Annotated in this window: 44 protein-coding genes; 32 read left to right on the top strand and 12 right to left on the bottom strand. The window is 74.6% G+C overall.

Going from position 1 to position 48,171, the window contains the following annotated elements; all coding sequences use genetic code 11:
- Positions 1 to 128: 128 nt before the first annotated feature.
- Positions 129 to 452: a hypothetical protein gene (locus ACFV0O_RS13520; RefSeq protein WP_380340613.1), complete on the bottom strand. Its 324-nt coding sequence runs from the start codon at positions 450 to 452 to the stop codon at positions 129 to 131.
- A gap of 238 nt (positions 453 to 690) precedes the next feature.
- On the opposite strand from ACFV0O_RS13520, the gene ACFV0O_RS13525 reads away from it, so the two are divergent.
- The 6 genes from ACFV0O_RS13525 to ACFV0O_RS13550 all read left to right on the top strand — a co-directional run bounded on the left by ACFV0O_RS13525 (position 691) and on the right by ACFV0O_RS13550 (position 10,844).
- Positions 691 to 2,646, top strand: a complete 1,956-nt coding sequence (locus ACFV0O_RS13525) for an ATP-binding protein (protein ID WP_380340616.1) — start codon at positions 691 to 693, stop codon at positions 2,644 to 2,646.
- Between the two features lie 61 nt (positions 2,647 to 2,707).
- Positions 2,708 to 5,065: a tetratricopeptide repeat protein gene (locus ACFV0O_RS13530; RefSeq protein WP_380340619.1), complete on the top strand. Its 2,358-nt coding sequence runs from the start codon at positions 2,708 to 2,710 to the stop codon at positions 5,063 to 5,065.
- A 305-nt stretch (positions 5,066 to 5,370) separates the two neighbouring features.
- Positions 5,371 to 6,024: a DedA family protein gene (locus tag ACFV0O_RS13535; RefSeq protein ID WP_380340621.1), complete on the top strand. Its 654-nt coding sequence runs from the start codon at positions 5,371 to 5,373 to the stop codon at positions 6,022 to 6,024.
- Between the two features lie 206 nt (positions 6,025 to 6,230).
- Positions 6,231 to 8,117: a threonine/serine exporter ThrE family protein gene (locus ACFV0O_RS13540; protein ID WP_380340624.1), complete on the top strand. Its 1,887-nt coding sequence runs from the start codon at positions 6,231 to 6,233 to the stop codon at positions 8,115 to 8,117.
- Between the two features lie 88 nt (positions 8,118 to 8,205).
- On the top strand, positions 8,206 to 9,279 hold the full coding sequence (locus ACFV0O_RS13545; protein ID WP_380340627.1) for a hypothetical protein: 1,074 nt from the start codon (positions 8,206 to 8,208) through the stop codon (positions 9,277 to 9,279).
- Between the two features lie 266 nt (positions 9,280 to 9,545).
- Positions 9,546 to 10,844 (top strand): C40 family peptidase, encoded by a 1,299-nt coding sequence (locus ACFV0O_RS13550; RefSeq protein ID WP_380340630.1) that lies wholly within the window; start codon positions 9,546 to 9,548, stop codon positions 10,842 to 10,844.
- Positions 10,845 to 11,050: 206 nt separating this feature from the next.
- Here ACFV0O_RS13550 and ACFV0O_RS13555 read toward each other — a convergent pair whose 3' ends face one another.
- A complete protein-coding gene (locus ACFV0O_RS13555; RefSeq protein WP_360252643.1) occupies positions 11,051 to 11,374 on the bottom strand; it encodes a hypothetical protein in 324 nt (107 codons plus the stop codon).
- Positions 11,375 to 11,493: 119 nt separating this feature from the next.
- Between ACFV0O_RS13555 and ACFV0O_RS13560 the strand changes: the two genes are divergently transcribed.
- Entirely contained in the window at positions 11,494 to 12,015 is a 522-nt protein-coding gene (locus tag ACFV0O_RS13560) for a GNAT family N-acetyltransferase (protein WP_380340632.1), read from the top strand.
- A 40-nt stretch (positions 12,016 to 12,055) separates the two neighbouring features.
- The gene (locus tag ACFV0O_RS13565) at positions 12,056 to 13,336 is read left to right on the top strand and encodes a GNAT family N-acetyltransferase (protein ID WP_380340635.1); all 1,281 of its coding nucleotides are present in this window, start codon (positions 12,056 to 12,058) and stop codon (positions 13,334 to 13,336) included.
- Positions 13,337 to 13,625: 289 nt separating this feature from the next.
- Here ACFV0O_RS13565 and ACFV0O_RS13570 read toward each other — a convergent pair whose 3' ends face one another.
- On the bottom strand, positions 13,626 to 14,426 hold the full coding sequence (locus ACFV0O_RS13570) for a TetR family transcriptional regulator (RefSeq protein WP_380340637.1): 801 nt from the start codon (positions 14,424 to 14,426) through the stop codon (positions 13,626 to 13,628).
- 183 nt (positions 14,427 to 14,609) lie between these two features.
- Here ACFV0O_RS13570 and ACFV0O_RS13575 point away from each other — a divergent pair, with 183 nt between their 5' ends.
- Positions 14,610 to 15,155, top strand: a complete 546-nt coding sequence (locus tag ACFV0O_RS13575) for a GNAT family N-acetyltransferase (RefSeq protein ID WP_380340640.1) — start codon at positions 14,610 to 14,612, stop codon at positions 15,153 to 15,155.
- A gap of 91 nt (positions 15,156 to 15,246) precedes the next feature.
- Here ACFV0O_RS13575 and ACFV0O_RS13580 read toward each other — a convergent pair whose 3' ends face one another.
- On the bottom strand, positions 15,247 to 15,726 hold the full coding sequence (locus tag ACFV0O_RS13580; protein ID WP_380340642.1) for a macro domain-containing protein: 480 nt from the start codon (positions 15,724 to 15,726) through the stop codon (positions 15,247 to 15,249).
- A 9-nt stretch (positions 15,727 to 15,735) separates the two neighbouring features.
- Positions 15,736 to 17,157 carry an MFS transporter gene (locus ACFV0O_RS13585; RefSeq protein WP_380340645.1) on the bottom strand — a complete coding sequence of 474 codons (1,422 nt, stop codon included), beginning with the start codon at positions 17,155 to 17,157 and terminating at the stop codon, positions 15,736 to 15,738.
- Positions 17,158 to 17,270: 113 nt separating this feature from the next.
- On the opposite strand from ACFV0O_RS13585, the gene ACFV0O_RS13590 reads away from it, so the two are divergent.
- Positions 17,271 to 18,251, top strand: a complete 981-nt coding sequence (locus tag ACFV0O_RS13590) for a LysR family transcriptional regulator (protein WP_380340647.1) — start codon at positions 17,271 to 17,273, stop codon at positions 18,249 to 18,251.
- Positions 18,252 to 18,453: 202 nt separating this feature from the next.
- On the opposite strand, the gene ACFV0O_RS13595 is transcribed toward ACFV0O_RS13590, so the two are convergent.
- Positions 18,454 to 19,065, bottom strand: coding sequence for a YceI family protein (locus tag ACFV0O_RS13595; protein WP_380340649.1), 612 nt, complete (start codon positions 19,063 to 19,065; stop codon positions 18,454 to 18,456).
- A gap of 183 nt (positions 19,066 to 19,248) precedes the next feature.
- On the opposite strand from ACFV0O_RS13595, the gene ACFV0O_RS13600 reads away from it, so the two are divergent.
- The 8 genes from ACFV0O_RS13600 to ACFV0O_RS13635 all read left to right on the top strand — a co-directional run bounded on the left by ACFV0O_RS13600 (position 19,249) and on the right by ACFV0O_RS13635 (position 27,148).
- Positions 19,249 to 22,425, top strand: coding sequence for a DEAD/DEAH box helicase (locus ACFV0O_RS13600; RefSeq protein WP_380340651.1), 3,177 nt, complete (start codon positions 19,249 to 19,251; stop codon positions 22,423 to 22,425).
- Positions 22,422 to 22,613 carry a hypothetical protein gene (locus ACFV0O_RS13605; protein WP_380340654.1) on the top strand — a complete coding sequence of 64 codons (192 nt, stop codon included), beginning with the start codon at positions 22,422 to 22,424 and terminating at the stop codon, positions 22,611 to 22,613. The genes ACFV0O_RS13600 and ACFV0O_RS13605 overlap by 4 nt, the downstream gene beginning before the upstream one ends.
- Before the next feature lie 33 nt (positions 22,614 to 22,646).
- The gene (locus ACFV0O_RS13610) at positions 22,647 to 23,582 is read left to right on the top strand and encodes an RNA polymerase sigma-70 factor (RefSeq protein WP_380340656.1); all 936 of its coding nucleotides are present in this window, start codon (positions 22,647 to 22,649) and stop codon (positions 23,580 to 23,582) included.
- A gap of 34 nt (positions 23,583 to 23,616) precedes the next feature.
- Entirely contained in the window at positions 23,617 to 24,729 is a 1,113-nt protein-coding gene (locus ACFV0O_RS13615; protein ID WP_380340659.1) for a MerR family transcriptional regulator, read from the top strand.
- A gap of 87 nt (positions 24,730 to 24,816) precedes the next feature.
- Positions 24,817 to 25,620, top strand: coding sequence for an alpha/beta fold hydrolase (locus ACFV0O_RS13620; protein WP_380340662.1), 804 nt, complete (start codon positions 24,817 to 24,819; stop codon positions 25,618 to 25,620).
- A 79-nt stretch (positions 25,621 to 25,699) separates the two neighbouring features.
- Positions 25,700 to 26,107 carry a helix-turn-helix transcriptional regulator gene (locus ACFV0O_RS13625; protein WP_360252681.1) on the top strand — a complete coding sequence of 136 codons (408 nt, stop codon included), beginning with the start codon at positions 25,700 to 25,702 and terminating at the stop codon, positions 26,105 to 26,107.
- A 2-nt stretch (positions 26,108 to 26,109) separates the two neighbouring features.
- Positions 26,110 to 26,664: a hypothetical protein gene (locus ACFV0O_RS13630; protein ID WP_360252684.1), complete on the top strand. Its 555-nt coding sequence runs from the start codon at positions 26,110 to 26,112 to the stop codon at positions 26,662 to 26,664.
- Between the two features lie 133 nt (positions 26,665 to 26,797).
- Positions 26,798 to 27,148: a DUF2516 family protein gene (locus ACFV0O_RS13635; RefSeq protein WP_350521690.1), complete on the top strand. Its 351-nt coding sequence runs from the start codon at positions 26,798 to 26,800 to the stop codon at positions 27,146 to 27,148.
- Positions 27,149 to 27,240: 92 nt separating this feature from the next.
- Here ACFV0O_RS13635 and ACFV0O_RS13640 read toward each other — a convergent pair whose 3' ends face one another.
- Complete coding sequence (locus ACFV0O_RS13640) at positions 27,241 to 28,749, bottom strand: PP2C family protein-serine/threonine phosphatase (protein ID WP_380340668.1); 1,509 nt, start codon at positions 28,747 to 28,749, stop codon at positions 27,241 to 27,243.
- 237 nt (positions 28,750 to 28,986) lie between these two features.
- On the opposite strand from ACFV0O_RS13640, the gene ACFV0O_RS13645 reads away from it, so the two are divergent.
- On the top strand, positions 28,987 to 29,547 hold the full coding sequence (locus ACFV0O_RS13645) for an O-acetyl-ADP-ribose deacetylase (RefSeq protein WP_380340906.1): 561 nt from the start codon (positions 28,987 to 28,989) through the stop codon (positions 29,545 to 29,547).
- A 209-nt stretch (positions 29,548 to 29,756) separates the two neighbouring features.
- On the opposite strand, the gene ACFV0O_RS13650 is transcribed toward ACFV0O_RS13645, so the two are convergent.
- Entirely contained in the window at positions 29,757 to 30,590 is an 834-nt protein-coding gene (locus ACFV0O_RS13650; RefSeq protein ID WP_360252693.1) for a class I SAM-dependent methyltransferase, read from the bottom strand.
- A gap of 238 nt (positions 30,591 to 30,828) precedes the next feature.
- On the opposite strand from ACFV0O_RS13650, the gene mshA reads away from it, so the two are divergent.
- Positions 30,829 to 32,199, top strand: a complete 1,371-nt coding sequence (gene mshA / locus ACFV0O_RS13655) for a D-inositol-3-phosphate glycosyltransferase (protein ID WP_380340909.1) — start codon at positions 30,829 to 30,831, stop codon at positions 32,197 to 32,199.
- A 129-nt stretch (positions 32,200 to 32,328) separates the two neighbouring features.
- Complete coding sequence (locus ACFV0O_RS13660; protein ID WP_380340670.1) at positions 32,329 to 32,859, top strand: YbjN domain-containing protein; 531 nt, start codon at positions 32,329 to 32,331, stop codon at positions 32,857 to 32,859.
- Positions 32,860 to 32,883: 24 nt separating this feature from the next.
- On the opposite strand, the gene ACFV0O_RS13665 is transcribed toward ACFV0O_RS13660, so the two are convergent.
- Complete coding sequence (locus tag ACFV0O_RS13665; protein WP_380340673.1) at positions 32,884 to 34,200, bottom strand: MDR family MFS transporter; 1,317 nt, start codon at positions 34,198 to 34,200, stop codon at positions 32,884 to 32,886.
- A gap of 150 nt (positions 34,201 to 34,350) precedes the next feature.
- On the opposite strand from ACFV0O_RS13665, the gene ACFV0O_RS13670 reads away from it, so the two are divergent.
- Both ACFV0O_RS13670 and ACFV0O_RS13675 read left to right on the top strand, forming a co-directional pair.
- Complete coding sequence (locus ACFV0O_RS13670; protein ID WP_380340676.1) at positions 34,351 to 35,109, top strand: phosphoglyceromutase; 759 nt, start codon at positions 34,351 to 34,353, stop codon at positions 35,107 to 35,109.
- A 274-nt stretch (positions 35,110 to 35,383) separates the two neighbouring features.
- Positions 35,384 to 35,980, top strand: a complete 597-nt coding sequence (locus ACFV0O_RS13675; RefSeq protein WP_380340678.1) for a lytic polysaccharide monooxygenase — start codon at positions 35,384 to 35,386, stop codon at positions 35,978 to 35,980.
- 109 nt (positions 35,981 to 36,089) lie between these two features.
- On the opposite strand, the gene ACFV0O_RS13680 is transcribed toward ACFV0O_RS13675, so the two are convergent.
- Positions 36,090 to 36,269, bottom strand: coding sequence for a hypothetical protein (locus tag ACFV0O_RS13680; RefSeq protein WP_380340681.1), 180 nt, complete (start codon positions 36,267 to 36,269; stop codon positions 36,090 to 36,092).
- A 178-nt stretch (positions 36,270 to 36,447) separates the two neighbouring features.
- Positions 36,448 to 37,146: a phosphate signaling complex protein PhoU gene (gene phoU / locus ACFV0O_RS13685; RefSeq protein ID WP_380340684.1), complete on the bottom strand. Its 699-nt coding sequence runs from the start codon at positions 37,144 to 37,146 to the stop codon at positions 36,448 to 36,450.
- A 306-nt stretch (positions 37,147 to 37,452) separates the two neighbouring features.
- On the opposite strand from phoU, the gene ACFV0O_RS13690 reads away from it, so the two are divergent.
- Positions 37,453 to 38,859 (top strand): ATP-binding protein, encoded by a 1,407-nt coding sequence (locus tag ACFV0O_RS13690; RefSeq protein ID WP_360252710.1) that lies wholly within the window; start codon positions 37,453 to 37,455, stop codon positions 38,857 to 38,859.
- Between the two features lie 2 nt (positions 38,860 to 38,861).
- Complete coding sequence (locus ACFV0O_RS13695) at positions 38,862 to 39,557, top strand: response regulator transcription factor (RefSeq protein WP_189915892.1); 696 nt, start codon at positions 38,862 to 38,864, stop codon at positions 39,555 to 39,557.
- Positions 39,558 to 39,652: 95 nt separating this feature from the next.
- Here the strand turns inward: ACFV0O_RS13695 and ACFV0O_RS13700 are convergent, their stop codons facing one another.
- Complete coding sequence (locus ACFV0O_RS13700) at positions 39,653 to 40,345, bottom strand: DUF461 domain-containing protein (RefSeq protein ID WP_380340688.1); 693 nt, start codon at positions 40,343 to 40,345, stop codon at positions 39,653 to 39,655.
- Between the two features lie 427 nt (positions 40,346 to 40,772).
- Here ACFV0O_RS13700 and ACFV0O_RS13705 point away from each other — a divergent pair, with 427 nt between their 5' ends.
- From ACFV0O_RS13705 to ACFV0O_RS13735, 7 genes are all read left to right on the top strand, one after another.
- Positions 40,773 to 41,255, top strand: a complete 483-nt coding sequence (locus ACFV0O_RS13705; RefSeq protein ID WP_014136563.1) for a CarD family transcriptional regulator — start codon at positions 40,773 to 40,775, stop codon at positions 41,253 to 41,255.
- 346 nt (positions 41,256 to 41,601) lie between these two features.
- The gene (gene ispD, locus ACFV0O_RS13710) at positions 41,602 to 42,327 is read left to right on the top strand and encodes a 2-C-methyl-D-erythritol 4-phosphate cytidylyltransferase (RefSeq protein WP_360252715.1); all 726 of its coding nucleotides are present in this window, start codon (positions 41,602 to 41,604) and stop codon (positions 42,325 to 42,327) included.
- Positions 42,317 to 42,817, top strand: coding sequence for a 2-C-methyl-D-erythritol 2,4-cyclodiphosphate synthase (gene ispF / locus ACFV0O_RS13715; RefSeq protein ID WP_380340691.1), 501 nt, complete (start codon positions 42,317 to 42,319; stop codon positions 42,815 to 42,817). Before ispD ends, ispF begins: the two co-directional genes overlap by 11 nt.
- A 159-nt stretch (positions 42,818 to 42,976) precedes the next feature.
- Complete coding sequence (locus ACFV0O_RS13720) at positions 42,977 to 43,372, top strand: PPOX class F420-dependent oxidoreductase (protein WP_380340694.1); 396 nt, start codon at positions 42,977 to 42,979, stop codon at positions 43,370 to 43,372.
- Positions 43,373 to 43,468: 96 nt separating this feature from the next.
- Positions 43,469 to 44,878, top strand: coding sequence for a cysteine--tRNA ligase (gene cysS, locus ACFV0O_RS13725; protein WP_380340697.1), 1,410 nt, complete (start codon positions 43,469 to 43,471; stop codon positions 44,876 to 44,878).
- A gap of 137 nt (positions 44,879 to 45,015) precedes the next feature.
- Positions 45,016 to 46,008, top strand: a complete 993-nt coding sequence (gene rlmB / locus ACFV0O_RS13730; RefSeq protein WP_380340699.1) for a 23S rRNA (guanosine(2251)-2'-O)-methyltransferase RlmB — start codon at positions 45,016 to 45,018, stop codon at positions 46,006 to 46,008.
- Between the two features lie 391 nt (positions 46,009 to 46,399).
- The gene (locus ACFV0O_RS13735) at positions 46,400 to 48,070 is read left to right on the top strand and encodes a DoxX family membrane protein (RefSeq protein WP_380340702.1); all 1,671 of its coding nucleotides are present in this window, start codon (positions 46,400 to 46,402) and stop codon (positions 48,068 to 48,070) included.
- Positions 48,071 to 48,171 lie beyond the last annotated feature (101 nt).

A 48,171-nucleotide genomic window follows, 5' to 3' on the forward strand; every position in this document is an offset into this window, starting at 1 on the left:
GGCCGCGGGGCCGGGCGCCCGGGGCCCCGCCCCGGGGGGCGCGGGCCTCCCCCCGGGGGGGGCGGGGGCCCCCCCCGGGGGGGCGGGGGCGGGCCCCCCGGCCCGGAAGGCTCGGTACCGGACAGGACCTAGTAGAGGACGTGCGGGTAGTACACCCGGGCGTCGACGTTGCCGTTGCCCTGCAGGGCGCCGATGTTCCCGCCGTTTCCGGTCACCGCGAGGCCGTTGTTCTGGTTGCTCGCACCCGAACCGGTCGCCGTCTGTTGGGTGTTGACCACGTTGCCATTGACGCTGCCGACGACGTTGCCGCTGCCGGCGTTGCTGACGACGCTGCCGTTGGAGTGGTCGATCGCGGCGGCGCCGTTGTCGGCGTGCGCGGTGGCGGCGCCGAGGCCCACGAGGAGGAACGCCCCGAGGGCGGTGACGGCGGCGGCTGCGCGAATACGGGACACGCTGGTCTCCCTGACTGGAGGTGCGAATTGTGGCGCCGTCCGGAGTGGCCGCTCCGGGGGCGCCGTTGCCTGACGTCGCCCGTTCAGCATTCACCAGCGGTGTGGACGAACTCCACCGAACGGGTGGCAATTCCCCCGATGGTGGCGATCTGGTCAATTGGGAGTTGACCGCAATCCGTCATTCCGTCAAGAAGAAAGAAATGGTCGGCGGATTGTCGCACTGGCACACTGGGGACCCATGTCTGAAGGTGTCCCGCCCGAGCCCACCCCCGTCGAGGAACTGCGGACGACCGAGGTCGATCTCGGCGGCCTGGTGAACGTCCTCGCCACCCACCTCTACTCCACCCCGCTGGTGGCCCTGCGCGAACTGGTCCAGAACGCGCACGACTCGCACACCCGCCGGCTCCTGGAGGACCCGGAGGGCGACCACCGCCCGCTGATCCGGGTGCGCGCCGACTCCGCCCGGCGCACCGTCGCCATCGAGGACACCGGCGCCGGACTCACCGAGCCGGAGATCCACTCCTACCTGGCCACCGTCGGCACCGGCTACACCCGCATGCTGCGCGAACTGACCGGCAACCAGGAGCTGATCGGCGCCTTCGGGCTGGGCTTCCTGTCCGCCTTCTCGATCGCCGACGAGGTCACCGTCACCACCACCTCGCACCGCGAGCCGACGCTCGGCCACCGCTACCGCAGCCGCGGCGGCGAGCAGTACCGGGTCGAGCCGGCGCCCGCCAGGCCCCGCCCCGGCACCGTGGTCGAGCTGGCGCTCAAGGCCGAGCACGCCCACCTCGCCGACGAGGACGCCCTGCGCGAGATCCTCGGCCGCTACTGCGTGCTGCTCCCGATCCCCGTCCACGTCGGCGACGACGAGCGGCCCGTCAACTCCGTCGAGGTGCCCTGGCGCCAGGAGGCCCTCCCGTCGCCCGCCTCCACCCCTGACCGGGACGCTCCGCGCCGCCCCTCCGACGGCGACCGGTACGCGGCCCGGATGCGCTTCGCCGCCGCCTTCGGCCGCCGCTTCGAGCCGCTCACCGCCTTCCCGGTCCACCCGGTCGACGGCACGACGGACGCGATCGGCCTGCTCTGGGTCCAGGACGGCGGCACCTACGGCAGCAGCGACAACCGCGACCTCGCCGTCTACCTGCGCGGCATGCTGCTCGCCGAGGACGCCCGCGAACTGCTGCCCGGCTGGGCCGGGTTCATCGGCGGCGTGGTCGAGTCCAACCGGCTCACCCCCACCGCCAGCCGCGAGGACCTCCAGCGCGACGAGCACTACCGCGCGCTCCGGAAGGCCCTCACCGACGCCATCGTGGAGGGCCTGTACGAGACGGCCCGGCTGCGGCCCGCCGCCTGGCGCCGCATCCTCGCCCGGCACGGCCAGGACCTGCTCGGCGCCGCGCTCTGCGACGAGCGGCTGTTCACCCTGCTCGCCGACGACGTCCCGGTGCCCACCTCGCAGGGCGACCTCACCGCCGGTGCGCTGCGCGCGGCGGGCGGGGGAGCGGTGCACGTCGCGCTCGGCAGCGGCGGCGGCTTCGAGGAGATGCTGTACCGGGCCATGCGGGTGCCGATCGCGCGCGGCGACCGGTACGCCGTGCTGCCGTTCCTGCGCCGCTACGCCCAGCTGCGCGGCTGCCGGCTGGTCGAACTGGGCAGCGAGCAGGGCAACCGCGAGCTGTTCCGCGACCCGGAGCGGCCGCTGCCCGACGGGGAGGCGGCCTGGCTGGCCGGCGCCCTCGCCGACCCGGGCGAGCAGCTCGTCGCGGCCCGCTTCGACCCGCCCGGTCTGCCGCTGGTGCTCGTCCCGGACCGCGAGGCCGAGCTGAAGGCCCGGATCGAGGACGACCAGGCGGACGCCCGGATCCCGTCCGCCGCGCTGCGGCTGGCCCGCGCCTTCACCGCCCGCACCGACGGCGCGGTCAGGGCCCGGCTCTACCTCAACCTGGACTGCCCGGCGGTCCGGGACCTGCTCGCCGCCTACCGCACCGGGCACACCGGCAGCGCCACCGCCGCCGGGCTGCTCCGCTCGCTCAAGGTGATCATGGCCGCGGCCTCGTCCGGCCCGACTGGGGGCGACCTCACCGCCGCGCTGGCCGGTGTCGGCACCGCGGTCTCCGCCCTGACCGCCGCCGTCCCGGCCGGCCTGCCGGACGTCCCGGACAGCCCCGGTGCGCTCCCGGGCGAAGCGTGACGGACGGACCGTCAGTGGTCCGCGGTAGACAATCCATCAGCACGACGCAGGGGGAAGAAGCATGACCACCGACATCTGGTCCTGGGTGCGGGACGCCCACCGGCAGCTGGCCGAGGCCGGCCACCACCGGCTTGCCGACGCCGTCGTCGAGCTGCCCGAGCTCGCCACCGAGGGCCGCAACGACCAGCTGGACGCGCTCTACCCCGAGGCGCTCGCCGCCGCGCGGTCGCTCGACCTGCCCTGGGTCGAGGTCTACCTGCGGCACTGGCGGCTGCAGAACCTGCTGAACAAGCGCCAGCAGGGCGAGGCGGTCATGCCCGAGGCGGTCGACCTGCTGGACTTCGCCCACCGGGAGGGGACCGCCGGCTGCCCGCAGTCCGTCTGCGTGGTCCAGGACTTCGCGATCTGCCACGCCCGGGTCGACGGGCCCGGCTACGTGACCGAGCGGCTGGAGGTGGTCGGCGAGACGCTCGGCCGGATCGAGCCCGGCCGCGCCTGCTACGACTGCCTCTCCCGCGAGTACTCCGACGCCCTGGAGGACGACGGCCGGGCGGCCGAGGCGCTCGACCACCTGGACACCGCGGCCCACCGGATGCGGGCCGCCGGCCAGCGGGTCTCGCTGCGCTTCCACCAGTCCCGGGCCGGGACCCTGCACCTGCTGGGCCGGTACCAGGAGGTGCTGGAGCTGCTCGACACCGCCGAGAAGGCGGAGCAGGCGCAGGGCCACCGGCTGGACGAGCGCGACCGGCGCTGGGGCGCCCTGCTGCGGGCCCGCGCGCTCGCCGCGCTCGGCCGCACGGAGGAGGCGCTCGCCCTGCTCCCCGACCGTGCCGAGGCCGAACAGCACGCGGACCTGCGGCCCACCTGGACGCAGACGGTCGAGCTGCTGGTCGCGGCCGGCGCGTGGGAGAACGACGCCGAGCTGGGCGCCGCGCTGGCCGGCTGGGTGGGCTACCTGGACGACGCCGGTGCGCACCGCCCCTGCGTGGACCTGCTGCTGGCGGCGGGTCGGCTCGCCCTCGCCCGCGGCGCCCGCACGGTGGCACTGACCCTCGCCGCGACCGGGCAGCGCAAGCTCACCCGGTTGCGGCGCACCGACGGCGTGGCGGAAGAGGTCGCGGCCCTGCGCGCGGCCGCCGAAGCACTGCCGCAGCCCGAGCTGCCCGTTCCGCCGGACGAGCTGGCGGCGTACCTGGCCGAGGCCGGGGTGCCCGTCGAGACCGGCGTCGACCTGCTCTCCGTCGCCCTGGACCGGTACCGGGGCGAACAGGCCGGCGCCACCGGAACGACGGTGCAGCTGGCCACCCTGCTGGGCGGCCTGGGCCACGCCCGCGCCGCGGCCGACCTGCTGTGGCAGCGGCTGGAGGCCGACCCGGAGGACCGGGAGCTGACCGGCACGCTCGGCGAGATGCTGATCGGCGCCCGGGACGCCGACGGCGTGCGCCGCCTCGCCGACCGGCTGGCCGTCACCGCACCCGCCGACGCGCACTGGACCCGCGCCCGCTGGGCCGTCGCCGAGAGTCGCTGGGCCGAGGCGCTGGAGCAGTGCGAGGCGATCCTGGCGCTGGACGACGCGGTGCTCAACACCCGGCGCCTCGCCGCCCGGGCCGCCACCGAGCTGGGAGACCACGCGACCGCGCAGCGGCTCCACCAGGAGCTGCTGGAGCGCGCGCTGCCCGCCGGGGAGGTCGCGGAGGAAGAGAGTCACCGGACGGTCCAGGAGCCCGACCTCTGGCACCTGATCACCGCGGCCACCGCCAACCGGGACTGGGCCGTGGTCCGCTCCACCGGCGCGCTGCTGGGCATCGAGTTCGACGAACCCGAGGGCCCGGTCGACGAGGAGTGGCAGCTGGTCACCGTCCGGGCCACCCGCACCAACGGTGCGACGGCCGACCTGCCCGCCGTCCGGACCGGTCCGGCCACCGCCCGCATCCTGCCGGTGCTCGGCGAGGACCTGACGCTCAACCACGGCGACGTGGTGGTCTTCGCCCCGGCACTGCTGGAGCGCCCGCCGGCCGAGGACGCCGACGAGGAGGAGCGGCAGCACTGGCGTCCGGCGTTCGAGCTGCTCACCCTGCTCGACCCGGCGGGGTACACCACCTACTGGATCGACGGCGGCTGGCCCGGCGACGAACCGTGGGGCACCCTGCGCGAGCGGCTGCAGGAGGCCGGCTACGCGGTCTGGGCGTACAGCGGGGACCAGTACCGGATCACCGACCCGGCGGACGACGACGAGACGCTGCCCGGGATCTACGCCGCGCTCGGAGTGCCGCCGACGGCCTCGGCCGCCGAGGCCGACGCGCTGCTGCACCGGCTGACCGGCCACTGGCCGCACCCGCTCGCCTGGGCGACCCTCGCCGAGGCGGCCGGCGCGGACGTCGCCCGGCACGAGGAGATCGTCGAGCGCTACGGCCTCTGACGGCCGTCGGCCACCGCCGGCGGCCACGCCGGGCGGAAGCCGCACCGACGCACCGGCGACCTCCGACCGCACCGGCGACCTCCGACCGCACCGGCGACCTCCGACCGCACCGGCCCCGGCGGGCCGCCCCTTCCCGGGGCCCTCGCCGGGGCCGGTGCGTTCCCGGCCGGGCCCGGAGCGGTGCGTTCCCGGCCGGGTTCGGAGCCGGTCCGCCCCCCTCCCGGGAACCATTCGACCGGGGTGCGAGTCTTTGTCAATGCTTTACCTTTCCATTGCCAAGACTCGACCTCCGGAGTTCCCGCACCGTGACCAGCCTCGCCCTCGGCCCGTCCTGGCTCGACCCGACCACCCTGATCTCCACCTTCGGTCTGCTCGGCATCCTGGCCGTCGTCTTCGCCGAGTCCGGCCTGCTGATCGGCTTCTTCCTGCCCGGCGACTCGCTGCTGTTCACCACCGGACTGCTGGTGGCCGGCGGCACCTACCTGCACCAGCCGCTCTGGCTGGTCTGCACGCTGATCGTGGTCGCGGCGGTGGCGGGGGACCAGGTCGGCTACCTCTTCGGCCGCAAGGTCGGCCCGGGCCTGTTCCGCCGGCCCGACTCCCGGGTGTTCAAGCAGGAGAACGTCGAGAAGGCCGCCGCCTTCTTCGAGCGGCACGGGCCCAAGGCGATCGTGCTGGCCCGCTTCGTGCCGATCGTGCGCACGTTCACGCCGGTCGTCGCCGGGGTGAGCAGGATGAACTACCGCAGCTTCGTGGTGTTCAACCTGGTCGGCGGCGTCCTGTGGGGCGGCGGGGTCACCGTGCTCGGCTACTTCCTGGGGCAGATCCCGTTCGTCCGGGACAACGTCGAGGCGATCCTGGTCGGCATCGTGCTGGTCTCGGTGGTCCCGGTGGCGATCGAACTGCTGCGGGCCCGCCGGTCCGGCGGGGACCGCGTCTCCGGCCACCGCGCCGGGTAGGCGCCCGCCGCCGGGGCCGCGGGACGTCGCGTACATGTGCGTCGGGCTGTTCGATCAGGCAAGGTGTAACCCGAGATCGAGCGGTGGCCGGCGGCCACCAGGGGTGGCGAGGAGCGGAAGTGCCTAAGCGGGGCCGACCGGGTGCGGGCAAGCGGGCGAGGGGAGGCCGGGCGGTCCGCCGGACGCGGCAGACACCCCCGCAGCCGGTGCACCCCGCCGACGCCCCGCCCACCGAGGGCCTGCTCGGCCACCCCGCCCCGCTCGTCGAGCCCACCATCGTCATCCCGCTCGCCCCGCCCGTGCCGGAGACCAGGGGCCTGCTCGCGCCCGAGCCCGAGCCGCAGCCGGAGCCGCTGCCGGAGCCCGAGCCGCAGCCGGAGCCGCTGCCGGAGCCCGAGCCGCTGCCGGAACCGCTGCCCGAGCCGCTGCCGGAACCGCTGCCCGAGCCGCTGCCGGAACCGCTGCCCGGGCGGACGGCCGGTCCGTCCGCCGAGCCGCACCCCGAGCTCACCGTCGAGGTCCGCCCCCAGGGTGCCCGGTCCGGCCCGCCGCGCCCGGCCCGCCGTCGCCCGCTCGTCGAGGACACCCTGACCCCCGAGGAGTGGCGGGCCGCCGGCTACACCCCACCGACCGGCATCCCGGTCGCCGACCTGACCGCCGGCGCCCCCGGCGAGGCGCCCTGGCCGGACCGGATGCGCACGCTGCTGCGCACGCCGATGTCCGAGCGCCCGGCCTTCGAGCGGACCGCCCGCGAGCTGCACCCCTCGGCCGGCACCGCCCGCAACGTCCCGCGCATCCTCGACCTGACCCTGCGCATCGGTGAGCTGCTGCTGGCCAGCGGCGAGGCCGCCGAGGACGTCGAGGCGGCGATGCTCGGCATCGCGCACGCCTACCGGCTGGACCGCTGCGAGCCGCAGGTGACCTTCACCCTGATCGGCATCTCGCACCAGCCCTCGCTGGTCGAGCCGCCGGTCACCGCCGACCGCGTGGTGCGCCGCCGCACCTCCGACTACACCCGGCTGAACGCCGTCTACGAGCTGGTCGCGGACATCACCGCGGAGAAGGTGACGGTCAACGACGCCTACCGCCGGCTCGCCCTGATCCGCCGCAACCGGCACCCGTACCCGGCCTGGATGCTCGCGCTGACCACCGGCCTGCTGGCCGGCGCGGCGACCTTCCTGGTCGGCGGCCGGATCGACGACAAGGCCTGGCTGGTCTTCGCCAGCGCCTTCATCGCCGCCGTCCTCGGCGACCGGCTGGCCTCCGCGCTGGCCCGGCGCCGGCTGCCGGAGTTCTACCAGTTCGTGGCGGCCGCGATGCCGGCCGCCGCCTCCGGGATCATCCTGTCCTTCAACGACTGGGGCCTGCGCGGTTCGGTCGTGATCACCGGTGGCCTGTTCGCCCTGCTGCCGGGGCGCGCGCTGGTGGCCGCCGTCCAGGACGGGCTGACCGGCTTCTACATCACCGCCGCGGCCCGTCTGCTGGAAGTGATCTACCTGGTCGCGGGCATCGTGATAGGCGTCATGGTGATCCTCTACCTGGGCGTCGGCTTCGAGGCGAAGCTGCGGCCGGACGAGAGCCTGGCGGGGATCAGCTCCCCGCCGGTCCAGATGGTCGCCGCGATGCTGCTGACCCTGGCCTTCGCGACCCTGCTGCAGACCGACCGCCGCTCGCTCGCCCTGGTGACGGCCAACAGTGGCATCGGCTGGGCCAGCTACGGCGCGCTGGTGTACAACGCGGGCGTCAACCCGATCGCGGCGACCGGGGTGGCGGCCGGCCTGGTCGGTCTCTTCGGCCAGCTGATGGCGCGCTACCGCAACGATTCGGCGCTGCCCTACGTGACCGCCGCGATCGGCCCGCTGATGCCGGGTTCGGCGCTCTACCTCGGGATGCTGGCCTTCGCCCAGGGGCACTCCAGCGCCGGTCTGGTGTCGGTGTTCCGGGCGGCGGCGATCGCGATGGCGCTGGCGGTCGGGGTGAACCTCGGCGGGGAGATAGCCCGGTTGTTCCTGAAACCGCCGGTCGGCGCCGAGCTTCCCTCGTTGTACCCGGTGATGCCGCGCCGGGCGGCCAAGCGCACCCGGGGGTTCTGACCGCGCGTCGACCCGGGTCGGAGGCCCGTCGGGCCCCGGGGCACGTGAGGGCAGGCAGGACGCAGGACCAGGAACGAAGGTAAGGCGCATGACCACACTGCTGGACAGCTACCGCGAACACATCGTCAACGCGCACAAGCAACCGCTGTTCCTGCTGCTGGTCGGCTTCATCACGTCCTTCGTGTTCATCCGGTTCAGCGTCCGGATGATCCGCGCGAAGGTGCGCTGGTGGCCGGGCAACGTGACTCCCGGCGGCCTGCACATCCACCACATGGTGTTCGGGCTGGGCTTCCTGCTGCTCGGCGGCATCGGGGTGTTCGCGACCTACGGCGGGCAGCCGTGGATGAACTGGTTCGGGCTGGCCTTCGGCATCGGCTGCGGCCTGGTGCTGGACGAGTTCGCGCTGATCCTGCACCTGGACGACGTGTACTGGGGGGAGCAGGGCCGCAAGTCGGTGGACGCGGTGATCTTCGGGATCCTGTTCACCGCCCTGCTGCTGATCGGGTACGTGCCGTTCGGCGCGCTGCCGGGCGAGGACACCCGGTGGGGTCTGATCACGGTGATCTCGGTGAACGCGCTCGCCTCGGTGATCACCCTGCTGAAGGGCAAGGTGTGGACCGGCCTGCTCGGGATCATGGTCCCCGGCCTGTCCTGGATCGGCGCGATCCGGCTGGCCCGTCCGAGCAGTCCCTGGGCCCGCTGGCGGTACACCACGCGCCCCCGGCGCCGGGCGCGCGCGCTGCGGCGCGAGCGCCTGTTGCACCGGCGCGCGGACCGGGCCCGCACCTGGCTCTTCGACCTGATCGCCGGCGCCCCCGACAAGGTGCCGGTCAACCACCCCGCCGCCCATCGGGTCGCCGAGCGGATGTCCGCCCGGGCCACGGCCCACCTCGACGCGCACGCCGCCCGGGCGCTGGCCCGCCGTCAGGCCCGGCTGGCGGACCGCCGCTCGGCGGCGGCCGCCGGGGCGACGGCCAAGCCCCCGGCCGGGGAGGGTCCGGCGTACGGGGCCGGACCGGGCCGCTCCCACCGGGCGCAGCAGCGCCGCCGCTCGGTCCGGGCGGGGCGCAGCCGGACCTACGCCGTCGGGCCGACGGGGCTGGAGCGCCGGCCGGAGCGACACCCCCGGCTGCGGACGCACACGCGCCGGATCCACCGGTAGTTCGTGCACCCCGGGTGCCCTGCCGGAGGCGGGGGCCGGTCGGATCATCCGATGGTCACCCGACCGGCGGAGCGCTTTGCGGCTACGAGGGCCGCCGGAATTGAGAACATGAGCGCCATGTGACCGTTCTGTCACGTGATGGGATGATCCGTCGGATTCCCGGCCGCCCGGCCACCGCCGCCGCCCGAGCGCCGTTCGCCCCCGTGCGCCATCCGCCGCGCGCCGTCCGCCGCCGTCCCCTCCGGACCCGTGAGAAGGGATGCCGCATGGCGCGCAGGTTCCTGCCGACCCTCCTGCTGTCGCTCACCGCCCTGTTCGGGCTGCTCCCCACCGCCCAGGCCGCACCGGCGACCGGCGACCCGGCCGTCGGCGACCCGGCGGCCGGCCGGGCCCGGGGCGAGGAGCCCTACCCGAGCACCGAGGAGATCGACCGCGCCCGCGCCGAGGCCGCGGGGAAGACCGCCGCCGCCGCGGCCCTGGAAGCCGCGCTGACCGCCGCCAGGGCCGAGCTCGACCGGGCCGGGCGCGGCGCCGACCAGGCCGTCGAGGCCTACAACGGCGCCCGGCTCGCCCTCACCCGGGCGCGCACCGAAGAGGGCGCCGCCGTGCAGCACGCCGCCGCCGCCGAGGCCGAGCGGTCGGCCGCCGCCGAGGACGCGGCCCGGCTCGCCGCCGAGACCTACCGCCAGGGCGCGGGCGCCGAACTGTCCGCCTTCGACGCGCTGCTCGGCGCCCACGGCCCGCGCGAGGCGGGCGACCGCGCCGTCGCGGTCGGCCAGGCCGGCGCACGCACCCGGCAGGTCCTGGACGCCGCCACCGCCACGGCCGCCGCCGCCCGCAGCGCCTCCGACGCCGCCCGGACCGCCACCGGGGCCGCCGAGAAGGCCGCCGCCGAGGTCGGCGCGGCCAGGACGCGGGCCGAGCAGCGACTGGCCGCCCAGCAGGGCGAGGTCGCCGCCGCCACCCGGCACCGCGAGCAGCTGCTCACTGAACTGGCCGCCGCCCGGAACACCACCGTCGAGCTGGAACGCGAGCGCCGCGACGCCCTGGAGGCGATCGCCGCCCGCGAGGCCGAGGCCGCCGCCCGCGCCGCCGCCGAGCAGGCCGCCCGGGAGGCCGAGGCCGCCGAAGCCGCGGCAGCCGCGGCCAGGGCCCCCGCCGCACCGCCCGCCGTGCCGACCGAGCCGCGCCCGTGGTCCGCCGAGGGCGCGGCCGCCGCGGTCGCCTTCGCCAAGTCCAAGATCGGCCTGCCCTACGTCTGGGGCGGCGAGGGCCCGGACGGCTACGACTGCTCGGGGCTGACCATGATGGCGTGGCGCGAGGGCGGCCGGGAGCTCAACCACTTCGCCGCCGACCAGTACGCCCAGAGCTCCCGGATCGACTACCGCCGGCTGCGCCCCGGGGACCTGGTGTTCTGGACGGACACCGGGCGCGCCGCCGACATCCACCACGTCGGGCTCTACGTCGGCGACGACCAGATGATCGAGGCCCCGCGCGCGGGCATGCCGATCAAGCAGGCCAGCCTCTGGATCATGGGCACCCCGGACTTCTACGCCCGGCCGTGAGCCCGGACTGCGGTGCGGGCCGTGCCTCGGCCGGCGCCTGCTCGGGGTACCGCCCCGGACCGTCACCGCGCTCCACCGCCGGCCGGCGGCGAGCAGCGCCGCGACCAGGTCCGCGCGGACGGCCGTCCGTTCCGGTCGGCGCAGTCGGAGCGCCCGGCCGCGATCCGGGCCCCTCGCCCACCGCCGTCCGGCGGACCGTCCGCGGGCTACCGGTCGAGCAGGGCGCCGAGCTCCTCGCGGCAGGCGCGCAGCCCCGTGCCGGTCCAGAGCCAGGCGGCACAGAGCGGGAGCGTCAGGAGGGCGACCGCGACCGCTCCGCCGATCCGGCCGATGACCTGCGAGTCGCAGATCTCCTGAAGGTGGAAGCCGAGCGGCTCGTAGAAGGCCGGCGAGCCGCAGTCCCCGTCGACCGGGGAGAGGACCAGCCAGGCCGCCCAGAGCCAGCCGAGGACCGTCAGCCCGCCCAGCGCCTTCGCCGTCGTGCTCCGGCCCTCGTACTCCTTCAGCTTGCGGAGGTACTCGTCGTCCATGGCTCCCCCCGGGAGGTCGTCCGTACCTGAACCGCCACGAGGATGGCAGTACGGGAGCCCCCGCGCCAATGTCGGCGGTCGGCGGTAGCGTGGCCGCCCGGACCGGCTGAGGAGGCGTCATGCTGTTGCGCGATGTGCGGGCGGAGGACGACGGGGCGTACGTTCGTATGCGCTGTGACCCGTTGATGATGGCCGAGTTGGGCGGCCCGCTGCCCCGGGAACGGGTGGCGGAGCGGCTGCGCAAGGATCTGGTCGAGGTGGCGGCGGACCGCTGCTGGATCAAGATGATCGTCCCGGACGGCGCCGAGGACGGCGAGGTCGCGGGCACGGTGACGCTCTGGTCGGACGAGGAGGACGGCGCGACGGTCTCCGAGATCGGCTGGATGGTGCTGCCCGGGTACCAGGGCCGCGGGCTCGCCAAGGAGGCCGTCCGCCGGGTGCTGGACGCCGCCGCCGCGGACGGCCGCTGGGGCCCGGTGCACGCCAACCCCGGGGTCGCCAACGGCCCGTCCAACGGGATCTGCCGGGCTCTCGGCTTCCGGCTGCTCGGCGAGCGGGACCTGGACTTCGCCGACCGCGTCCTGCACACCAACCACTGGGTGGTGGTCCCCGGGGAGCACGTCGGGTCGGGCACGGAATAAATCGGGTGCCGTCGCCGGGGGGCCGCCGTACGGTGGCCCCATGGGCAACAGCACCGATCACACGGCCGTCCACACCGTCGACGGGCTCCGGGTGCGGGCGATCACCGAGGACGAGGTGGCGGCCTGGGACCGCGCGCTGGTCCTCGGATTCATGCGTCCGCACGTGAGCAGCGCGGCGGACGTACGCCGCCGGCAGTGGGAGCCGGGCCGGCTGCTGGCCGGCTTCGACGGCGACCGCCAGATCGCCACCTTCCGCAGCTACGACGCGGAGCTGACCGTCCCCGGCGGGGCCGTCATCACGGCCGACGCCATCACCCACGTCACGGTCAGCGCCACCCACCGCCGCCGTGGCCTGCTCAGCACGATGATGCGCCGGGACCTCTCGGCCGCCGCCGAGCGCGGCACGTCGGTCGCCATCCTGATCGCCGCCGAGTACACCATCTACGGCCGGTTCGGGTTCGGCCCGGCGACCCGGGGCGCCGGCTGGCGCGTCGACCTGCGCCGCGCCCGGGGCCTGCGCGAGGGACTGCCGGGCGTCCCCGGCGGCCGGATCGACTTCGTGACCATGGCGGAGCTGCGCGAGCTCGGGCCGGGCCTGCACGAGCGCTGGCGGCGCACCCAGCCGGGCGCGATCGACCGCGACGAGCTGTGGTGGCAGCGCACCAGCGGTGAGGTCCAGGTGCCGGGCTTCGACTTCAAGGAGCCGTTCGCGGCCGTCCACCGGGACGCCGACGGGACGGTCACCGGGCTGGTGGTCTACCGGGTCGACGACAAGTGGGACGGCGACTACCCCGACTGCACGCTCACCGTCCAGGAGTTCATCGCCCTCGACCTGCCGACCACGGTCGAGCTCTGGCGTTTCCTGATGTCCGTCGACTGGGTGGCCAGGATCGCGATGGGCAACGCCTCCCCGGACGACCCGCTGCCGCTGCTGCTCCAGGACCGGCGCGCGGCCACCCCGCACGAGGAGAGTTCCGACTTCACCTGGCTCCGGGTGCTGGACGTCGAGGCCGCGTTCGGCGCACGGACCTACGGTGCCCCCGGCCGGGTGGTGCTGGAGGTGGACGACAAGCTCGGCTTCGCGTCCGGCCGTTGGGCGCTGGAGGTCGCCGCGGACGGCACCGGCCGCTGCACCCGCAGCACGGACGACGCCGACCTCGCCCTCGGCGCCTCGGAGTTGGGCTCGCTCTACCTCGGCGCGGAGACGGCCTCCAGGCTGGCGGCGGCCGCCCTGGTCACCGAACTGCGCCCGGGTGCGGCCGCCGCCGCGGACCTGCTGCTGCGCACTCCGCTGCAGGCCTGGAACCCGGACAACTTCTGAACCGACCGGGTCCACCGAGGCGGCAACCCGATCGGCGGGGGCACACCCCGTGGGCCGCGTGGGACCTTGCTCGGCGTTCATGCGGCTGCGCCGACAGCGCCCGGACCGCCCCCCTTCGAGGACTGGCGGCGCGGTCGGGAGCGGCCGGCGGGCACAGGCTCGATTCCCCGGAGAACCCGGTGCCGCGCCGATGCCGAGGCCTGTCGGTGGGATCGAGCACCCCGGCGTCATGGCCGGGCGCTCCCGACCTCGGGAGCGCCCGGACACCTCATCCCTGGTTCAAGCCGCCCTACTTGACGGCGGTTTTCCCGATGGTGGGGAGGATGAAGTCCTGAATCAGCCCCTTGGCATCGCGGACGATCGGCCGGAACACCCGGTAGCGGGACAGGTTGATCACCCGAGCCGCCATGGGGGTGGACCGGCGGACGAATTCCCGGGTCCGCTCGGTGTCCTCGGTGCGGTCGAAGACCCAGTACAGGACGACGACCATGAGGTGCAGCCAGAGCACGTCGGGCAGCAGCTCGACCAGCTCGGCGTCCAGCTTCGGCGCCAGCTCCGAGCCCTGCAACACCTCGCGGAACAGTTCCACGGCGGTTGCCCGCGCCGGGTGCGACTCGTTGGAGAACGGGCTCAGCGAGCTGGTCGGGTCGGCGGCCGTCCGGAAGAACTGCGCGGCGAACTCGTGGTACGGCGCGGCCGTGTCGAGCCAGGACTCCAGTGCGATCTGCAGCCGCTCCGAGAAGTCCCGGGTGCCGGCCATGCGGGTCCTGGCGTCCGCCGCATGGTCGTAGGTCATTCGGTCGTAGAACCCCTGGATCAGGAATTCCTTCGCCGCAAAATAGTAGTAAGCATTGCCGACCGAGACGCCCGCCTCGGTGGCGATGGCGCGCATGGTGGTCTTCTCGTAGCCGCGCTCCTGGAACAGCCGCATGGCCGTCTCCAGGATCAGGGCTCGAGTCGCCTCACTCTTGTCGGTCTTCGGCTGCGCCCGGCCGCCGGGCAGGGGCCCGGCCTCCGCGCCGGGTGCGGCCGGGTCCTCGGCCGTACCGTTCTTGCCGTCCGTTCGGTTCGTCGCTGCCAGGTCGTCCACGGGACCGAGCCTAGCCGGAGACGAGGTTCCACCCGGTGTCGGTGTTCGTGGCACCGGATGTCCCCTCCACACCCGGTGCCACGCACACCACCCCCTGCGATTCGAACACGTTCAAAATCTTGGCAGAACTGTAGACGCTTCGGTTGAACATGTTCAACTCCATCTCTGTGGGAGGCTGGTCACATGATCAGTTCAGGCCAGGCCGTCATCCGGCGCGGTGGCCCCCGGGATTCCGGGGCCGTCGCCGAACTGCACGCTCACAGCTGGCGCACCGCCTACCGGGGGATCGTCCCGGAGGAGGCGCTCGGTGACGGGATGGCCGCCCAGCGGCGCGAGCTGTGGGAGCTGCGCCTGGACGCGGATTACGGCGGGCCGGAGAACACGCCCGAACTGTTGGTCGCCGAACGGGGCGGGGAGTTGGACGGGTTCGTCTACCTCGTCCCGCAGCCCGACGGTCGGGTGCTGATCGACAACCTGCACGTGCGCCCCGGCCTGACCGGCGGCGGCATCGGCCGCGCGCTGGTGGCCGCGGCCCGTGCCTTCGTCGCCGAGCGGCACCCCGGGGCGGAACTCTTCCTGGAGGTGCTGCGCGACAACACCCGCGCGGTCGCCTTCTACGAACGCGAGGGCGCCGTGCGGGTCCGGGCGCAGGAGGGCGTCTTCCCGGGCGGGTTCGTGCTGCCCGAGTACGTGTACGCCTGGCCGGGTCGACAGGCGCCGTCGTCGTAGGGGTCGGTCGGAGATGGTTCCGGTCCGGAACCACTCCTGGTCGGAGTCGGACCGGGCGCGGACGGGCCCGGGTGGACGTGGACGTGGTGGATCAGTCGAAGTCGTAGACGGTCACCGGCACGCCGCGCGCCGTCAGCCGGGCGGTGACCAGCGGTTCGACCTTCTCCCAGCGCCCGCCCGCCAGGCCGCAGCCGATCCGCGGCATGTGGACGGAGGCGCCGAGTTCGAGCGCGCGGTCACCCAGCGCGGCCAGCCCGGCGTCGATCGCCTCGTACCGCACCGGCACCCCGGTGGAGCGCCCGGTCCGGATGCCGCGCTGGCCGACCAGGTTGGCCACCCAGACGTACGGCGCGACCCGCACCACTTGCAGGGCGCCGAGGCCGAAGTCGTTCTTCGCCCGTTCCCGGTGCCAGCGTCGGAACGCGGCCTCGGGCTCGGGCCAGCGTCTGGAGAGCGCGAGCACGAAGCCCTTGCCCCAGCCGCCGAGGTCGTTGCAGACGTGCGCGATCACCTTCACGCCCTTGCCGACGGGCGCGGTGGCATCGCCTCGGACGTAGGTGATTTCTGCCATGACCCGACGTTAGACGGAGGCACTGACAGCCCGCTCGGAATTTTCCGCCGCTGCGCCGCAAGCGCCGCTCGGCGCCGGGAAGTTCACCGATCCCGGCGCGGGTGCTGAGCCCGATCCCGATCCCGATCCCGACCCCGGCGTGGCCTCCGTCCCTGCCCCCGGCTCCGGCCCCGACGCCGACGACCCGCCCGCCCGCAGGTGTCGCCGCCCGGTCAGCGCGATCAGCAGCGCGACGGCGGCCGCCGAGGCGGGCAGGGCGTAGCCGGTCCCGGGGGCGGCGTGCTCGGCGACCGTCCCGGCGAGCGCCGCGCCGGCCGAGATGCCGACCACGATGCCGGACACCGCCATCGCCATGCCCTCGTTGAACTGCCGCTGCGGCAAGAGCTCCTGGACCAGCGTCATCCCGGTGACCATGGTCGGCGCGGTGGCCGTGCCGGCGGTGAACAGCACCACCCCGAGCACCCCGAGCCCGGCCCCGCCCAGCCCGGCGGCGAGCGGCAGCAGCAGGACCGCGGCCATCGCCGCCGCCCCGGTCAGGAAGCGGACGCCGGGCGCCCGGCGCGGCGTCAGCAGTCCGAACAGCAGCCCCGCCAGGCAGGATCCGGCCGCGACCAGGCCCAGCAGCGCGCCCGCCGCCGCCTTGTGTCCGAGCGCGTCGGCGTACGCCACGGTGGTGATCTCGGTCGCGCCGAAGACCATGCCGGTCGCCAGGAAGGTCAGCACGAGCACCCGCAGTCCGGGCACTCGCAGCGGGGAGCCGTGCCGCGGGCCGGCCGCCCCGGGCCCCGGTCCCGGCCCTGGCTCCGGCGCCGGGGCGGGGGGCAGCGGCGGTTCGGTGCGCCGCTGGGCGGCGAACAGCAGGGCGCCGGTGGTGCCCAGCGTGCCGGCGGTGATCAGCCCGGCCTCCGGGGCGAGCGTGGTGCACAGCAGCATGGCGAGCACCGGCCCGGCCATGAAGCAGAGTTCGTCCAGTGCCTGCTCGAAGGAGTTGGCCAGGTGCCGGGCGGCCGGGTCGTCCCGGTACAGGTGCGCCCAGCGGGAGCGGGCCATGCCGCCGAGGTTGGGGGAGGCGGCGCAGGCCGCGGAGCAGAGGTACAGCGTCCAGTCCGGCGCGCCGAACCGGACGCAGAGCAGCAGGCCGGTGAGCGGGACGGCGTTGTACAGCGTGGCCGGCACCGTCACCCGCGCCTGCCCGTACCGGTCCACCAGGCGGCCGATCAGCGGCATCCCGATCGCGCCGGTGACCAGCCCGGCCGCCGAGACCGTTCCGGCCAGGCCGTACGAGCCCCGCCGCTCGGAGAGCAGCACCACCAGCGAGACGCCGGTCATCGACAGCGCGAGCCGGCCGAGCAGCCCGGCGAGCGTGAAGGCGGCGGCGCCGGGGGCCGCGAACAGCCGCCGGTAGGAGGTGGGGAAGGCGCGCGGGGGCAATCGGGCTCCTGAACGGGAAGAGGGGGGATGCCCACAGCCTCGCGGCGGTGGCAGGCGGCCGTCCAACACCTGTTCCGACGCACTGACAACACGTTGTTGTTAATCTGCCGCGCATGCCCCGTGACCTGCACCCCCGCCTGCTCCGCGGCTTCGTCGCGACCGCCGAGACCCTGCACTTCGGCCGGGCCGCCGAGCGGCTGCACATCGCCCAGCAGGCGCTGAGCCGGGACGTCCGGGCCCTGGAGGGGCTGCTCGGCGGCGCGCTCTTCACCCGCACCACCCGCAGCGTCGAGCTCACCCCGGCCGGACAGCGGCTGCTGCCCAAGGTCCGCCGGCTCCTCGCCCTGCAGGACGAGATCCTGGCCGAGGCCGGCGCCGGAGCCGTGGCCCGGCCGCTGCTGCTCGACCTCAACAGCGACGTCACCGGGCCTGACCTCACCGCCGACCGGGTGCTCGAACGGGCCCGCGCCGCCTGGCCCGAGGGCGAACTGCTGGCCCGCTTCCACGGCGGCCTGGCCGCGGCCGCCGCCGAACTGCTGGCCCACCGGTTGGACGCCTCGTTCGGCCGCTTCGCCGGGCTCCCCGCCCCGGTGCGCGGCCGACTCGTCCAGCTGCCGGTCCGGTTGGAGCGGATCTCGGTGATGATGGCGGACACCCACCCGCTGGCGGGCCGGGCGGCGCTGAGCCCCGCGGACCTGGCCGGGCACCCCGTCGACGTCTGCGCGGGCAATCCGGCCACCACGGAGTGGGCCGACCTCGGCGTCCGGCTGCTGCGCGAGCACGGCCTCACGGCGGCGGACCCGTACGTGCCGCCGGTGGGTGTGGACGAGACCGCCCGCTACCTCGCCCGGCACGGGGATCCGATGCTGACCACGGTCGGCGGGCCGAGGATCCCGGGGACGGTGAACGTGCCGCTGGTCGACCCGGTGCCGCTGAGTCTGGTCAGCCTGGTGCACCGGCCCGGCGAGCGCCATCCGGGGCTGGACGCACTGGCCGCGGCGGCGGCCGGGCTGGGGGCGGCCGAGGGCTGGCTGCGCCGTCCGCCCGGCAGCTGGCTGCCGGACGCGGACGCGGTGCTGCTCCCGGCCGGGTAGCACGGCACGCGGCCGGAGCGGGGGTTCCGCGGCGGGACCGGGAGCCCGGGCCCGGACCGGGAGCCCGGGCCCGGACCGGGAGCCCGCCAGGGGCCGGGAAGCCGGGGCGGGCCCGGAACCGGTGGCGGTGGACGACGCCGCCCCTGCCCCGGGGGGAGGGGCAGGGGCGGGGCTCCTGGGGGCGCGGTCGGACCGTCCGGGGTCAGGCCGCCTTGACGGCGGAGATGTCGAAGCTGAGCTTGACCTTCTCGCCGATCAGGACGCCGCCGGTCTCCAGGGCGGCGTTGTAGGTCAGGCCGAAGGTGGTGCGGTCGACGACCGTCCTGCCCTCGAAGCCGACCCGCTCGGCGCCGTAGGCGTCGGTGGCGCTGCCGGTGTACTCCAGGTCCAGGACCACCGGGCGGGTGGTGTCCTTGATGGTGAGTTCGCCGGTCATCCGGTAGGTGTCGTCGTCGAGCTGCTCGGTGGAGGTGCTGCGGAAGCGGATCTCCGGGAAGGTCTCCGCGGCGAAGAAGTCGCCGGTGCGCAGGTGCTCGTCGCGCTGGGCCTGGTTGGTGTCGATGCTGGCGACCTTGATCACCAGGTCGGCCGAGGAGTTGTGCGGGGTGCTGCCGTCGAGGTGCAGCTTGCCGTCGTACTCGGTGAAACGGCCCTTGACGTTGGTCACCATGGCGTGGCGCACCGAGAAGCCGATCTCGCTGTGCGTGGTGTCGATCGCCCAGTCGCCGGTGAGGTGGGCGAGGTCCGGACCGGCCGGGGCCTGGACGGTGGTGGTGGCGGGGACGGTGGTCTTGGTGCGGTTGAAAAGGCCCATGGCTCCTCCTCGGGTCCGAAGCCATTTGTTTAGGCTTCAACTTGTTGGCTCCAGCGTAGGGCAACTTCGTTCAACTTTCAACCACAAGCCTGGGGCTTCCCCCGGACGGCCCAGCGGACCGGCCCTGTCGGTCCTCCCCGCTAGGCTGCGAAGGACCGGATCCACCCGCCCGGAAGGCCCCCGATGTTCGTCCTGCACGCGCTCTGGCGGACGGACGGGCAGCTGGCGCTCTGGGCCGAGGACGCCCGCGCCCACCCCGGCGCCACCGAACCGCACCCCGACCGGCCCGCCCCGCACGCCCACCCGTACGCCTGCCCCGCCGACGCACTGGCCGCCGTCCTCGGCGGCATCGGCCCGGGCCTCGGCTGGCTCGCCGGTCAGGCCCCCGAGCGCTGGGCCACCCTCCTGCTGCCCACCGTCGGCACCGTCCCCGCACCCTCCCCCGACCTGCCGGTCACCCCGCCGCGCGGTGGCGCGGTGCTCACCCCCTGGCGGGTACCGGCCCTGCTCTTCGACGCCGGGGCCGCCGCCCAGCTGCTCGGCGAGGTCTTCGACCCGCACTGGGCCGTCACCAGCACCGACCTGCCCGGCACCGGCCGGGTCGAGGTCGTCCACGGCCCCTCGCTGCGCTGGCTCACCGGGGTGCACGACCTCGCCTGGCGGACGGTCGGCCGGGGCCGCGTGCTGCCGCTGCCCGTCCTGGCCGACGGCCGCCCGCAGGCCCGCTGGCAGCCGGACCCGACGCCGTCCGCCCGCCGCGAGGCCGCCGCACTGGCGGCGGGCTGCCCGCCCGTCCTGCTGGGGGAGTGGCCGCACGGCGCCGGCACCGGGGAGGCGCTGCTGGAGGCCGCGCTGGGCGCGCTGGTGGACGCCGAGGCCCGCGCCGCCCTGCCCGACACCGCCTTCCCCGCGCCGGGGGAGGCCGTCGCCGAACACTGGCTGCGCGCGCTCACCACCCCCGACGGCCGGCTCGACGGCGTCCCGCCCGACGGCTTCGCCGAGCTGCGCCGCCGGATCGCCGCCTGGTACGCCGCGGCCGAACCCACCGACCCCGCGCTGCGCCTCTGCTTCCGCCTGGTCGAACCGCTCGGCCCCGACGCCGACGACCCCGAGGGCCGGCCCTCCGACGACGCCTGGCAGCTGGAGTTCCTGCTCCAGGCAGTGGCGGAGCCTTCCCTGCTGATCCGCGCGGCCGACCTGCACGAGGGCGGCGCCGCGCACGCCGCCCTCGCCCGCAAGAGCGCCGACCCGGCCGACGTCCTGGCCGCCGAACTCGCCCGCGCGGCCCACCGCTGGCCCGCCCTGGACGGGCTACGCCACCGCGCCCGCCCGTCCGCCCTGCCGCTGGACCGGGCCGGAGCGCTGGACTTCCTGCGCACCGCCGCACCGGCGCTCGCCGAGGGCGGTTTCGGCGTGCTGCTGCCCGCCTGGTGGCGCCGCCGCCCCAGGCTCGGCCTCGCCCTGCGCGCCACCACCCCGCCGGCCCCCGGCTCGCTCGCGGTGGGCAGCCAGGTGGACCGGGACACCGTGGTCGCCTTCCGCTGGCAGGCCGCGCTCGGCCCGGACGGCGCTCCGCTCACCGAGCGGGAACTGGCCGACCTGGCCGCCGCCAAGGAGGGCCTGGTCAGGGTGCGCGGCACCTGGCTGGAGGCCGACCCGGCGCAGATCGCCGCGGCGCTCTCGTTCCTCGCCGACCGCCGCGACGGCGTGTCGGCCGCCGCCGACCTGCTGCGGCTCGCCTTCGACCCGCAGGCCACGGTCGCCGGGCTGCCGGTCACGTCCGTCCACGCGGACGGCCCGCTCGGCGACCTGCTCGCCGGGCACGCCGACGCCGCCCCCGCACCGGTGCTGCCGCCGGACTTCCGGGCGGTGCTGCGCCCCTACCAGGAGCGCGGGCTGGCCTGGCTGCGGACGATGTCCGGGCTCGGCCTGGGCGCCGTCCTGGCCGACGACATGGGCCTCGGCAAGACCGTCCAGACCCTCGCCCTGCTGGCCGTCGAGAAGGCCGAGCAGCGGCCCGAGCAGTCGGAGCAGCCCGAGCAGCCGGAACGGTCGGAGGCCGGCACCGGTCCCACCCTGCTGGTCTGCCCGATGTCCCTGGTCGGCAACTGGCAGCGCGAGGCCGAACGCTTCGCCCCCGCCCTGCGGCGGTACGTCCACCACGGCGCCGGCCGCCTGGGCGCCGACCGGCTCGCCGAAGCCGTCCGGGGAGCGGACCTGGTCATCACCACCTACGGGTTGGTCCAGCGCGACCTCGCCGCCCTGCGCGCGATCCGCTGGCGCCGGGTGGTCGCCGACGAGGCCCAGCACATCAAGAACACCGGCACCGCGCAGTCCCGGGCGATCCGCGCCCTGCCCGCCGCCCGCCACCGGATCGCGCTCACCGGCACCCCGGTCGAGAACCGGCTCTCCGAGCTGCACGCCGTGCTGGACTTCGCCAACCCCGGTCTGCTGGGCCCGGCCGAGCGCTTCAAGGAGCGCTACGCGATCCCGGTCGAACTGCACCGCAGTCCCGAGCGCACCGCCGAACTCCGGCGCCGCACCGCCCCGTTCGTGCTGCGCCGGCTCAAGTCCGACCCGGCGGTGGCGGCCGAGCTGCCGGCGAAGCAGGAGATGACCGTCTGGTGCAACCTCACCGCCGAACAGGCCGGCCTCTACCAGGCCGTGGTCGCCGACCTGCTGCGCCGGGTCGAGGGGGTCCGGGGCGTGGAACGGCGCGGCACGGTGCTGGCCGCGATCGGCAAGCTCAAGCAGGTCTGCAACCACCCGGCCCAACTGCTGCACGACGGTTCGGTGGTGGGCGAGCGCTCGGGCAAGGTCGCCCGGCTGGCCGAGCTGCTGGAGGAGGCGCTGGCCGAGGGGGACCGCACGCTGGTCTTCACCCAGTACGCCGAGTTCGGCGCGATGCTCCGCCCGTACCTGGAGCGCCGGCTCGGCGCGGAGGTGCTCTACCTGCACGGCGGCCTGTCCCGGGCACGCCGGGAGGAGCTGGTGGACTGTTTCCAGTCCCCGGACGGGCCGGGGGTGTTCCTGCTCTCGCTGCGGGCCGGCGGCACCGGTCTCAACCTGACCGCCGCCAACCAGGTGATCCACCTGGACCGTTGGTGGAACCCGGCGGTCGAGGAGCAGGCCACCGACCGCGCCTTCCGGATCGGCCAGCGCCGGGACGTCCAGGTCCGCCGACTGGTCTGCGTCGGCACCGTCGAGGAGCGGATCGACGAACTCCTCGCGGCCAAGCGCTCGTTGGCGGAGACGGTGGTGGGGGAGGGGGAGCACTGGCTCACCGACCTGCCGGGCGAGGCGCTGCGCGAACTGGTCGCCCTCACCCGGGAGGACGCCGTGGCGGAGGAGGACGCGTGACCGAGCAGCCGAACCCCGTGGTCAACGTCGCCGCATACTGGCGCGGGGACTTCACCCTGCGCCCCGCCCCGCCCGAGGAGCAGTCGGACGAGCCCTCGCTGCGCCGCCTCGGCCGCTCCGGCATCACCGTCCACGGCCGCGACCTCGCCGCCCTGCTCGCCCCCGCGTACGACGTCTTCCGGGACTGAGGACCGCCGCTACCGTGCGGTAACGTCCCGGGGGTGACCGACATCCACGACACCCCGCCGACCGGCGAAGGCCCCGCCGACACCCGGCTGGCCGACTTCGAGCGGCACCGGCGGATGGTCTTCGGCATCGCCTACCGGATGCTCGGCAGCGTCGCCGACGCCGAGGACCTGGTCCAGGACACCTGGCTGCGCTGGAGCGGAGCCACCGGCCCGATCGCCGCCCCCGGCGGCTTCCTGGCCCGGACGGTCACCAACCTCGCGCTCAACCGGCTGGACTCGGCCGCCGTCCGTCGCGAGGCCTACGTCGGCCCGTGGCTGCCCGAGCCGCTGGTCACCGGGCCGGACGCGGCCGACGGCGTCGAACGGGCCGAGACCGTCTCGCTCGCCCTGCTGGTGGTGCTGGAGAGCCTGTCCCCGCTGGAGCGGGCGGTGTTCGTCCTCAAGGAGGCCTTCGGTTTCTCCTACCGGGAGATCGCCGAGGCCCTGGACCGCACCGAGAGCGCCTGCCGCCAGGTCGGCAGCCGGGCCCGGGCGCACGTCCGCGCCGGCCGGCCACGCTTCGACGCCCCGCCCGAGCTGCGCCGCCGCGCCACCGACGAGTTCCTGGCGGCCTGCGTCGGCGGCGACATCGGCCGGATGCTCGAACTGCTCGCCCCCGACGTGACCACCTGGAGCGACGGCGGCGGGGTGATCCGGGCGGCGCTGCGGCCGGTCAACGGCGCCGAGAACGTGGCCCGCTTCGTCCTCGGCGTGCTCCGGCAGCTGGGCGAGGACGCGGCCGTCCACCCGGTCCTGGTCAACGGTGAGCCCGGCCTGCTGGTCACCGTGGACGGCGCGGTCGACTCCGTCTCGGTGCTCGACTTCGTCGCGGGGACCGACGGCACGCTCCTGGTCTCCGCGATCCGCGCCGTCCGCAACCCGCACAAGCTCGCCCACCTGGCCGCCCCCGGCGCCGCCGGGCGGGCTTGACCCTCGACCAGGTCGAGCCCGCAGGGTGACCGGCATGGAGAGCGAGCTGCACAGCATCGGCGAGCTGGCCCGCGCCAGCGGCCTCGGCGTCGGCACCCTGCGCTACTACGACGGCGCCGAGGTGCTCACCCCCGCCTGGGTCGACCCGCAGACCGGCTACCGCTGGTACCGGCCCGGTCAGCTCGCCGACGCCCGGCTGCTGGCCAGGCTGCGCCGGGTCGGCCTGCCGCTGACCGGCATCCGCGCCGTACTCGGCGCCGCCCCCGGCGGCGACACGGCCTCCCGGGTGCTCGACGCGCACCTGCGGCGGCTGGAGGACGGCCTCGTCGACGCCCGTCGCGAACTCTCCCTGATCCGCGCGATGATCGACCAGAGGGAGCAGCCGATGACCACCGGGCCCGCCGACCCCCGACGCACCGCCCCGCGCGTCACCGTCCCCGCTGGCGGCCTGGCCGCCGCGCTGGACGCGGTCCGCTTCGCGGTCTGCGAGGACCCGGAACTGCCCTCCCTCGCCGGGGTGCTGTTCGAGCCGGACGGTCCGCTGCTGCGCCTGGTGGCCACCGACCGCTACCGGATGGCCTTCGCCGAGGTGCCCGCCTCCGGCGACGTGCCGGAGCGACCAGTGGCCGGCACGATCGTCCCGACCCCGCTGGTGGACGCGCTGCGCGCCCTGCTCGGCACCGGGGCCGGCGAGGTCGCGCTCACCCTCGGCGGCGGCATGGTCCGCGCCGAAGCGGGCGGACACCGGGTCGAGGGCGCCGCCCTGGACCACGACTACCCCGACCACCGCGCCCTCTCCAGGCTCGAACCGGAACACCGGATCACCGTCCCCGCCGCCGAACTGCGCGCCGCCGTCGAGACCGGCGTCACCCGCACCCTGCCCTCCGGCCCGCACGGCGTCGACTGCGAGGTCACCGTCCTCACCCTGACCGGGGACGGCCGGCTGGCCGTCGCCGCCGACCCGGCCCCCGAGGACGTCCGACTGGCCGTCAACCGGGACTTCCTCCTCGACGCGCTCGCCGCCGGACGGCCCGAGCAGCTCGTCCTCGAACTCGGCGGCCCGATCGCCCCGCTGGCCATCCGCACCCCGGGCGGGACGGGCACCTTCTCCGTCCTGATGCCGGTCCGCCTCCCCGAACCCGCCTGACCGGCCCGTCCGGGAACCTGCCTCGCCGGCCCGTCCGGGAACCCGCCTGACCGGCCCGTCCGGCGGGGGCTCTGGGAGGATCGCCGCATGAGCCAGTCCGCCGGTCGTCCCCCGTCCGAGGTCCACGTCCCCGCCCCCGGCGGAGGCCGGTTGTGGGCCGAGCGCGCCGGCTCCGGCAGCCCGGTGGTGCTGCTGCACGGCGCCGGCATGGACTCCCGGCTGTGGGACGCCGTCCTCCCGGAACTCGCCCGCCATCACGACGTGATCCGCTACGACGCCCGGGGCCTGGGCCGCTCCGCCGCACCGGAGCGGCCGTTCGACGACGTCGAGGACCTGCGCGCGGTGCTGGACCACTTCGGCCTGGCGCGGGCCGCGCTGGTCGGCCTGAGCATGGGCGGGGAGACCGCGCTGGACTTCGCCCTCGCCCACCCCGACCGGGTGGCCGCCCTCGGCCTGGTCGGCGCCTCGGTCAGCGGTCACGACTGGCCGCCGTCCCCGGAGACCACCGCCTACGCCGAGGCCCGCCGCCGGGGCGACGCGGCGGCACTGGCCGGTCTGGAGCTGTCCGTCTGGGCCGCCATGGGCCGGGCGGCGCCCGGCGGCGAGCTGATCGCGGCGATGGTCGAGGAGAACGCCGCCCGCCGCATCGTCAGTGAGCACTTCCTGGGCGGAGCCCCCGCGCGGTCCGCCGAAGCGCGCCTGGGCGAGGTCGCCGCCCCTGCCCTGGTCGTCCACGGCGACCGGGACCACCCGGAGATCGCGGCGATCGCGCAGCGGCTGGCGGCCGGCATCCCCGGCGCCCGGGGCCACCTCGTCCCGGCCGCCGACCACTACCTCCCGCTGCGCACCCCCGAACGGCTCACCGAGTTGCTGCTCGCCCACCTGGCCTGACCGGGCCCGCCGGTCCGACACGTTTGCTCCCGCTAGCACCCTGCTTGCATTTGCAAGCAGGGTGTTGCAGGCTGTCCGCATGGCCTCCCTCAACGTCGGCTCGCTCGGCGAGTACATCCGCGAGCAGCGCCGCAGCGCGCAGTACTCCCTGCGGCAGCTGGCGGAGGCCGCCGGCGTGTCCAACCCGTACCTCAGCCAGATCGAGCGCGGGCTGCGCAAGCCGAGCGCGGAGATCCTCCAGCAGATCGCCAAGGCGCTGCGGATCTCGGCGGAGACGCTGTACGTCCAGGCCGGGATCCTGGAGGAGCGGCGGGACGAGGGCCTGGAACTGCGGGCCTCGATCCTGGCCGATCCGCTGATCAACGAGCAGCAGAAGCAGGCGCTGCTCGCGGTCTACGACGCCTTCCTCAAGGAGAACGCCGCTCCGGCCCCCGGTGCGACGACCGACGGCTCAGCCACCCAGAACACCCACCGGGAGGACCGGTAACCATGCCGATCACCGACGAGATCAAGAAGACCCTCAGCGACCCGACCCCGCTGTACGCCCTGGCCGGCGCCGGGGACCTCGCGTACGAGAAGCTGCGCGAAGTGCCGGGCAAGGTCGAGGCGCTGGCGGCGGACCGCAAGGGCACGCAGGAGAAGGCCACCGCCAGGCTCCAGGAGGCGCAGTCGCTGCTGGCCGGCGCACCGGCCAAGGTCGGCGAGGCCGTCACCGCCCTGCCCACCGACCTCAAGGTGCTGCAGGAGCGGGCCCAGGGCTTCGCGCTGCAGCAGGTCGGCCGCGCGGTCGAGCTGGCGGTGAAGGCCAAGGAGACGTACGACGAACTGGCCGAGCGCGGCAAGGTCGTGGTGGAGAAGGCCCGCCCCGCCACCCCGGCCGAGGCGGCCGGGACCGTCGAGACCGTCGAACTGACGGAGCAGCCGGCCGGGTCCGAGCCCGTCGAGGCCGAGCCGGTCGCGGTCGAGCCGGCCGACGGTGTCGCCGCGCCCGCGCCGAAGAAGTCCGCCCGGGCCCGGAAGTCAGGCTCCGCCGCCGCGGAGTGACCGCGGAGTGAGCGGAGGCCCTCCGGGGAGGGCACATCCGGTGACCACGGAACGTTGACACCGGTGCGGACGGCCGCCGTGCCAGGATGGGCGGCGGTCGAAGCGCGGGAATCGAGAGACAGAGGAGATCGCGATGGTCGGAGTGCTCCAGATTCTGGCCTTTTCCTACCTGAACCCGATCTGGTGGGCGACGATCGCCATCCTGGCCTACAAGTTGTTCGCCCTGGTCGACGCGGCCACCCGCCGGGAGGACGCCTACCGGGCGGCGGACAAGAAGACCAAGGGGTTCTGGGTCGCGATCCTCGCGATCTCCTTCGGCTGGGACTTCCTGTTCGGGGTGAACTTCTTCACCGGCATCGGCACCCTGGCCGGCCTGGTCGCCTCGATCGTCTACGTGGTGGACGTCCGCCCCGCGATCAGGGCCCTGACCGGGGGCGGTGGCCGGGGCGGCCGGAGCAACACCGGCCCGTACGGTCCCTGGTAGGTCCGGCGGCGGACGACGCGACGGCCCGGGCGGGTGAACTCCCCGCCCGGGCCGTCGCGTTGTTCGCCTTCCGGGCCTCGCCTGCCGGTCCGTCAGCCGAGGATCAGCTGCACCGGGTTGCGCTCCAGCAGCAGCACCGCGACGTCGTCGGTCAGCGCGCCGCCGTTCAGCTCCTCGACCTCGGCGATGGCACTGTCCACCAGTCGCCCCCGGGTCAGTCCGGCGGCCTGGTGGTCGCCGATCAGCCCGGCGAGCCCGTCCTGGCCCAGGCGCCGGGAACCGGCCCCGACCCGTCCTTCGATCAGGCCGTCGGTGTAGAGCAACAGCCGCCAGCCGGGACGGAGTTCGACCTCGTGGGCGGGCCAGGCGGCCTCCCCGTCGTGGCAGGGCAGCAGGCCGAGCGCGGGCCCGGCGAGGTCGGCGGGCAGGGTGACCGGCTCGTGGTCGCGGCCGAGCAGCAGCGGGGCCGGGTGCCCGGCGAGGTAGAGCCGGGCCCGTTCGCCGGTGCCCAGCGAGTCGAGGTCGCTGCCGGTGCCACCGGGCCCGATGACGAGCATGCAGAGCGTCGCGAAGATCTCGTCGCTGCGCCGCTCGTGCTCCAGGACGTGCTGGAGGGTGGTGAGCAGCTCCTCGCCGGTGAGGCCCGCGAAGACCAGGGTGCGCCACGCTATCCGCAGCGCGACGCCGAGTGCGGCCTCGTCCGGGCCGTGGCCGCAGACGTCGCCGATCACGACGTGGACGGTGCCGTCATCGGTGCGTACGGCGTCGTAGAAGTCGCCGCCGAGCAGGGCGCGGCGGCGGCCGGGGCGGTAGCGGCGGGTGAAGGAGAGCCCGGCGCCGTCCAGCAGCGGCGTGGGCAGCAGGTGGCGCTGGAGGCGGGCGTTCTCCTGGCCGCGCAGCTCGGCCTCGACCAGGCGGCGCTGGGACTCGTCGGCGCGTTTGCGCTCGACGGCGTAGCGCAGCGCGCGGGCCAGCAGCGGCCCGTCCGTCTCGTGCTTGATCAGGAAGTCCTGGGCGCCGGCGGCGACGGCGGCCGCGCCGAGTTCGGCCCCGGCGGCGTCGGTGAGCACCACCACGGGGATGTGCGGGGCGCGGCGGAGCAGCTCGTGCAGGCCCTCCAGCCCGTCGGAGGAGTCGGAGGGGTGCGGCAGGTCGGCGGGCGCGGCGAGGTCGAGCAGCACGCAGCCGAACTCGGGGCCGCGGGAGCGTCCGCGCCGGGCCGAGAGGGCGCTCTGGGCCAGCAGGGCGGTGGCCTGGTCGAGGCCGCGGGCCCAGTGGATCTCGATCGAGGTGCCGCTGTCGGCCACCGCCGCCTTGATCAGCTGGGCGTCCGAGGCGTCGTCCTCGATGACCAGCAGCCGCAGCGGCGCCCCGCCGTCGGCGGGGTTGTCGGGGCCGGGCCCCGGCGGGACCTCGGAGACGTGCGACGGGTGGACGGCGTGCGCGGCTCGCACCGCCTGCGAACGGGGGTGGGGTATCGGGGGAGCCGCCGTCGCGGGGCCGGTCGTGACCGGGCGGTTGCGGGCATGGCCGACGGGGGCGCCGTGGGCGCCCGGCAGGTCCGCGGCGCCAGGTGCCCGCCCGTCTCCCGTTGCGGGCATCGGTGGTTCCTCCCTTTCCCCGACTGCGTAACGGTCGGCGTCCGTCCGCAGTGCCCGCCTGGCACCGTGCGTCGGGGAACTTCTCGCGACCATAACGTGATCTCCGGGGATTTCTCTGGCCGACCGGCGCCGTTGTGGTTATTGCCACGCCGGTGGCGGTGTGGTGATCGGACTCGGATGACGACGGATGCCCGTCGCGGCCGCGGCCGCGCGGGGAGGAGAAGGGGGCAGACGGTGGTGACACGGATCACCCTGGTCGAGGGTGACATCACGGAACAGCAGGTGGACGCGGTGGTGAACGCCGCGAACTCGTCCCTCCTGGGGGGTGGCGGGGTGGACGGCGCGATCCACCGCAAGGGCGGGCCGCAGGTCCTGGAGGAGTGTCGTCGACTGCGCGCCTCGCACTGGGGCAAGGGGCTGCCCACCGGGCACGCGGTGGCGACGACGGCCGGACGGCTGCCGGCCCGGTGGGTGGTGCACACCGTCGGGCCGGTGTACCGGGAGGAGGAGTACGAGGAACGGGCGGAGCTGTTGGCCTCCTGCTATCGCGAGTCGCTGCGCGTCGCGATGGAGCTGGGCGCGCGCACGGTGGCCTTCCCGGCCGTGTCTGCCGGGATCTACGGCTGGCCGCCGGCGGACGCGGCCCGGATCGCGCTGGGCACCGTCGCCCGGGTGCTGGACGGCGGTGGCGCGGAGGCGGGTGCGGCGCCGGTGGAGGTGCGGTTCGTGCTGTTCGGGGCGGAGATGTACGGGGTGTTCGAGCGGGCCCGACAGGAGCTGCTCGGGCCGGATGACTGACAGGCGGGACGGCTGAACGGCGGGGCCGGACAGGGTGCGTACCGGGCGGCGTGTGGTGTCGTCGCCCGGTCGCGTCCATGGTGGCGTGACGAGGCGTCAACACGCCAGAGATATTCGATAACTCGTTCGAGTGAATGCGTCGGGTCGCTCACCAGCTCCCGCCCGCACCGGGCCCGCGGCGGCTCCGGCGGCTCCGGCGAATCCGGAGACTACGGCGCGAGCGCCGACCAGGGCAGCGTGATCTCGCCCTGCCGCCACCGCCCCCGCGCGTCCACCAGCGGCCAACTGCCCGCCAGCGCCGTGCAGGCCGCCACCCAGCGCTGCCGCGCCCCGAACGCCCCGTACGGCGCCGCCGCCGCCCAGGCCCGGTCGAAGTCGGTCAGGAAGGCGTGCACCGGCCGCCCCGGCACGTTGTGGTGGATCAGCGCCTTCGGCAGCCGCTCGGCGAGGTCGGAGGGCTGCTCCAGGCCGCCGAGCCGGGCCGCGAAGGTCACCGTCCGGGGGCCCTCCGGGCCGAGCGCCACCCAGACGTGCCGCCGGCCGATCTCGTCGCAGGTGCCCTCGACCAGCAGCCCGTCCGGGGCGAGCCGGGAGCGCAGCCGCTCCCAGACCCCGGCCACCGCCGCCTCGTCGTACTGCCGCAGCACGTTGGCCGCCCGGATCAGCCGGGCCGGTGCGCCGCCGTCCAGCGGCACCTCGAAGCCGCCGCGCCGGAAGGTGAGCAGCGGCGGTGCGGCGTACGGCAGCGCGGCCGCGACCCGCTCCGGTTCGATCTCGATGCCGACCACCCGGACGTCCGGCCTCACCGCGCGCAGCCGGGCGGCCAGTTCGACGGCCGTCCACGGCGCGGCGCCGTAGCCGAGGTCCACCGCCACCGGCGGGTGCTCGGCGGCGCGCAGGGCCCGGCCGAGGGTGTGGGCGATCCAGCGGTCCATCCGGCGCAGCCGGTTGGTGTTGGTGGTGCCCCGGGTGACGGTCCCCACCGGGCGTCCGGTCCGCCCGCGGGAGGGCGCGGCGGTGGCGGGGTCGAAGGAGGCGGCCATGCCCAGAAGGGTAGCCGGGGAGCCGGTGGCACCGCGCTGACCAGGCAGGACGGCGTCCGGCCCGGATCGGGCGGTGGACCGGTGAGGCTCGTGGGCCGGACCGGGAATGCCGGACGCCGCCCGCGTGGTTGGCACACTGGTGGTGATGTGTGCCCGGACGGGGCAGCGCACACCGGACAACGGGCGGCCCGACGCGGACCGCCTAGACGGGCCGCACAGAGGAGGCTTCAGCCAGGTGATCCAGCACCCCGTCCGTTCGGTACGCCGTGCCCAGCCCGCCGTGCCCGCGCGCGGCCGGCTCCAGTCGCTCGTCCCCGGGCGCCGCCGCCCGCGCCGGATAGCGATGCTGAGCGTCCACACCTCGCCGCTGCACCAGCCCGGCACCGGGGACGCCGGCGGGATGAACGTCTACATCGTCGAGCTGGCCAAACGCCTGGCCGACCTCAACATCGAGGTCGAGGTGTTCACCCGGGCGATCTGCTCGGACGACGCCCCGACCGTCGAACTGGCCCCGGGCGTGCTGGTCCGCCACGTCACCGCCGGGCCGTACGAGGGCCTGGTCAAGGAGGACCTGCCGGCCCAGCTGTGCGCGTTCACCCACGGGGTGCTGCGCACCGAGGCGGGCCACCGCCCCGGCCACTACGACCTGGTGCACTCGCACTACTGGCTCTCCGGGCAGGTCGGCTGGCTGGCCGCACAGCGCTGGGGGGTGCCGCTGGTGCACACCATGCACACCATGGCGAAGGTCAAGAACGCCGCGCTGGCCGAAGGCGACACGCCCGAGCCCGCGGCCCGGGTGATCGGCGAGACCCAGGTGGTGGAGGCGGCCGACCGGCTGATCGCCAACACCACCGAGGAGGCCGCCGAGCTGGCGCTGCACTACGCCGCCCGGCCGGACCAGCTGGCCGTCGTCCACCCCGGCGTCAACCTCGACGTCTTCCGCCCCGACGGTGCCGGGGCGTCCGCTGCCGCCCGGGCCCGGCTGGGCCTGCCGCAGGACGCCGCCGTGCTGCTCTTCGCCGGCCGGATCCAGCCGTTGAAGGCCCCCGACGTGCTGCTGCGGGCGGTCGCCGCGCTGCTGGCCCGCCGGCCGGAGCTGCGCGAGCGCCTGGTGGTGCCGGTCGTCGGCGGCCCGTCCGGCACCGGGCTGGCCCGGCCGGAGAGCCTGCACAAGCTCGCCGCCCAGCTCGGGATCTCCGACGTGGTCCGCTTCCACCCGCCGGTCGGCCAGGAACGGCTCGCCGAGTGGTACCGCGCGGCGACGGCCCTGGTGATGCCCTCGTACAGCGAGTCCTTCGGCCTGGTCGCGCTGGAGGCGCAGGCCTGCGGCACCCCGGTGGTGGCGGCCGCGGTCGGCGGCCTGCCGGTCGCGGTCCGGGACGGCGAGACCGGCAGCCTGGTGCGCGGCCACGACCCGCTGGAGTGGTCGCACGCGTTGGAGCCGTACGTCACCGACCCGGCGCTGGTGGCCGGGCGCGGTGCGGCGGCGGCCCGGCACGCGGCCGCCTTCGGCTGGGACACCGCGGCGGCGACCACCGCCGAGGTGTACGCCGGCAGCCTGGCCCGCCCGGCCGGCCGGCTGGCCACCGCCCGCCGCCGGCTCACCTGAGGCCGGGGCCCGCGACGACGGAGGCCGGGGCCGGAGCCCTGGACCGAGCCCCGGGCCCGGGACGACGGAGGCCCCGTGCCGGGCGGGCCGTGCTGCGCCCGATGGGTACCGGCGAGTAACGTCACCTCCATGGCAATCCGCACCAAGGACGAGGCCCTGACCCTCCTGCGCACCGCCCTGGACGACACCGGGGTGGCCTGGGAGCCGGCCGCCACCGACCCGCACACCCTGGTGGCGACCCTCCCGGGCACCCGGAAGCTGAGCACCACCTGCGCCCTGCGGGTCGGCGACCACACCCTGTCGGTGAACGCCTTCGTGATCCGCCGCCCGGACGAGAACCACGAGGCCGTCTACCGCTGGCTGCTGGAGCGCAACACCAAGCTGTACGGCGTGGCCTACGCGATCGACGCCCTCGGCGACGTCTACCTGGCCGGCCGGCTTCCGCTGGAGGCACTCACCCCGCTGGTCGTGGACCGGGTGCTCGGGACGGTGCTGGAGAACGCGGACGAGCCGTTCAACACCCTGCTGGAGCTGGGCTTCGCCTCGGCGATCCGGCGCGAGTGGGAGTGGCGGACCAAGCGCGGGGAGTCCACCCGCAACCTGGCCGCCTTCGCCCACCTGGCCGACCGGGACGCCGACGGGCACGGCGCCGCCGGCTGACGGCCGGCGGCCGGCGGCACGGGATCAGGCGCGGGCCGGGGCCTGCCCGACCTCCGCGGCGGGCGCCGCTCCCGGTGCCGCTCCCGGCGCCGGCACCGCGACGGCCTCGACGACCGCGACCGGCCCGGGGCCCGTCGCCGCGCCGGTCCGCTTCCCCAGCAGCAGGTAGCCGGCCGCGGCGACCGTGCCGCAGACCCCGCACGCGCCCCACAGCACCCCGCTGCCCGCCCGCTCCAACAGCACGCCGCCCGCGGCCGGGCCGAGGAACGAGGCGAGCGACCAGGAGAGCGAGTAGACGCCCTGGTAGCGCCCGCGCGCGTGGGCCGGGGACAGCTCGGCGATCAGGCCCATGAGGGTCGGCGTGTAGAGGATCTCCCCGACCGTCCAGACCGCCACGGTGAGGGCGTAGATCCACGCGGACGACCCGGCCAGTGCCGTCATCCCGAACCCCCAGCCGATGAACAGCGAGGCCGCGGCCAGCATGGCGGACCGGCTGCGGTTCTCGACCCAGCGGGTCAGCGGGATCTGCAGCAGCACGATCAGCAGCCCGTTCAGGCCGATGACCAGGCCGTACTCGGTGGACGTGATCCCCCAGCGGCCCATGTCCACCGCGAGGGTGGTGGAGCCCTGTTGGAGCACCAGGGCGAGCAGCAGGGTGAGCCCGACCACGGCCATGAAGCGGCGGTCGCGGAACACCGTGCCGAGGCCGACCGCCGGCTCGTCGGCCTTCGCCGTCGGGGCGTCGGGCCTGGTCTCCGGGATCCGGACGAAGACCACCACCGCGCAGAGCACGGTGGAGAGCGCGTCCAGCAGGAAGAGCGCGAGGTAGCCGTGGGTGGCGATCAGGCCGGCCACCGCCGAGGAGAGGCCGAAGCCCAGGTTGATCGCCCAGAAGTTCAGCGAGTAGGCACGGACCCGGTCGGCGGCCGGGACGATGTCCGCGATGATCGCCGAGATGGCCGGGCGGGTGGCGTTGTTGCAGAAGCCGACCAGGAAGGCCACCACCGCGATCGCGGCCTGCCCGTCGGTGAAGCCGAGCACGGCGGTGAACAGCGCGGTGCCGAGCTGGGCGGCGAGCAGGGTCGGACGGCGCCCGACCCGGTCGGTCAGCACCCCGGCCACGATCGAGGAGGCCGCCGAGCCGAGGCCGAACAGGGCGGCGACCAGGCCCGCGTAGGACGCCGAGTACCCCCGGCTGCTGGTGAGGTAGAGCGCCAGGAAGGTGACCACGAAGGCGCCGAGCCGGTTGACCAGGGTCGAGACCCAGAGCCACCAGAACTGGCGCGGCAGTCCGCCCGCCGTCTCCTGCACCATTCTTCGGAACCGGGCGGTGACGAGCATGTGGGGGCTCCCGAGGGCAGGTGTCCGCTGAGCGGCGCGGGCAGGCCCGGTCAGCCGACGTATGTAAGTGGCAGGTGCGCGCCGGACACGTTACACAGCGGGACAAGGTCCCCACCAGGGGTTTTCGGGCCCTCCACTAAGCTGGGGCCCATGGCTGACACGACGTACCGACTCATCCTGCTCCGCCACGGCGAGAGCCAGTGGAACCAGAAGAACCTGTTCACCGGTTGGGTCGACGTCGACCTCAACGAGAAGGGTGAGAAGGAGGCCGCCCGCGGTGGCGAGCTCCTGGCCGCCGAGGGCCTGTTCCCCGACGTGGTGCACACCTCGCTGCTGCGCCGCGCCATCCGCACCTCGCAGATCGCCCTGGACAAGGCCGACCGCCACTGGATCCCGGTCAGCCGCAGCTGGCGCCTGAACGAGCGCCACTACGGTGCGCTGCAGGGCAAGGACAAGGCCCAGACCCTGGCCGAGTTCGGTGAGGACCAGTTCCAGCTGTGGCGCCGTTCCTACGACACCCCGCCGCCGGTGCTGGCCGACGACGCCGAGTACTCGCAGGCCGGTGACGCCCGCTACGCCGACATCCCGAGCGAGCTGCGTCCGCGCACCGAGTGCCTGAAGGACGTCGTCGAGCGGATGCTCCCGTACTGGTACGACGCCATCGTCCCGGACCTCGCCTCCGGCAAGACCGTCCTGGTCACCGCCCACGGCAACAGCCTGCGCGCGCTGGTCAAGCACCTCGACGGCGTCTCCGACGAGGCCATCGCCGGCCTGAACATCCCGACCGGCATCCCGCTGGTGTACGAGCTGGACGCCGACTTCAAGCCCGTCACCGCGGGCGGCCGCTACCTCGACCCGGACGCCGCCGCCGCGGCCATCGAGGCGGTCAAGAACCAGGGCAAGAAGTAGGCGCGAGCGGGCGAGCAGTCGGCCCGGAGCGTGTGGAGGCCCCGTCACCCGGTTCGCCGGGGGCGGGGCCTCTTCCGTTCAACCGGCTTGCCGGGACGGCGAGTTGGGCGGTCCTGAAAGTGGTTCAGACCATTGACGGGCGGTGGTGGCGGCTCCTACCGTGAGGGCACCGGGCCGGCGCGGGCATGCCATGGATCTCCCCGTCCGGGCCCGCACCCCCACGTGCGCGTCCGCGCCCCGGTGCACTCTCCATCCACCCCCACGGAGGAGCACCATGCGCACACGTCACATCGTCGGGGCGGTGGTCGCCGCGCTGGCGGTACCGCTCACGCTCGCCTTCCCGGCCTCGTCCCACGGCTGGATCTCGACCCCGCCCAGCAGGGCCGCTCTCTGCGACGTGCACACGAGCGGCGTCCCCTGGGACTGCGGCGACATCCAGTGGGAGCCGCAGAGCGTCGAGGGCCCCAAGGGCTTCCCGGCCCTGGGCCCCTCCGACGGCACCATCTGCGCCGGCGGCAACGCGCGCTTCGCGGAGCTGGACGACCCGCACGCGGGGGCCTGGCCGACCACTGCGGTGACGGCGGGTCGGCAGCTCACCTTCACCTGGACGTTCACCGCCCGGCACGCGACCACGGACTTCCGCTACTACATGACCAAGCCGGGCTACGACGCCGGCCGGCCGATCACCCGGGCGAACCTGGACCTGACGCCCTTCCTGACCGTCCCGTACGGCGGGAAGCAGGTGCCGAGCACGCTGAGCCACACCGCGACCGTCCCGGGCGGGCGCACCGGCCACCAGGTGGTCGTCGCGGTCTGGACGATCGCCGACACCGGGAACGCCTTCTACTCCTGCACCGACGTGCGGTTCTGACACCGGGCCCCGGCCCCGCGGGCGGGCCGGACGCGAACCCGGACGCGAACCCGGACCCGGACGCGAACGAGGTGCACGGCCGCCGGAATGCCGTGCACCTCGGGGGTCCTCAGTGGCCGCCGCAGCAGCCGCCGTGCGCGCCGCCGCACTGGCAGGGCGCGCCGGACTGGCAGCCGCAGCCGCAGCCCGGGCCGCAGCCGCAGCCGGCGGCGAGGACGGGCAGAAACCTCGGGGCGGGCGGCTCGACGGTGTCGCGGGCGGGTGCCGGGCGGGTCGGGTTGGCTTTCATCGAGCTGTTCCCTCCGTGAAGCGGGCACACGCCGGCGCCCGATGCTTCGAGTGAAACCGCCGAACGGAGGGAGCGTCAACGGGCGCGCAGTGGTGGGGCGTACGGAAACGCGTGCGCCCGCACCACCCTCGCCGCAGGTTTACTCACCCCTGGGGATGAGCGGCCGTCGGGACGGAGCTCACTCCGCCGCGCCGGCCTCCAGCGCCTCGGCGGCCTCGGTGGCGGCCACGAACTCGGCCACGTGCTCGCCCGTCACCAGGTACACCACGCGCTTGGCGACCGACACCGCGTGGTCCGCGAAGCGCTCGTAGTAGCGGCCGACCAGGGTGATGTCGACGGCGGTCTCGATGCCGTGGTGCCAGCGCTCGTCGATCAGGTGCGACAGCAGCTCGCGGTGCAGGGTGTCGATGGCGTCGTCGTCCTGCTCCATCTCCAGGGCCTTGTCGACGTCCTTGGTGGCGATCACCAGGCCGGCCTTGGCCACCAGGCGCTGGGCGAGCTGGCCCATCTCCAGGACGGTGGCGTGCAGGTCGCGCGGCACGGCCGTGTCGGGGTAGCGCATCCGCGCGACCTTCGCGACGTGCCGGGCGAGGTCGCCGCAGCGCTCCAGGTCGGCGCTCATCCGCAGTGAGGTGACGACGATGCGCAGGTCGGTGGCGACCGGCTGCTGCCGGGCCAGCAGGTCGATCGCCCGGTCCTCCAGCTCGTGGTGCAGCTCGTTGATCTTCTCGTCGGCGGCGATCACGCTCTCCGCCAGCGCCAGGTCCGCGTCGAGGAGGGCGGTGGTGGCGCGGCCGAGGGCGGAGCCGACCAGCCGGGCCATCTCGATCAGGCTGTCGCCGATCGCATCGAGTTCCTCGTGGTACGCGTCGCGCATGTTCTCTCCTCAGTAGCTGTGTCGGTGGCGGTGCCGACCGGTCAGCCCGTCCGACCGTCGTTCCGGCGTTCGGGTGACCGCTGCTGGTGGCGCGCATCGTACGCGCACACCCGAGCCGGTGCGTCCTGTTCGGCGCGCCGATCTCTCCCACACGGGCTGCCTGGCCAACTTTCCGCCGTCAGGGCGACGGTGCACGGCCGGTACGGTGAATCAGCAGCCACACGAAGGTGAATTCTCGGCAACGCGTGGTCGATGCCTTGATCCAGCCCTTGGGGAGTGACCTGGCCGTGCGCTTACGCTGGCCACATGGACGTGAACGTGGCCGCCGCCGCTGCCTGCGCCATAGCCGGGCTCGGTGTCGGCCTCACCGCCTCCATCGCCTTCCGTTGGAGCGAGCGCGAGCAGGCCAGGGGCAAGCACAGCGGCACCAGCGGCAGGAACCACGGCCGGTACCAGGCACTGGGCACCGGCAACCCCGAGCCGCCCCTGCCGCCGGGGGTCGACACCGTGCTCTCCGTGCTGCGCTCCTGCGCGATCGTGCTGGGCGAGGGCGACGAGGTGGTCAAGGCGAGCTCGGCGGCGTACGCGATGGGCCTGGTGCGCGGCGGTGCGGTCGCCGTGGACCAGATGCTCGCGCTGGCCCGCGCCACCCGCCGGGACGGCGAGATCCGCCAGGTCGAGCTGGAGGTGCCCCGACCGGGCGCGGCCCGCGCGGCCGAGCCGCTCGCGGTCTCCGTCCGGGTCGCCCCGCTGGGCTCCCGGCTGGTGCTGGTGCTGGTCGAGGACCAGACCGAGCGGCGCCGGGTGGAAGCCGTCCGCCGGGACTTCGTGGCCAACGTCAGCCACGAGCTCAAGACCCCGGTCGGTGCCCTGTCGCTGCTCTCCGAGGCGGTCGCCGACGCGTCCGACGACCCGGAGGCGGTGCAGCGCTTCGCCGGCCGGATGCAGGTCGAGGCGACCAGGCTGGCCAGCCTGGTCCAGGAGATCATCGACCTCTCCCGGGTCCAGGACGACCGGTTGATGGTCGACCCGGAGCCGGTCGCGGTGGACGAGCTGATCGCCGAGGCGATCGACCGCTGCCGCCAGCAGGCCGCCGCCAAGCAGATCCTCATCGCGGCGGGCGGCATCGCCGGCCTCTACCTGCACGGCAACCGCGGCCAGCTCGCCGCGGCGCTCGGCAACCTGGTCGAGAACGCCGTCAACTACAGCCCGCCCCGCACCCGGGTGGCGATCGCCACCCGCCGGATCTCCAGCGCCGCGGCGCTCGGGGAGGCGGACGGCGAGCTCATCGAGATCTCGGTCACCGACCAGGGCATCGGCATCTCCGAGAAGGACCGCGAGCGGGTCTTCGAACGCTTCTACCGCGTCGACCCGGCCCGCTCCCGGGCCACCGGCGGCACCGGCCTCGGCCTCTCCATCGTCAAGCACGTCGCCGCCTCGCACGGCGGCACGGTCTCGGTGTGGAGCGTCGAGGGCCAGGGCTCGACCTTCACCATCCGCCTGGCCGCCGGACAGGCGCCCGTCGACGACGGGCCCGACGGGACCGACGACGATCCGGACCGCGGTCCGGACGCCGCCGGGCCCGCCACGGCACCCCGAACCCTCACCACGGACCGCACGGACCACCCGGACCGTACCGACCGTTCGCTCCCTGCCGGGGAGCGGGAACAACACCTGTCAGACACAACCCCCCAGCTTGCCCCGGAGGCCTGATCGTGACCCGAGTACTGGTGGTCGAGGACGAGGAGTCGTTCAGCGACGCCCTCTCGTACATGCTCCGCAAGGAGGGGTTCGAGGTGGCCGTCGCCGCCACCGGCCCCGACGCGCTGGAGCAGTTCGAACGCAACGGTGCCGACCTCGTCCTGCTCGACCTGATGCTGCCGGGCCTGCCCGGCACCGAGGTCTGCCGCCAGCTCCGGGTGCGGTCCAACGTCCCGGTGATCATGGTGACCGCGAAGGACAGCGAGATCGACAAGGTCGTCGGGCTGGAGATAGGCGCTGACGACTACGTCACCAAGCCGTACTCCACCCGGGAGCTGGTCGCCCGGATCCGCGCGGTGCTGCGCCGCCGCGGCGAGGACGGCGGCGCGGGCGAGAACGGCAACGGCCCGGGCGCCCTGGAGGCGGGACCGGTCCGGATGGACGTGGACCGGCACGTGGTGACCGTGGACGGCGCCAAGGTCGACCTCCCGCTCAAGGAGTTCGACCTGCTGGAGATGCTCCTGCGCAACGCGGGCCGGGTGCTCACCCGCATGCAGCTGATCGACCGGGTCTGGGGCGCGGACTACGTCGGTGACACCAAGACCCTGGACGTCCACGTGAAGCGCCTGCGGGCCAAGATCGAGCCGGACCCGGGCGCGCCGCGCTACCTGGTCACCGTCCGCGGCCTGGGCTACAAGTTCGAGCCGTAGACCGAAGACACCCCGTCCCACGCGGAAGGCCCCCGCCGGCAGCAGCCGGAGGGGGCCTTCGCGCGTTCCCGGCGGGCCCGCCGGGGGCGGGGGCGTCAGTGGGTGGCCGGGACCGCCGGGGTGGTGGCGCCGGCCGGGACGGCCGGAGCGGTGGCCGTGGTGCCCGGCGTCGCGGTGGTGCCCGGGGTGGTCGTGGCGCCCGGGGTGGTGGCACCGGCGGTCGGGGAGGCCGAGGCGGGGGCGGTGGTCTTGGCGGGCACGGCGCTCGCCGTGGGGGTCGGGCCGTAGCCCTTGTACAGGCCCTTGCCGTCCGGGCTCACACTGGCCTGGGCGGTGACCTTCTGGCCGTCCTTGAAGGTGAAGGTCGTCTCGGCGAACCCGCCGACGTGGACGGCCGCGGTCGCGACGAGGGCGGACGGGTTGCCCTGACCGCCGATCGCCACGGCGCCACCGGCCGGGATGACGATGCCGGTCAGCGGGGCACCGGCGGCGTCCGCGAAGGCCGCGGAGGCGGTGTCGACGGTGACGGACTGCAGCTCGGCCGGGACCTCGCCGGTGTTCGCGATGTTCACGACCACGTTGGCGGGGCCGGTGTAGTCGCCCGAGGTGCCCACCCCGGTGACGATCACGATGTTGTTCAGTCGGAGGTTCGTCCCGAGGGTTGCCGCCGCGTTGTCCGGCTTGACCTGCAGGGTGTCCGGCGTGTTGCCGGCTGCGCAGGAGGACAGCGATGCGATGGCGATGGCGGCGATGGCGGCGATGCCGCCGCGTCGAAGGCTGCGGCTCACGGCGGCGGCTTCTCCTAAGTCACGTGTCGATAGGTCAGGTCTCAGATTATCGACCTCGTTTATGCGCTCCTCACGGGGTGGTCCCCGTGTCGCACTCCTGGGGGTCCCCGGGGGCCGTCCGGCGGTACGTCCGCCATGTCCTGGTCACATCGCGGACAAGCTTCGACCAAGATCGAATAACGATTGGGTCGCGACCGGAAAAGGGGTGAAAGCTCAAGATCCAATCATGGTTGCGGGGGTGTTGCGCAAGGGTTTCGACGAACCCCGGAACCGCCTCCGACCTGCGGGAAGCCCCCCTCGAACACCGGTCGCAGCACGTGATGGGGGTGCTTGTCAAGCCCCGAGACCTGCCCTGACCTGCGAAAACGCCCTTCGGGTGCGCCGAGAAGCGTGTTATTCTGGAAAGCCACGGAAGGGGTCCTGTCACATGACGTTCAAGGTTGGCGACACGGTGGTCTACCCCCATCACGGGGCCGCACTGATCGAGGCCATCGAAACTCGCCAGATCAAGGGTGTGGACAAGACCTACCTGGTGCTCAAGGTGCAGCAGGGAGACCTGACGCTCCGCGTGCCCGCCGAGAACGCGGAGTTCGTCGGCGTGCGCGATGTGGTCGGCCAGGAGGGTCTGGACCGGGTCTTCGAGGTGCTGCGCGCACCGTACACGGAAGAGCCGACCAACTGGTCCCGTCGCTACAAGGCGAACCTGGAGAAGCTCGCCTCGGGCGACGTTATCAAGGTCGCCGAGGTTGTGCGCGACCTCTGGCGTCGCGAGCGCGAGCGCGGCCTCTCGGCCGGCGAGAAGCGGATGCTCGCGAAGGCGCGCCAGATCCTCGTCAGCGAACTCGCGCTGGCGGAGAACACCAACGAGGACAAGGCGGAAACGCTGCTCGACGAGGTCCTCGCCTCGTAGCGCACGCGTCGCCGCATGCGGTCGGGCTGCCGCCCAACGCTCACAGCGCCCGGTGTCGGCGCGCCGCTCCTCGGACGAACCGTCCGGGAGTGGTGCAGTGGCACTCCGGGCGCTGAGGCGTGTCCGGACAACGCCTCCCACCCGGGCCGGCCCAGGCCGGCGGGACCGTTTCTGCGCGCCCGCCCTCTCGCGGATCCTGCGGAGTGCGAACGCTGCGGAACCGTGCGGCGGGCAGCGGACCGTGGCTCTTCGGAAGGGGTCCGGTGCGCCCGCCGGGCACGCCATGGCCATACCCACTTCGCCGAAGGAGTGAAACCTGAACGCGTCAGCAGCAGTCGCAGCAGCAGTGGTGCCCGCCGCCGGACGTGGTGAGCGGCTGGGCCCCGGGGCCCCGAAGGCCCTGCGGGAGCTGGGCGGTGTCCCGCTCCTGGTGCACGCCGTCCGGGCGCTGGCCCGCAGCCGGGCCGTCGGCCTGGTCGTGGTCGCCGCACCCGCCGACGGGGTGGCCGAGGTGGTCGCCCTGCTGGACAGCCACGGGCTGGACGGCAAGGACGTCCGGGTGGTGGCCGGCGGCGCGACCCGCCAGGAGTCGGTCCGGCTGGGCCTGGCCGCGATCCCGGAGGACGTGGAGATCGTCCTGGTGCACGACGCGGCCCGGCCGCTCGTGCCGGTCGAGGTGGTGGACGCCGTCGCGGCCGCCGTCCGGGCCGGGGCGCGGGCCGTGGTGCCCGCCGTGCCACTGGCCGACACCGTGAAGCGGGTCGAGCCGAACCCGGGCCACCCCGAGCCGGTGCTCGACACGCCCGAGCGGTCCGCCCTGCGCGCGGTGCAGACCCCGCAGGGCTTCGACCGCGCCACCCTGGTCCGGGTGCACGCCGAGGCGCTGGCCGAGGAGAGCGCGGGCACCGCCGGCGCGCCGCCGGTCACCGACGACGCCGGCCTGGTCGAGCGCTACGGCGGCGGGGTCGTCGTGGTGCCCGGCCACGAGGAGGCGTTCAAGGTCACCCGTCCGCTGGACCTCGTGCTCGCCGAGGCCGTACTCGCCCGCCGGAGGGCCGCCGATGCCTACTGACCCGCAGACCCCCGTGATCCCCCGCACCGGGATCGGCACCGACGTGCACGCCTTCGAGGACGGCCGCCCGCTCTGGGTGGCCGGGCTGGAGTGGCCGGACGCCGGAGCCGGGCTCTCCGGGCACTCGGACGCCGACGTCGCCGCGCACGCCGCCTGCGACGCGCTGTTCTCGGCCGCCGGGATCGGCGACCTCGGCGCCCACTTCGGCACCGACCGCCCGGAGTGGGCCGGCGCCTCCGGGGCGAAGCTGCTCGCCGAGGCGGCCCGGCTGGTCCGCGAGGCCGGCTTCGAGATCGGCAACGTCGCGGTCCAGGTGATCGGTGTCCGGCCGAAGATCGGCAAGCGCCGGGCCGAGGCGCAGGCCGCGCTCTCGGAGGCGGCCGGCGCCCCGGTCTCCGTCTCCGGCACCACCACCGACGGGCTGGGCCTGACCGGCCGCGCCGAGGGGCTCGCCGCGATCGCCACCGCCCTGGTGTACGAGCGGCGTTGAGGCCGGTGGGGCCGGTGAGGTGAGCGGGCCGGGAAGAAACCGCGCCTGACGGGTGTTCACCGGTTCGCGCGGGGGCCCGGGTCGATACTGTTCGGCTTCGGGCCCGAGCGGGGCATCCCTCCGGGCCGTGACCGCCGCCGACGAGATGAGGTTCGCCAGATGACCACCCAACTCTCCGACCGTGCCAAGGCGTTGATCGACGGCAAGAGCTTCGCCGTGGTCTCCACGATCCAGCCCGACGGCAGCCCCCAGTCCTCGGTGGTCTGGGTCAGGCGGGACGGTGACGACATCCTGTTCTCCACCGTCCAGGGCCGCCGCAAGCACCTCAACCTGGTGCGGGACCCGCGCGTCTCGATCCTGGTCAACCCGGCGGACAGCCCGTACGAGTACCTGGAGGCGCGCGGGGAGGTCACCATGACCACCGAGGGCGGCCGGGAGCTGATCGACGAGCTGGCCACCAAGTACCGCGGCGTGGACAAGTACACCTGGGACGGCCCGGACGACGTCCGCGTGGTGGTGCGGCTCACCCCCCGCAAGGTGGTCGGCGGCATCTGATCCGACCGCCCGCGACCTGCCGTTCCCCGGGATCACGCCCCCGTTGTCCCGGGGAATGTGGCGGGGCACCCCCTGCTGCCCACTACGCTTGACGCTGTGAGCATTCGTCTGTACGACACCAGCACCCGCCAGGTACGCGACTTCGTCCCGCTTGTACCGGGTTGTGTCTCGATCTACCTGTGCGGCGCTACCGTCCAGTCGGCGCCTCACATCGGGCACATCCGCTCCGGGCTCAACTTCGACATCATGCAGCGGTGGTTCGCCTACCGCGGCTACCAGGTGACCTTCGCCCGGAACGTCACCGACATCGACGACAAGATCATCGCCAAGGAGCGCGAGCTCGGCGTCCCGTGGTGGCAGATCGCCTACGAGAACGAGCGCGCCTTCAACGACGGCTACACCGCCCTCGGCTGCCTGGCGCCGACCGTCGAACCGCGGGCCACCGGGCACATCCCCGAGATGGTCGAGATGATGCAGGGGCTCATCGAGAAGGGCCACGCCTACGCGGCCGACGGCAACGTCTACTTCGACGTGAAGTCGTACCCCGAGTACCTGGCGCTCTCCAACCAGAAGCTGGCGGACCTGCGCCAGCCGAGCGGGGACGGCGAGACCGGCAAGCGGGACCAGCGTGACTTCGCGATGTGGAAGGCCGCCAAGCCGGGCGAGCCGAGCTGGGAGACCCCGTGGGGCCGCGGCCGCCCCGGCTGGCACCTGGAGTGCTCGGCGATGGTCCACAAGTACCTGGGCCCGGCCTTCGACATCCACGGCGGCGGGCTGGACCTGATCTTCCCGCACCACGAGAACGAGATCGCCCAGTCCAAGGCCTACGGCGACGACTTCGCCGCCTTCTGGGTGCACAACGCCTGGGTCACCATGGCGGGCGAGAAGATGAGCAAGTCGCTGGGCAACTCGGTGCTGGTCTCCGAGATGGTCCGGAACTGGCGTCCGATCGTGCTCCGCTACTACCTGGCGGGCCCGCACTACCGCTCGATGATCGAGTACAGCGAGGAGTCGCTGCGCGAGGCCGAGGTCGGCTTCGGCCGGATCGAGGGCTTCATCCAGCGCGCCGTCGAGCGCTGCGGCACGGTCGACGCGGCGCCCGAGGTGCCGCCGGCCTTCGCCGAGGCGATGGACGACGACTTCGGCGTCCCGCAGGCGCTGGCCGTCGTGCACACCGCCGTCCGCCAGGGCAACAGCGCCCTGAACGCGGACGACAAGGAGAGCGTGGTGGCGCGACTGGCCGAGGTCCGTGCGATGCTCGGAGTGCTGGGCCTCGACCCGCTCGACCCGCACTGGGCCGGGACGGACCGCGGCGAGGCTGGGACACTGGAGAGCATGCACGGCGTGGTCGACTCGCTGGTCCGCCTGGTCCTGGACCAGCGGCAGGCGGCGCGCGAGCGCAAGGACTTCGCCACCGCGGATGCCATCCGCGACCAGCTCGGCCTGGCCGGGCTGGCGATCGAGGACACCCCGTCCGGCCCGCGCTGGACGATCAACAGCCAGTAACCCCATCTGACGATCGGGGTGATGGGTGGGCCGCACCGGACCGGTGCGGCCCTCCCGCATGACGTAGCGCATGCCGTCGGCCGCCGCCGGACAGAACGGGGCGGCCAGGGCATGCCGGACAGACAGGAAGTACAGCCATGGCCGGCAACAGCCAGCGCAGGAACCGCCGCAACCCCGGATCGAAGAAGGGTGCGTCTGTCGGTACCGGCGGGCACAGCCGGAAGTCGCTCCAGGGCAAGGGCCCGACCCCGCCCGGCGCGGAGCGCAAGGGCCACCCCAAGCAGCGGGCCGCCAACGCCGCGATCAAGCGCGAGCGCGACGCCAAGGCCCGGGCCGGCATGCGGCGGGCCGGCGGCGCCGGCCGCGGTGGCCGGGGCGGCGCGGGCAGCGCCGAACTGGTCTTCGGCCGCAACTCGGTGGTCGAGGCGCTGCAGGGCGGCGTGCCGGCCACCGCGCTGTACGTCCAGCAGTTCATCGACACCGACGACCGGGTCCGCGACGCCTTCCAGGCCGCCAACGACCGCGGCATCCCGCTGATGGAGGCCCCGCGCCCGCAGCTGGACCAGATGACCGGCGGGCTCAACCACCAGGGCGTGGTGCTCCAGGTCCCGCCGTACGAGTACGCCCACCCCGAGGACCTGCTGGCCGAGGCCGCCGACGCCGGCCAGGACGCGCTGATCATCGCGCTGGACGGCGTCACCGACTCGCGCAACCTGGGCGCCGTGGTCCGCTCCGCCGCCGCCTTCGGCGCGCACGGCGTGGTCATCCCCGAGCGCCGCGCGGCCGGCATGACCGCCGGTGCCTGGAAGACCTCCTCCGGCGCCGCGGCCCGGCTGCCCGTCGCCCGGGCCACCAACCTCACCCGCACCCTGGAGGCCTACCAGAAGGCCGGCCTGATGGTGGTCGGCCTGGCCGCCGACGGCGAGGGCGAGCTGGGCGACCTGGAGCTGCTGACCGGCCCGGTCGTCATCGTCGCGGGCAGCGAGGGCAAGGGCCTGTCCCGGCTGGTCTCGGAGACCTGCGACATGCGGGTGCGGATCCCGATGTCCGGGCTGACCGAGTCGCTGAACGCCGGTGTCGCGGCGGGCATCGTGCTGTACGAGGCCGCCCGGCTGCGCGCCAAGCGCTGAGGCGGAGGCTGACGTGCTCGGCCGTGGTCGACGTCGAGGCTGACGTGCTCGGCCGGGACCGGGGGCGAGGTTGGCGTGCTCGGCCGGGACCGGGGGGCGAGGTTGACGTGCTCGGCCGAGGTCGGCGTCGAGGTTGACGTGCTCGGCCGAGGCTGCCGCTGCGGTGGTGACGTCCGCCCGGGCCGCCGCGCCGGTGGACGCGGAGATGTGCGCCGAGCACCGAGCACGTTCGATGGGCGGGGCGCAGGCGATCTTCCGGATTGCCCGCAATCCGGGTGAAAGGCGATCGGGTCCGACCGGGCCCGATCGCTTTTTTCATGATCACTTCAAGTATGCGCCGGACATCCACCCGGGAGAGTGTCCTAAGCGGCCGTCACCCGGTTAGACGGGCGTGGACACCAGAACACCTCGGCGCCCCCTGTTCGGCGGCGGCAGCACCGGGATAGACGCGGGCCCCGGCCTCAACACCGTCAAGGTGGAGTCGGACCCCGCGCGGCTCAGCAGCACCCAGGCGAGCTTCCGACTCCGGCTCGGCGTCCCGGTGGCGCCGCTGATCGAGGCCCCGGCCGGACTGCTGTCCACCGGCGCCGCGTTCGGCGACCCCTACGCCAACCAGGGCCTGATCCGTCGTCCGCTGGTCACCCCGCAGGTCGTCGTGCCCGCCTCCGCCGTCCCGGCCCTGGCCGGGGCCGGCGCGCCGCGCCGCAAGGGCCGGGTCACCGCCGTCACCTGGACCGGCCAGGCACCCCCCGGCGACCTCGCGGCCACCCAACTGCTGGAGGCCGTGCGCCAGGGCGGTGCCCCCGGGCGCGGCCGCGGCGGCGTCGGCCTCGCCGAGGCGGACACCCAGGTGATCCCGTCCCTCGCGGGCGCCCGGACCGTGCCGCGCCAGCCCCGCGAGGGCAACGGCAGCGCCACCGACGCGGGCGTCGGCCCGATCGGTGAGCCGCACGGCTGGACCCCGAGCGGCGAACTGCCCGAGGTCTCCGCCGTCGACGCCGAAGGCAAGCAGCCCTGGTACCCCGGCCGCCGGGTCGACCTCGGCCTGGTGCTCCTGCCGCTGCGCGCCGTCCTCGGCTCGCTCTCGGTCTACGCCGGGATCAGCAAGCTGTGCGACCCGGTGTACTTCGACGGCGGCGAGCGCGGCTCGATGATGCGCTGGCTCTCCTCGCTGCACCCCTGGAAGGTCGCCGAGCCGCTGCTCGCCTTCGCCATGGCGCACCCGGTGGGCGCCGGCCTGATCGTGTCGTTCACCGAGATCGTGGTCGGCGTGCTGACCGTCCTCGGCCTCTGGCAGCGGTTCGCGGCCGGGGCGGCGATGGTGCTCTCCGCCGCGCTGCTGTTCACCGTCAGCTGGCGGGCCGTCCCCGTCTACGACACTCCCGACCTGATCTTCCTCGCGGCCTGGAGCCCGCTGCTGATCGCCGGGGCGCCGTTCGCCTCGCTCGACGGCCGGCTCAACCTGGAGGCCTGGCGGCGGTTCGGCGCCGACGCCCCCGGGGCGCTGCGCCGGCGGGTGCTGCGCCGCGGCACGGTGGTCACCACCGTCGTCGTCGGTCTGACCCTGCTGCTCGGCTCGATGTTCGGCGCCGCCGTCCGCACCGGCGCCCGCGCGCACCAGGCACCGACCCGGCCCGCCAACGACTACGGCACCCCGGTGTGGCCGTCCGGCAGCCCGTCCGGCGCCCCCGGTGGCAAGGGCCCGTCCACCTCGCCCTCGCCCACCGCCCCGCGCCCGGCCACCCCCACCCCGAGCGCCACCACGCCGTCCACCGCCCCGCCCTCCAAGCCCGCCACCCCGACCCCGAGCGGCAAGGGCCACTCCGGCAAGGCGGAGACCGGGTCGGGCTCCTCCCCGGCGCCCGCCGCACCGTCCGCCGGATCGGGCGGCTCCGCGCCCGCCCAGCGCAGCACCCCGGGCCCCGGCGGCTCGGGCCCGGCGCCCAAGTCCAGCCCCAGCTCCGGCGCCGGGCTGCTCGGCGGGGTGCTGGGCAGCGCGCCGCTGGCCGACCTGTCCGGCGGCGCCCGCTCCTCCCGCCCGGGGGCCCCGACCGCGACCTGAGGGTGAGGGCCTGACACGACGGATAGGGGGCGGGGTGTCGGGGGGTGGGGGGCCAGCGCCCCAGGGCGAGGCTGAGGGGGGGGGGTGGGGGCGGGCGCGCG

This window comes from Kitasatospora sp. NPDC059577 (genome assembly GCF_042735475.1).
Lineage (GTDB): Bacteria > Actinomycetota > Actinomycetes > Streptomycetales > Streptomycetaceae > Kitasatospora.

What these genes read in the sequence shown, in the direction of transcription:
- ACFV0O_RS13525 (WP_380340616.1), top strand. Translation starts at nt 691, where the DNA reads ATGTCTGAAGGTGTCCCGCCCGAGCCCACCCCCGTCGAGGAACTGCGG.
- ACFV0O_RS13530 (WP_380340619.1), top strand. Translation starts at nt 2,708, where the DNA reads ATGACCACCGACATCTGGTCCTGGGTGCGGGACGCCCACCGGCAGCTG.
- ACFV0O_RS13545 (WP_380340627.1), top strand. Translation starts at nt 8,206, where the DNA reads ATGACCACACTGCTGGACAGCTACCGCGAACACATCGTCAACGCGCAC.
- ACFV0O_RS13550 (WP_380340630.1), top strand. Translation starts at nt 9,546, where the DNA reads ATGGCGCGCAGGTTCCTGCCGACCCTCCTGCTGTCGCTCACCGCCCTG.
- ACFV0O_RS13555 (WP_360252643.1), bottom strand. Translation starts at nt 11,374, where the DNA reads ATGGACGACGAGTACCTCCGCAAGCTGAAGGAGTACGAGGGCCGGAGC.
- ACFV0O_RS13560 (WP_380340632.1), top strand. Translation starts at nt 11,494, where the DNA reads ATGCTGTTGCGCGATGTGCGGGCGGAGGACGACGGGGCGTACGTTCGT.
- ACFV0O_RS13565 (WP_380340635.1), top strand. Translation starts at nt 12,056, where the DNA reads ATGGGCAACAGCACCGATCACACGGCCGTCCACACCGTCGACGGGCTC.
- ACFV0O_RS13575 (WP_380340640.1), top strand. Translation starts at nt 14,610, where the DNA reads ATGATCAGTTCAGGCCAGGCCGTCATCCGGCGCGGTGGCCCCCGGGAT.
- ACFV0O_RS13580 (WP_380340642.1), bottom strand. Translation starts at nt 15,726, where the DNA reads ATGGCAGAAATCACCTACGTCCGAGGCGATGCCACCGCGCCCGTCGGC.
- ACFV0O_RS13590 (WP_380340647.1), top strand. Translation starts at nt 17,271, where the DNA reads ATGCCCCGTGACCTGCACCCCCGCCTGCTCCGCGGCTTCGTCGCGACC.
- ACFV0O_RS13595 (WP_380340649.1), bottom strand. Translation starts at nt 19,065, where the DNA reads ATGGGCCTTTTCAACCGCACCAAGACCACCGTCCCCGCCACCACCACC.
- ACFV0O_RS13600 (WP_380340651.1), top strand. Translation starts at nt 19,249, where the DNA reads ATGTTCGTCCTGCACGCGCTCTGGCGGACGGACGGGCAGCTGGCGCTC.
- ACFV0O_RS13615 (WP_380340659.1), top strand. Translation starts at nt 23,617, where the DNA reads ATGGAGAGCGAGCTGCACAGCATCGGCGAGCTGGCCCGCGCCAGCGGC.
- ACFV0O_RS13620 (WP_380340662.1), top strand. Translation starts at nt 24,817, where the DNA reads ATGAGCCAGTCCGCCGGTCGTCCCCCGTCCGAGGTCCACGTCCCCGCC.
- ACFV0O_RS13625 (WP_360252681.1), top strand. Translation starts at nt 25,700, where the DNA reads ATGGCCTCCCTCAACGTCGGCTCGCTCGGCGAGTACATCCGCGAGCAG.
- ACFV0O_RS13630 (WP_360252684.1), top strand. Translation starts at nt 26,110, where the DNA reads ATGCCGATCACCGACGAGATCAAGAAGACCCTCAGCGACCCGACCCCG.
- ACFV0O_RS13635 (WP_350521690.1), top strand. Translation starts at nt 26,798, where the DNA reads ATGGTCGGAGTGCTCCAGATTCTGGCCTTTTCCTACCTGAACCCGATC.
- ACFV0O_RS13640 (WP_380340668.1), bottom strand. Translation starts at nt 28,749, where the DNA reads ATGCCCGCAACGGGAGACGGGCGGGCACCTGGCGCCGCGGACCTGCCG.
- ACFV0O_RS13650 (WP_360252693.1), bottom strand. Translation starts at nt 30,590, where the DNA reads ATGGCCGCCTCCTTCGACCCCGCCACCGCCGCGCCCTCCCGCGGGCGG.
- ACFV0O_RS13660 (WP_380340670.1), top strand. Translation starts at nt 32,329, where the DNA reads ATGGCAATCCGCACCAAGGACGAGGCCCTGACCCTCCTGCGCACCGCC.
- ACFV0O_RS13665 (WP_380340673.1), bottom strand. Translation starts at nt 34,200, where the DNA reads ATGCTCGTCACCGCCCGGTTCCGAAGAATGGTGCAGGAGACGGCGGGC.
- ACFV0O_RS13670 (WP_380340676.1), top strand. Translation starts at nt 34,351, where the DNA reads ATGGCTGACACGACGTACCGACTCATCCTGCTCCGCCACGGCGAGAGC.
- ACFV0O_RS13675 (WP_380340678.1), top strand. Translation starts at nt 35,384, where the DNA reads ATGCGCACACGTCACATCGTCGGGGCGGTGGTCGCCGCGCTGGCGGTA.
- ACFV0O_RS13680 (WP_380340681.1), bottom strand. Translation starts at nt 36,269, where the DNA reads ATGAAAGCCAACCCGACCCGCCCGGCACCCGCCCGCGACACCGTCGAG.
- phoU (WP_380340684.1), bottom strand. Translation starts at nt 37,146, where the DNA reads ATGCGCGACGCGTACCACGAGGAACTCGATGCGATCGGCGACAGCCTG.
- ACFV0O_RS13690 (WP_360252710.1), top strand. Translation starts at nt 37,453, where the DNA reads ATGGACGTGAACGTGGCCGCCGCCGCTGCCTGCGCCATAGCCGGGCTC.
- ACFV0O_RS13705 (WP_014136563.1), top strand. Translation starts at nt 40,773, where the DNA reads ATGACGTTCAAGGTTGGCGACACGGTGGTCTACCCCCATCACGGGGCC.
- ispF (WP_380340691.1), top strand. Translation starts at nt 42,317, where the DNA reads ATGCCTACTGACCCGCAGACCCCCGTGATCCCCCGCACCGGGATCGGC.
- ACFV0O_RS13720 (WP_380340694.1), top strand. Translation starts at nt 42,977, where the DNA reads ATGACCACCCAACTCTCCGACCGTGCCAAGGCGTTGATCGACGGCAAG.
- rlmB (WP_380340699.1), top strand. Translation starts at nt 45,016, where the DNA reads ATGGCCGGCAACAGCCAGCGCAGGAACCGCCGCAACCCCGGATCGAAG.